Annotated in this window: 48 protein-coding genes (2 of these 48 only partly in view); 25 read left to right on the top strand and 23 right to left on the bottom strand. The window is 48.7% G+C overall.

Annotated elements, in window-relative coordinates:
- Nucleotides 1-1,578, top strand: partial view of a translation initiation factor IF-2 gene (gene infB, locus HZ996_01470; GenBank protein ID QTN37859.1) — the 3' portion only. Its footprint begins 1,215 nt before the window's first position; only the last 1,578 of its 2,793 coding nucleotides appear in the window; its start codon lies beyond the left edge, outside the window; it ends in the stop codon at nucleotides 1,576-1,578.
- Here infB and HZ996_01465 read toward each other — a convergent pair.
- On the bottom strand, nucleotides 1,532-2,020 hold the full coding sequence (locus tag HZ996_01465; GenBank protein QTN37858.1) for an SPOR domain-containing protein: 489 nt from the start codon (nucleotides 2,018-2,020) through the stop codon (nucleotides 1,532-1,534). The two genes, infB and HZ996_01465, sit on opposite strands and share 47 nt — an antisense overlap.
- 167 nt (nucleotides 2,021-2,187) lie before the next feature.
- Between HZ996_01465 and HZ996_01460 the strand changes: the two genes are divergently transcribed.
- The 10 genes from HZ996_01460 (at nucleotide 2,188) to queG (ending at nucleotide 15,596) form a co-directional block, all read left to right on the top strand.
- Complete coding sequence (locus HZ996_01460; GenBank protein ID QTN37857.1) at nucleotides 2,188-3,492, top strand: c-type cytochrome; 1,305 nt, start codon at nucleotides 2,188-2,190, stop codon at nucleotides 3,490-3,492.
- Between the two features lie 21 nt (nucleotides 3,493-3,513).
- Nucleotides 3,514-6,582, top strand: coding sequence for a TAT-variant-translocated molybdopterin oxidoreductase (locus HZ996_01455; GenBank protein ID QTN37856.1), 3,069 nt, complete (start codon nucleotides 3,514-3,516; stop codon nucleotides 6,580-6,582).
- Between the two features lie 26 nt (nucleotides 6,583-6,608).
- Entirely contained in the window at nucleotides 6,609-7,985 is a 1,377-nt protein-coding gene (gene nrfD, locus HZ996_01450; GenBank protein ID QTN37855.1) for a polysulfide reductase NrfD, read from the top strand.
- Entirely contained in the window at nucleotides 7,978-8,499 is a 522-nt protein-coding gene (locus HZ996_01445) for a DUF3341 domain-containing protein (GenBank protein ID QTN37854.1), read from the top strand. Before nrfD ends, HZ996_01445 begins: the two co-directional genes overlap by 8 nt.
- A gap of 1 nt (nucleotide 8,500) precedes the next feature.
- A complete protein-coding gene (locus HZ996_01440; GenBank protein QTN37853.1) occupies nucleotides 8,501-9,094 on the top strand; it encodes a cytochrome c in 594 nt (197 codons plus the stop codon).
- A gap of 7 nt (nucleotides 9,095-9,101) precedes the next feature.
- The gene (locus HZ996_01435; protein ID QTN37852.1) at nucleotides 9,102-10,538 is read left to right on the top strand and encodes a quinol:cytochrome C oxidoreductase; all 1,437 of its coding nucleotides are present in this window, start codon (nucleotides 9,102-9,104) and stop codon (nucleotides 10,536-10,538) included.
- A gap of 18 nt (nucleotides 10,539-10,556) precedes the next feature.
- A complete protein-coding gene (locus HZ996_01430; GenBank protein ID QTN37851.1) occupies nucleotides 10,557-11,525 on the top strand; it encodes a cytochrome c oxidase subunit II in 969 nt (322 codons plus the stop codon).
- 23 nt (nucleotides 11,526-11,548) lie between these two features.
- Nucleotides 11,549-13,306, top strand: coding sequence for a cbb3-type cytochrome c oxidase subunit I (locus tag HZ996_01425; GenBank protein ID QTN37850.1), 1,758 nt, complete (start codon nucleotides 11,549-11,551; stop codon nucleotides 13,304-13,306).
- A 320-nt stretch (nucleotides 13,307-13,626) separates the two neighbouring features.
- Complete coding sequence (gene ruvB / locus HZ996_01420) at nucleotides 13,627-14,649, top strand: Holliday junction branch migration DNA helicase RuvB (GenBank protein QTN37849.1); 1,023 nt, start codon at nucleotides 13,627-13,629, stop codon at nucleotides 14,647-14,649.
- Nucleotides 14,649-15,596, top strand: a complete 948-nt coding sequence (queG, locus tag HZ996_01415; GenBank protein QTN37848.1) for a tRNA epoxyqueuosine(34) reductase QueG — start codon at nucleotides 14,649-14,651, stop codon at nucleotides 15,594-15,596. The genes ruvB and queG overlap by 1 nt, the downstream gene beginning before the upstream one ends.
- Here the strand turns inward: queG and HZ996_01410 are convergent.
- From HZ996_01410 to HZ996_01370, 9 genes are all read right to left on the bottom strand, one after another.
- The gene (locus tag HZ996_01410; GenBank protein QTN37847.1) at nucleotides 15,570-16,454 is read right to left on the bottom strand and encodes a glycerophosphodiester phosphodiesterase; all 885 of its coding nucleotides are present in this window, start codon (nucleotides 16,452-16,454) and stop codon (nucleotides 15,570-15,572) included. The genes queG and HZ996_01410 overlap by 27 nt on opposite strands.
- Nucleotides 16,454-17,236 (bottom strand): hypothetical protein, encoded by a 783-nt coding sequence (locus HZ996_01405; protein QTN37846.1) that lies wholly within the window; start codon nucleotides 17,234-17,236, stop codon nucleotides 16,454-16,456. The genes HZ996_01410 and HZ996_01405 overlap by 1 nt, the downstream gene beginning before the upstream one ends.
- Nucleotides 17,233-18,474 (bottom strand): aspartyl protease family protein, encoded by a 1,242-nt coding sequence (locus tag HZ996_01400; protein ID QTN37845.1) that lies wholly within the window; start codon nucleotides 18,472-18,474, stop codon nucleotides 17,233-17,235. The genes HZ996_01405 and HZ996_01400 overlap by 4 nt, the downstream gene beginning before the upstream one ends.
- Entirely contained in the window at nucleotides 18,471-19,547 is a 1,077-nt protein-coding gene (locus tag HZ996_01395; GenBank protein ID QTN37844.1) for a DUF2141 domain-containing protein, read from the bottom strand. The genes HZ996_01400 and HZ996_01395 overlap by 4 nt, the downstream gene beginning before the upstream one ends.
- Before the next feature lie 121 nt (nucleotides 19,548-19,668).
- Entirely contained in the window at nucleotides 19,669-20,535 is an 867-nt protein-coding gene (locus HZ996_01390) for a LytTR family transcriptional regulator (protein QTN37843.1), read from the bottom strand.
- A 37-nt stretch (nucleotides 20,536-20,572) separates the two neighbouring features.
- Nucleotides 20,573-22,753: a T9SS type A sorting domain-containing protein gene (locus HZ996_01385; GenBank protein QTN37842.1), complete on the bottom strand. Its 2,181-nt coding sequence runs from the start codon at nucleotides 22,751-22,753 to the stop codon at nucleotides 20,573-20,575.
- Entirely contained in the window at nucleotides 22,743-25,625 is a 2,883-nt protein-coding gene (locus tag HZ996_01380; GenBank protein QTN37841.1) for a TonB-dependent receptor, read from the bottom strand. The genes HZ996_01385 and HZ996_01380 overlap by 11 nt, the downstream gene beginning before the upstream one ends.
- A 64-nt stretch (nucleotides 25,626-25,689) precedes the next feature.
- Entirely contained in the window at nucleotides 25,690-26,619 is a 930-nt protein-coding gene (locus tag HZ996_01375; protein ID QTN37840.1) for a lamin tail domain-containing protein, read from the bottom strand.
- Nucleotides 26,620-26,699: 80 nt separating this feature from the next.
- Entirely contained in the window at nucleotides 26,700-27,932 is a 1,233-nt protein-coding gene (locus HZ996_01370) for a T9SS type A sorting domain-containing protein (protein QTN37839.1), read from the bottom strand.
- Between the two features lie 27 nt (nucleotides 27,933-27,959).
- On the opposite strand from HZ996_01370, the gene HZ996_01365 reads away from it, so the two are divergent.
- Genes HZ996_01365 through HZ996_01355 form a run of 3 tightly spaced genes read left to right on the top strand, consistent with a single transcriptional unit; the run spans nucleotide 27,960 to nucleotide 30,388 of the window.
- Nucleotides 27,960-28,697, top strand: a complete 738-nt coding sequence (locus HZ996_01365) for a polyprenol monophosphomannose synthase (protein ID QTN39982.1) — start codon at nucleotides 27,960-27,962, stop codon at nucleotides 28,695-28,697.
- Between the two features lie 4 nt (nucleotides 28,698-28,701).
- Nucleotides 28,702-30,042 (top strand): dihydroorotase, encoded by a 1,341-nt coding sequence (locus HZ996_01360; protein ID QTN37838.1) that lies wholly within the window; start codon nucleotides 28,702-28,704, stop codon nucleotides 30,040-30,042.
- Complete coding sequence (locus tag HZ996_01355) at nucleotides 30,035-30,388, top strand: DUF4296 domain-containing protein (protein QTN37837.1); 354 nt, start codon at nucleotides 30,035-30,037, stop codon at nucleotides 30,386-30,388. Before HZ996_01360 ends, HZ996_01355 begins: the two co-directional genes overlap by 8 nt.
- On the opposite strand, the gene HZ996_01350 is transcribed toward HZ996_01355, so the two are convergent.
- Nucleotides 30,385-31,401: an NAD-dependent epimerase/dehydratase family protein gene (locus HZ996_01350; protein QTN37836.1), complete on the bottom strand. Its 1,017-nt coding sequence runs from the start codon at nucleotides 31,399-31,401 to the stop codon at nucleotides 30,385-30,387. The two genes, HZ996_01355 and HZ996_01350, sit on opposite strands and share 4 nt — an antisense overlap.
- A gap of 43 nt (nucleotides 31,402-31,444) precedes the next feature.
- Here HZ996_01350 and HZ996_01345 point away from each other — a divergent pair, with 43 nt between their 5' ends.
- Nucleotides 31,445-32,713 carry a tyrosine--tRNA ligase gene (locus HZ996_01345; GenBank protein ID QTN37835.1) on the top strand — a complete coding sequence of 423 codons (1,269 nt, stop codon included), beginning with the start codon at nucleotides 31,445-31,447 and terminating at the stop codon, nucleotides 32,711-32,713.
- 39 nt (nucleotides 32,714-32,752) lie between these two features.
- On the opposite strand, the gene HZ996_01340 is transcribed toward HZ996_01345, so the two are convergent.
- Nucleotides 32,753-33,745 carry an acyl transferase gene (locus tag HZ996_01340; GenBank protein ID QTN37834.1) on the bottom strand — a complete coding sequence of 331 codons (993 nt, stop codon included), beginning with the start codon at nucleotides 33,743-33,745 and terminating at the stop codon, nucleotides 32,753-32,755.
- A 30-nt stretch (nucleotides 33,746-33,775) separates the two neighbouring features.
- Here HZ996_01340 and HZ996_01335 point away from each other — a divergent pair, with 30 nt between their 5' ends.
- Nucleotides 33,776-34,297, top strand: a complete 522-nt coding sequence (locus tag HZ996_01335) for a hypothetical protein (GenBank protein QTN37833.1) — start codon at nucleotides 33,776-33,778, stop codon at nucleotides 34,295-34,297.
- Here the strand turns inward: HZ996_01335 and HZ996_01330 are convergent.
- The 4 genes from HZ996_01330 to HZ996_01315 all read right to left on the bottom strand — a co-directional run bounded on the left by HZ996_01330 (nucleotide 34,294) and on the right by HZ996_01315 (nucleotide 43,049).
- Nucleotides 34,294-36,249, bottom strand: a complete 1,956-nt coding sequence (locus tag HZ996_01330; protein QTN37832.1) for a Na/Pi cotransporter family protein — start codon at nucleotides 36,247-36,249, stop codon at nucleotides 34,294-34,296. The two genes, HZ996_01335 and HZ996_01330, sit on opposite strands and share 4 nt — an antisense overlap.
- Before the next feature lie 39 nt (nucleotides 36,250-36,288).
- Complete coding sequence (locus HZ996_01325) at nucleotides 36,289-38,721, bottom strand: hypothetical protein (protein QTN37831.1); 2,433 nt, start codon at nucleotides 38,719-38,721, stop codon at nucleotides 36,289-36,291.
- A gap of 108 nt (nucleotides 38,722-38,829) precedes the next feature.
- Entirely contained in the window at nucleotides 38,830-40,107 is a 1,278-nt protein-coding gene (locus HZ996_01320; GenBank protein QTN37830.1) for a hypothetical protein, read from the bottom strand.
- Nucleotides 40,108-40,229: 122 nt separating this feature from the next.
- On the bottom strand, nucleotides 40,230-43,049 hold the full coding sequence (locus HZ996_01315; protein QTN37829.1) for a carboxypeptidase regulatory-like domain-containing protein: 2,820 nt from the start codon (nucleotides 43,047-43,049) through the stop codon (nucleotides 40,230-40,232).
- Between the two features lie 144 nt (nucleotides 43,050-43,193).
- Between HZ996_01315 and HZ996_01310 the strand changes: the two genes are divergently transcribed.
- Both HZ996_01310 and HZ996_01305 read left to right on the top strand, forming a co-directional pair.
- Nucleotides 43,194-43,877 carry a response regulator transcription factor gene (locus HZ996_01310; protein QTN37828.1) on the top strand — a complete coding sequence of 228 codons (684 nt, stop codon included), beginning with the start codon at nucleotides 43,194-43,196 and terminating at the stop codon, nucleotides 43,875-43,877.
- Complete coding sequence (locus HZ996_01305) at nucleotides 43,877-44,914, top strand: sensor histidine kinase (protein ID QTN37827.1); 1,038 nt, start codon at nucleotides 43,877-43,879, stop codon at nucleotides 44,912-44,914. The genes HZ996_01310 and HZ996_01305 overlap by 1 nt, the downstream gene beginning before the upstream one ends.
- On the opposite strand, the gene HZ996_01300 is transcribed toward HZ996_01305, so the two are convergent.
- Nucleotides 44,895-45,959 carry a glycosyltransferase gene (locus HZ996_01300; GenBank protein ID QTN37826.1) on the bottom strand — a complete coding sequence of 355 codons (1,065 nt, stop codon included), beginning with the start codon at nucleotides 45,957-45,959 and terminating at the stop codon, nucleotides 44,895-44,897. The two genes, HZ996_01305 and HZ996_01300, sit on opposite strands and share 20 nt — an antisense overlap.
- A gap of 93 nt (nucleotides 45,960-46,052) precedes the next feature.
- Here HZ996_01300 and trmB point away from each other — a divergent pair, with 93 nt between their 5' ends.
- From trmB to HZ996_01270, 6 genes are read left to right on the top strand one after another with little or no spacing between them, the layout of a single operon-like run.
- The gene (trmB, locus tag HZ996_01295; protein QTN37825.1) at nucleotides 46,053-46,724 is read left to right on the top strand and encodes a tRNA (guanosine(46)-N7)-methyltransferase TrmB; all 672 of its coding nucleotides are present in this window, start codon (nucleotides 46,053-46,055) and stop codon (nucleotides 46,722-46,724) included.
- Nucleotides 46,714-47,073, top strand: a complete 360-nt coding sequence (locus HZ996_01290) for an MGMT family protein (protein ID QTN37824.1) — start codon at nucleotides 46,714-46,716, stop codon at nucleotides 47,071-47,073. Before trmB ends, HZ996_01290 begins: the two co-directional genes overlap by 11 nt.
- A 20-nt stretch (nucleotides 47,074-47,093) precedes the next feature.
- Nucleotides 47,094-48,224: an Mrp/NBP35 family ATP-binding protein gene (locus tag HZ996_01285; GenBank protein QTN37823.1), complete on the top strand. Its 1,131-nt coding sequence runs from the start codon at nucleotides 47,094-47,096 to the stop codon at nucleotides 48,222-48,224.
- A gap of 3 nt (nucleotides 48,225-48,227) precedes the next feature.
- On the top strand, nucleotides 48,228-48,485 hold the full coding sequence (locus HZ996_01280) for a NifU family protein (GenBank protein QTN37822.1): 258 nt from the start codon (nucleotides 48,228-48,230) through the stop codon (nucleotides 48,483-48,485).
- A gap of 1 nt (nucleotide 48,486) precedes the next feature.
- Nucleotides 48,487-50,334, top strand: a complete 1,848-nt coding sequence (locus tag HZ996_01275; GenBank protein QTN37821.1) for a 2-oxoacid:acceptor oxidoreductase subunit alpha — start codon at nucleotides 48,487-48,489, stop codon at nucleotides 50,332-50,334.
- Nucleotides 50,331-51,359 carry a 2-oxoacid:ferredoxin oxidoreductase subunit beta gene (locus HZ996_01270; GenBank protein ID QTN37820.1) on the top strand — a complete coding sequence of 343 codons (1,029 nt, stop codon included), beginning with the start codon at nucleotides 50,331-50,333 and terminating at the stop codon, nucleotides 51,357-51,359. Before HZ996_01275 ends, HZ996_01270 begins: the two co-directional genes overlap by 4 nt.
- A 1-nt stretch (nucleotide 51,360) precedes the next feature.
- Here HZ996_01270 and nadE read toward each other — a convergent pair whose 3' ends face one another.
- The 6 genes from nadE to HZ996_01240 all read right to left on the bottom strand — a co-directional run bounded on the left by nadE (nucleotide 51,361) and on the right by HZ996_01240 (nucleotide 56,777).
- Nucleotides 51,361-52,143, bottom strand: coding sequence for an NAD(+) synthase (nadE, locus tag HZ996_01265; GenBank protein ID QTN37819.1), 783 nt, complete (start codon nucleotides 52,141-52,143; stop codon nucleotides 51,361-51,363).
- Nucleotides 52,140-52,859: an outer membrane beta-barrel protein gene (locus tag HZ996_01260; protein ID QTN37818.1), complete on the bottom strand. Its 720-nt coding sequence runs from the start codon at nucleotides 52,857-52,859 to the stop codon at nucleotides 52,140-52,142. Before HZ996_01260 ends, nadE begins: the two co-directional genes overlap by 4 nt.
- A gap of 42 nt (nucleotides 52,860-52,901) precedes the next feature.
- Nucleotides 52,902-55,142: a carbohydrate-binding family V/XII gene (locus HZ996_01255; protein QTN37817.1), complete on the bottom strand. Its 2,241-nt coding sequence runs from the start codon at nucleotides 55,140-55,142 to the stop codon at nucleotides 52,902-52,904.
- Between the two features lie 2 nt (nucleotides 55,143-55,144).
- Nucleotides 55,145-56,092 (bottom strand): hypothetical protein, encoded by a 948-nt coding sequence (locus tag HZ996_01250; GenBank protein ID QTN37816.1) that lies wholly within the window; start codon nucleotides 56,090-56,092, stop codon nucleotides 55,145-55,147.
- Nucleotides 56,093-56,131: 39 nt separating this feature from the next.
- Nucleotides 56,132-56,428: a hypothetical protein gene (locus HZ996_01245; protein QTN37815.1), complete on the bottom strand. Its 297-nt coding sequence runs from the start codon at nucleotides 56,426-56,428 to the stop codon at nucleotides 56,132-56,134.
- A 64-nt stretch (nucleotides 56,429-56,492) separates the two neighbouring features.
- Nucleotides 56,493-56,777: a DUF3817 domain-containing protein gene (locus tag HZ996_01240; GenBank protein QTN37814.1), complete on the bottom strand. Its 285-nt coding sequence runs from the start codon at nucleotides 56,775-56,777 to the stop codon at nucleotides 56,493-56,495.
- Between the two features lie 40 nt (nucleotides 56,778-56,817).
- On the opposite strand from HZ996_01240, the gene HZ996_01235 reads away from it, so the two are divergent.
- Nucleotides 56,818-57,671: the 5' portion of a gliding motility lipoprotein GldB gene (locus HZ996_01235; protein ID QTN37813.1), read on the top strand. The gene runs 136 nt beyond the window's last position; the window shows 854 of its 990 coding nt (coding positions 1-854); its start codon is at nucleotides 56,818-56,820; the stop codon falls past the right edge of the window.

Below are 57,671 nucleotides of genomic sequence, written 5' to 3'. Positions count from 1 at the left end.
GAATTCGTTTCTGCCGATGTTCAAGAGGCTGTTCAAGAGGAGGAGGATGATCCAGCAGACTTGATGGGTCGCGCTCCGATTGTAACCGTTATGGGTCACGTTGATCACGGTAAGACGTCTCTTCTTGACTACGTTCGTGATGCGAATGTGATCGCCGGAGAGTCTGGAGGAATTACACAGCACATTGGAGCCTATTCGGTATCCCTTGATAGCGGTCAGCGCATCGCCTTCATTGATACACCAGGTCACGAGGCGTTTACCGCGATGCGTGCACGTGGTGCTCAAGTGACGGATATCGCTATCATCGTTATTGCGGCTGACGACGCGGTCATGCCCCAAACGAAAGAAGCGATCAGTCACGCACAAGCTGCGGGCGTTCCGATCGTATTTGCTTTGAATAAGGTGGATCGTGACGCTGCAAATCCCGAGAAGATTAAGGAAGAATTGGCGGGTATGAACCTCTTGGTTGAAGACTGGGGTGGTAAATACCAAAGTCAAGAGGTTTCTGCCAAGACTGGATTGAACGTCAAGGAACTTCTAGAAAAAGTCTTGCTCGAAGCGGAATTACTTGACCTCAAAGCCAACCCGAAAAGATTGGCGAGTGGTTCCGTAGTGGAAGCTACTTTGGACAAGGGTCGTGGATATACCACGACGATTCTGGTTCAGAACGGAACGCTTCGCATCGGAGATTATATCCTCGCGGGTCAATACTCTGGTAAGGTAAAAGCGATGTTTGATGAGCGCTCTCACCCTGTTACTGAGGCCGGCCCTTCAACACCCGTTTCGATCCTTGGATTGGATGGAGCTCCACAGGCTGGAGATAAGTTCAAGGTGATGGAAGACGAGCGAGAAGCTAAGGACATTGCCACCAAGCGTCAGCAATTGCAGCGTGAGCAGAGCATGCGGACGCAGAAGCATATTACATTGGACGAAATCGGTCGTCGTTTGGCCATCGGAGACTTCCAGGAGTTGAATATCATCGTTAAAGGTGATGTGGATGGATCTATTGAGGCCTTGAGTGATAGCTTACAAAAGCTCTCGACCGAGGAAATCCAAGTCAACATCATCCACAAAGCCGTTGGTGCTGTGACAGAGTCAGATGTGCTCTTGGCATCAGCGTCTGATGCGATCATCGTGGCCTTCCAGGTGCGTCCAAGTATGGGAGCCCGGAAATTGGCGGAAACCGAGCAAATAGACATTCGTACCTACTCGATCATCTATGACGCGATCAATGAGATCAAGGATGCGATGGAAGGTATGTTGTCTGCAGAACTCAAAGAAGAGATTGTGGCCAACCTCGAGATCAGAGAGACCTTCAAGATCTCCAAAGTGGGAACTATTGCAGGTTGTATGGTGCTCGACGGAAAAATCCACCGAAACAATGACGTCCGGATTATCCGCGACGGCGTTGTAATCTACACAGGGAAACTCGGTTCTTTGAAGCGCTTTAAAGACGACGTCAAAGAAGTAGCCAAAGGGTTTGAATGTGGATTGAACATCGAGAACTTCAACGACATCAAAGTCGGGGATATCATTGAGGCGTATCAGGAAGTTGAGGTGAAACGGACATTGGAATAAGGTCCGGAAACTCAATTTCGTCCTGAACCACAAAACATCCTGAGCAGTGCTCGCCTAAAGAGCGCATGTACTTTTCTGCTTCTAGAGATGTTCTAAAGTCTCCGATTTTAGTTTTAAAATAAGGTTGCTCATATTCGACGTAAATACGCTCGGATTTGAGCAATTCTTGGTATTCGGCTTTAAGCCGCATAGCCTGTTCCCGTTTTCCATAGTACAATTGAATTCTGAATCCATCCGAAGATCGATTGTCGGCCTTTATTTTGACGTCTCGATCAATGAGGTCCACAAGGCTTGCGTCCATTTGAACGGGATAGGCGTCAAAGGTCGTCTGTGAAGCCAAAGTATCTACTGGATCGGTATAGGATGAATCTCGCTCTTGGCCTAGGGCAGTGAATACGGAGAAGAAGATGACTCCAAATAGGTAGAGATTTTTAATGTTCATAGAAAGCGGATTATCGTGAAGCAAAGCTAGTTTTTAAGTTCTCTTTTTTCGTATTTTAAGCGCAATCACAAGACTATTTAGAACGAATATAAATTAGTGCAAAAGTACTTCTGCCGTCCAGAAATCGTGCTTTAGTCCTTATTTTTGCGCCCAACGGAAATTCTGTGATGATTGCTATGAAAAACGCCCTTCTCCCGAGATTTAGTGCGGTATTCACGTTCTTAATCTCTGCTGCATTCACACTTGTATCTTCCATGACCATGGCCCAAGACTCTACTGCCGTTGCGGCAGCAGGCGGGGATCCAGCTGTCGGGGAGAAACTTTGGAAAGCGAATTGTGCAGCGTGTCACAAAGTCGACGCCAAACTCATTGGACCTGCCTTAGGTCAAGTTACTGAGAAGTACGATGAGGAATGGCTCATCTCTTGGATTCGAAATAACCAGGAACTCCGCGAAAGCGGAGATGCCCAAGCTATTGCGATCTACGAAGAATACAACGGATTGGCGATGCCCAATTATCCTCAGTTTTCGGATGATGACATTCGGGGATTATTGGCCTACATCGACCAGTCTTATGCAGAAAAGATGGCGCCTACGGTGGCCGAGGGTGACGGTGGAGCCGTTGCAGGAGGAGGCCAAGCTGCTGGAGGCTTAGACATTGTTCCTGTGCTAGCGGGTTTGGTGGTATTCCTGATTATCATCGTCTTTATTCTGGTCCGCATCAAGAATCTTCTTCTCGTGATGAAGGGTGTAGAGCCCAGATCATTCGTGGATCAGATCTTTGACCTTCGCATTTACCTAGAGGCATTTGCCGCCAACAAAAAGCTTGTTGGGTTTGCTGTGGTCATCGTTTTGATCTTCGCATTTAACGGACTCTGGGGTTTCTTGAAAGGAATTGGTGTTGAGCAGAATTATCAGCCGACTCAACCTATTGCCTTCTCCCACGAGATTCACGCTGGTCAGAACCAAGTGGACTGTAACTACTGCCACAGCAGTGCACGCCATTCAAAATCTGCTGGAGTTCCATCGGCAAATGTCTGTATGAACTGCCATATGTACATCGCAGAAGGGCAGTCTGAGCAAGGGACTAAAGAAATTGAGAAAATCTACGCTGCTATTGGTTGGGATAAAGATTCTCGTGCCTACATCGAAGATTACGAAGAAAAGCCCATCGAATGGGTTCGCATCCACAACCTACCAGACTTGGCTTACTTCAACCACAGCCAGCACGTTGTTGCAGGTCAGGTCGAATGTCAGACTTGTCATGGCCCTATCGAAGAAATGGAAGAAGTATATCAGTACTCTTCTTTGACGATGGGCTGGTGTATCAATTGCCACCGTGAAACTGAAGTCAAGATGGAGGATAATCCATACTACGACAAGCTTCACGACCAACTCGCGGAACAGTACAAAGGCGAGAAAATTACGGTAGATAAAATCGGTGGATTGGAGTGTGGCAAGTGCCACTACTAATCCGATAATCTCAATCTGAGTATGTCAACAACGAAGAAATATTGGAAAGGCATTGAAGAGTTGCACAACGAAGCTGCTGTTCAAGACTTAGCCAAAAACGAATTTCCCGAGGATGTAGCAACCGCCGATTTTTTGGGAGAACAAGGAAACGCTGAAAGCACAACTTCGCGACGCGACTTTTTGAAATTTATGGGATTTTCAACGGCAGCTGCAACACTGGCCGCCTGTGAGACGCCTGTTCAAAAAGTTATTCCATACGTTGTAAAGCCTGAGGAGATTACTCCAGGGGTAGCGAATTACTACGCTTCTACTTATTCTGATGGACACGATTTCGCCAGCGTATTGGTGAAGACGCGTGAAGGCCGTCCGATCAAAATCGAAAACAACAACGATGCTCCGTTGAATGGAGCTATGAGTGCTCGTGTTCAAGCGAGTGTACTTTCGTTGTACGATACGGCTCGTGCTAAGTCCCCCATGAAAGATGGAGTGGAAACTTCTTGGTCTGAGGCAGACGCGACAATTGTAAAGGCAATGGACAATGCCTTTGCCGCTGGCAAGCAGGTTGTCTTCTTGACCAATAGTATTACATCACCTTCTGTGAACGCCTTGGGTACTTCCTTTATGGCGGATAAAGAGAATGCAGTTCACATCAGCTATGATGCCATTTCATACGCTGGTATCTTAGATGCGCACAAGAATGCTTTCGGAAAGCGCGCGATACCTCACTACCGTTTTGATAAAGCCGAGGTTGTGGTGGGGATCAACGCCGACTTCCTTGGAGAACAGTTGAATTTTGGAAACGCCAGAGATTACGTGAAAATGCGTGATCCACGCAAAGGGAAAATGTCCCAGCACTGGCAGTTCGAAAGCAATATGACCATTACAGGGGCCAATGCCGACAAGCGGGTTATGATTAAACCTAGCGAACAAGGTAAAGTGGCCCTTGCTCTTTATAATGCTATAGCATCAAAGAGCGGACAAGCTTCAGCTGGTGGAGGTCAAACAGCTTACGACGCCGAAGTTAAAGTCCTTGCTGACAAGCTTTGGGCTGCTCGAGGTAAAAGCTTGGTTTTGGCTGGAGCCAATGACGAGAATATTCAGACTGTTGTTATCGCCATCAACCAGATGTTGATGAACTACGGAGCCACTGCTCAAATGAGCACAGCTAACGTTACTAAGCAAGGTAGCGATGCCGATGTAGCAACATTGCTAAGCGATATGCAAGCTGGAAAAGTAGGGGTGCTCGTCATGTCTGACGTCAACCCAGTGTACAGCCACGCTTCTGGCGCTGCTTTTGCAGAAGCCATGAAGAAGGTTGGAACTACTGTAGTGATTGATGACCGCATGACGGAAACTGCCGCAGGAGCAAATTACCTTTTACCTGCAAATCACTACTTGGAAAGTTGGGGGGATGGAATGCCGATTGAAGGATATTATACCATCACACAACCGACCATCCAGAAATTATTCGATACGCGTAGTCTTTTTGAAAACATGCTCGCATGGACTGGACAAGGTTCGGCTTATGAGTATATGAAAGAGCACTGGGAGAGCAATGTTCTTGTAGCAGGAGCTGGGTCTTGGAACCAGAGCGTTCATGACGGATACTACGTGGCACCGCCATCAAGCGAAACAGAAGATGCTGTCGCTTCAGATATGGTGGACGTGAGCGCTGCAGCTCGTAACGTTGCACAAATCAAGGGCAGTGAAATAGAGCTTGAGCTCTATGCTACCACTGCTTTAGGGTCGGGTTCAGGAGCCAATAATCCATGGCTTCAAGAGCTTCCAGATCCGATTACTCGTACTTCTTGGGACAACTATTTGACTGTATCTCGCTTGGATGCGGAGTCCATGGGATTGGTCAACGAGAATACATCCAACGGGGCACTGAATGGAAGCCTGGTGAACGTAACCGTAAATGGTGTTACTGTTGAGAACGTTCCTGTAATGATCCAACCAGGACAGGCCCAGGGCTCTGTAGGATTGGCTTTAGGATATGGACGAACTGCGGCAGGAGCTGTTGGAGACGGAGTAGGGGTTAACGCTTATCCTCTTTACGCAGGTAGCAGTACTTCTCATTCTGGCGTTTCCATTGAAAAGGTGGATGGGTTGCACGAATTTGCTTGCATCCAGTTGGCTCATACAATGATGGGTCGTGACATCGTCAAAGAAACGACTCTGGCTGAGTTCATCAATAATCCAAGTGCGGGGAATGACGAACCGTCATTCGAAACGCACGAAGGAGTGAAGCCTGCTTCTGAGGTAAATCTCTGGGAAGAGTTTGACAAAACCACAGGTCATTGGTGGAACTTGTCCATCGATTTGAACAACTGTTTAGGATGTGGGGCATGTGTAGTCTCTTGTCAGGCTGAAAACAACGTTCCTGTTGTTGGAAAAGATGAGATCCGCCGTTCTCGTGACATGCATTGGTTGCGTATTGATCGCTACTACAGCAGTGATATGACTAAAAAAGTCGCAGCTGAAGAGGATCTTGGAGCCATTGATATGTACTTGGCCATGGAAGAACCAGCAGACGCACCTGAAGTGGTCTTCCAACCAGTCATGTGTCAGCACTGTAACCACGCTCCATGCGAAACGGTATGTCCAGTGGGAGCCACGGTTCACTCCGGTGAAGGGTTGAATCACATGGCATACAACCGTTGTATCGGAACCCGCTATTGTGCGAACAACTGTCCGTACAAAGTGCGTCGCTTTAACTGGTTCAACTACCCAACATATTCGAAGTTTACCGGTGTGAATCCTGCACAGGACGAATGGGGTAAAATGGTATTGAATCCAGATGTAACTGTGCGTGCACGTGGGGTAATGGAGAAATGTACCATGTGCTTGCAACGCATTCAATTGGGAAAACTCGAAGCCAAGCGCGAAGGTCGCCCAGTTAAGGACGGTGACTTCACCGTTGCTTGCGCCAGTGCTTGTGATACAGGTGCCATTACCTTCGGTGATGTGAATGATCCTGATAGCCGAGTGCACAAATTGCGCGACGAGCCAAGACGCTACTATCTGTTGGAAGAAATCGGAACGAAACCATCCGTATTCTACCAAACTAAAGTGAGAAACAAAGCCTAACCGAGTTTTAGATAAAGGAGAATAATATGCACTACGAATCGCCCATACGCGAGCCACTAATTACCGGTAATAAGTCGTACCACGACATTACCGAGGAAGTGGCAAGGCCGATCGAAACAACCGCCGGACGCTCTTGGTGGATTGTATTCGGAATTTCAGCAGCCATGTTCCTCTGGGGAATGGGTTGTTTGGCTTACACAGTAGGAACAGGAATTGGAGTTTGGGGATTGAACAGAACCATCGGTTGGGCCTGGGACATCACGAACTTCGTTTGGTGGGTTGGTATTGGACACGCCGGTACCTTGATTTCCGCGGTATTGTTGCTTTTCCGTCAGAAGTGGCGGATGTCCATCAACCGTTCTGCAGAGGCGATGACTATTTTCGCCGTTGTTCAGGCTGGATTGTTCCCATTATTCCACATGGGACGGGTCTGGAACGCGTACTGGGTTTTCCCAATTCCGAACAACTTTGGAAGCTTGTGGGTGAATTTTAACTCTCCTCTTCTTTGGGACGTATTCGCCATTTCTACTTATCTCTCTATTTCTCTGGTTTTCTGGTACATGGGATTGATTCCCGATTTCGCGATGATTCGTGATCGTGCAGTAAAGCCGATGCAAAAGAAGATTTATACGGTATTGAGCTTTGGATGGGGTGGTAAAGCGAAGCACTGGCAGCGATTTGAAGAGCTGTCCTTAGTTCTTGCCGGATTGGCAACACCTCTCGTACTTTCGGTACACACCATCGTATCCTTTGACTTTGCTACTTCAGTTATTCCAGGTTGGCACACCACGATTTTCCCTCCCTACTTCGTAGCTGGGGCGATTTTCTCTGGTTTTGCTATGGTACAGACCCTCTTGATAATTATGAGAAAGGTGGTACACATGGAAAACTATATCACTATTCAGCACATTGAGCTCATGAACATCGTCATCATGCTGACGGGTTCAATTGTGGGTATTGCTTACATCACTGAGCTTTTTATGGCTTGGTATTCTGGTGTAGAGTACGAACAGTACGCATTCCTTAATCGTGCGACAGGACCTTATTGGTGGGCCTATTGGTCCATGATGACCTGTAATGTGATTTCACCACAATTGATGTGGTTCAAGAAGCTTCGCACAAGTATCGTCTTCACTTTCTTCTTGTCCATTATCGTAAACATCGGAATGTGGTTTGAGCGCTTCGTGATCATTGTGACTTCGCTTCATCGTGATTACTTGCCATCGAGTTGGACCATGTTCTCTCCAACATTTGTGGATATCGGAATTTTCATCGGAACCATTGGTTTCTTCTTTGTACTCTTCTTGCTTTACTCGAGAACCTTCCCGGTAATCGCTCAGGCAGAATTGAAGACAATTTTGAAGTCCTCTGGAGAAGAGCAAAAAAAGCATCACCATGAGTAAGAAGTTGATCCACGGTCTATACAACGACGACGACGTGTTGCTTTCGGGAGTGAAAGCACTTCGTGAAAAAGGAATTCGAATTAAGGAGGTCTACACCCCTTTTCCGGTTCACGGATTAGATCACGCAATGGGCTTAGCGCCAACGCGCTTGTCAATTGCTGGTTTTATCTACGGCTGTATCGGTTTGACCTTTGCGATTTCTATGATGTACTACATGATGATCGCGAATTGGCCTCAAAATATCGGTGGTAAGCCAAACTTCACCTATTTCTTAAACATGCCGGCATTTGTACCCATCATGTTTGAGTGTACGGTTCTTTTCGCTGGTCACTTGATGGTCATTACTTTCTTGATTCGAAATGGCATGTTCCCAGGAAGCGAACGCCAGAATCCAGACGTGCGCACCACAGATGATATGTTCATGGTGGAAATCGAGTCTGATGGAAACGGCGATCATATCGCGGAAGCACTCAAGGCTTCTGGAGCGGTTGAAGTAAATGAAAAAGAAGCATAAGATGAAGTATTTGAAAAACGGTCTGGTTGGACTAGGAGCATTGGCCATGTTTGCCATTGTAGGTACTTCATGCCAGAAGGACAACAAGACTCCTGGAATTGAGTACATGCCGGACATGTACCGATCGGAGTACATTGATACGTACGAAGAAAGCGACCTCTTTGCTGATAAGGTCAGTGCATTGAAGCCGGTTGACGGAAGTATTCCAAGAGGGTTTGTACCCTACGAGTACCCGAATTCGGAGCCGGGATACGATTCAGCAAAGGCGACATTGACCAATCCTTACGCGGTAGCGATGGCTGACCATCAAGAAGAGTGGTTGGAAGAAGGAGAGGAGTTATACGACATCTTCTGTGACCACTGCCACGGAGCAAAGGGAATGGGTCAGGGAATTTTGGTTCAGAACGAGAAGATTTTAGGGGTTCCTTCCTATGATGATGCAGGACGTGCCATCACAGAGGGAAGCGTTTATCATGTGATTACTTATGGTAGAAATATCATGGGAGCTCATGCTTCTCAGATTACACCGGAAGAGCGCTGGAAAATTACCAGCTACGTCATGAAGTTGAAATCTGATCTCGAATCTGCAAATTAAGACGGCTATGTTTGAAGTAACTGCTAAACTGAAAAGATTTGCTTACATCCTAATCGCGGTCGGTGTTTTGGCCCTCGGTTATGGATTTATTGCAGATGCACATCGTGCGTGGCCAGCGTTGATGGTCAACAATATTTTCTTCTTGGGAATTTCCTTGATTGGAACCTTTTTCTTGGGGATTCAATACATCGCTCAGGCAGGATGGTCGGTTCAGGTGAATCGGATCATGCAAGCCATGGGAAGCTTTTTGCCCATTACTGGTGGAATCATGATTGTGATTATCGTTGCAGGTGGTATGCACTTGCACCACATGTATCACTGGATGGATACCTTCATTACCACCGAAGAGGTAACCGTTGCTGAGCTCAGAGAGCACGAAGCAGCAATGATGCATCACGGTGGAGATCACGGTGAAGAAGCGCATGGCGAAGAAGCGCATGGTGACGGTCACGGTGAAGAAGCACATGGAGATGATCACGGTGAAGGTCACGGCGAGGAAGCTCACCACGATAGCCACGGTGAAGAGACTCATGGCGACGATCACGGTAGCGGTCATCATATGTACGCTGCAGATTATGAAGGAATGGACGGGGAAGAAGTCATTGAAAACCCGCACTACGATTCCATCATTGCCGGTAAAACTCCGTTTTTGAATTTTGGATTCTTTATTCTTCGCGCAATTATCTATCTACTCGGATGGATCTGGGCAACTCGTCTGCTTCGAAAGTTGAGTTTACGTGAAGACGAAGTAGGAGGAATGGACAACTACCGCAAGAGTGTAAAGATCTCGGCCATTTTCACGGTCTTTTTCGCGGTAACGAGCTCAACCATGGCTTGGGATTGGATTATGTCCATCGATACCCACTGGTTCAGCACGCTATTTGGCTGGTATGTTTTTGCTTCAATGTTTGTGAGCGGATTGACGGTCATGACCATGATTGCCGTTTACCTCAAACGTCACGGATACTTGGAGACCTTGAATGAAAACCACATTCACGATTTGGGTAAGTTCATGTTTGCCTTTAGCGTATTCTGGACGTACTTGTGGTTCAGCCAGTTCATGTTGATCTGGTATGCGAACATCCCGGAAGAGGTAACTTATTACATGGCTCGCTTTGACGATTATAAAGTGCCATTTTTCATGGCATTGGTCTTGAACTTTATCATGCCGTTATTGGTACTGATGAGTAGAGACTCCAAACGAAACTTTGGGTTCTTGATTACCGCTGGTATAATTATTCTTTTCGGTCACTGGCTCGACTTCTTCTGCATGATCATGCCAGGAACCATGAAGGACGGATGGCACTTCGGAATCGTAGAACTCGGTGGTCTTGCCGGTTACTCCGGTCTGTTCATTTTGGTTGTGTTCAACACGTTGTCTAAGGCTCCGTTGATTCAGAAGAATCACCCGATGTTGAAAGAGAGCGAATTGCACCATATTTAATTGATATAGAGCTAAGAAATGACTCAAGTATTAATCATAGTCGCTGTCGTTTTAGTTGTTGCTGCCGTCGTTCAGGTGGTGCGCATCATGGAATTGACCAGCGAACTTCGCGGAGGAAATACGAATGCGGTGACCAACAAGGACAACCGCAATCAAGCCATGCTGATGTTCTTATTCATGGTCGGCATGATGGGATCGTTCTTGTGGATGTGGGCTAAATGGGATCACTTAATGCTTCCAGGTGCCTCTTCTGAGCACGGTGTTCAGATCGATAACCTCATGGCCATCACTATGGGAATTATCATCATCGTATTCTTTATAACCCAGCCGTTGTTGTTCTGGTTTGCTTACCGCTACAGAGGTAAGGAAGGGAACACGGCATCATACGTGTCACATAACAACAAACTAGAGTTGGTGTGGACCGCTATTCCAGCCATCGTATTGACCGTACTCATTGTATACGGTCTCAAGACTTGGTCTGGAATTGTGAACAAGGACACCAGCGATGCTCAAGTAGTCGAGTTTTACGCTCGTCAGTTTGACTGGACAGCACGTTATACTGGAGAAGATGGAATCCTGGGTGAAGCAAATGTTCGTAACATCGAAGGAGCGAACATCGTTGGGGTGAACATGGAAGATGAGTTCGGACAAGACGACTTCATCGGCAGAGGTGAGATTGTACTTCCGGTCAATCAACCTATGCTCTTTAAGTTCCGCAGTCAGGATGTTTTGCACTCGGCGTACTTCCCACACTTCCGTGTGCAGATGAACTGTGTTCCTGGAATGAATACTCAGTTTGCCTTCACGCCGACCAAGACTACGGAACAAATGCGTCAAGAGACCAGCAATCCGGAGTTCGATTACATCCTACTTTGTAACAAGATTTGCGGTGCGGCGCACTATAATATGCAAATGACCATCAAGGTTGTTTCACAAGAAGAATATGACCGTTGGCTGAGCGAACAAACTCCGTTAGCGAATAGTTAAAATACCGATATCAAACACTGATTATGGCTCACGATCACGCACATCACGAAGAAACGTTCATCACGAAGTACGTTTTCACGATGGACCACAAAATGATTGCCAAGCAATTCCTGATTACAGGATTGTTGATGGGACTTATCGGATTGGTTATGTCCGTATTTTTCCGTCTACAATTGGCTTGGCCAGGGGAGAGTTTCCCTATCCTCGAAACCTTCTTAGGTAAATGGGCACCGGATGGTGTCATGGACCCCAATATCTATTTGGCCTTGGTGACCATCCACGGTACCATCATGGTCTTCTTTGTATTGACAGCGGGATTATCCGGGACATTCTCTAACCTTTTGATTCCATTGCAAATTGGAGCTCGTGATATGGCCAGTGGCTTTATCAACATGCTTTCCTACTGGTTCTTCTTTGCGAGTTCAGTAGTCATGGTGACCTCCTTATTCGTGACTGGAGGACCTGCTTCAGCAGGATGGACCATTTACCCACCACTTTCTGCTCTTCCTCAGGCTATTCCTGGATCAGGAATGGGAATGACCTTGTGGTTGGTGAGTATGACCTTGTTCATTGCGAGCTCATTATTGGGAGCTTTGAACTACGTAGTAACTGTATTAAATTTGCGTACGAAAGGAATGTCCATGACTCGTCTTCCATTGACGATTTGGGCCTTCTTCGTAACCGCAATCATCGGTATCCTTTCATTCCCTGTATTGTTGTCTGCAGCGCTTCTGTTGTTGTTTGACCGTTCGATGGGAACGAGCTTCTACTTGAGCGATATCATGATTCAAGGAGAGGTATTGACCAACAATGGTGGTTCCCCTGTATTGTTCCAACACCTGTTCTGGTTCTTGGGTCACCCTGAGGTATACATCGTTCTCTTGCCTGCCTTGGGAATTACTTCAGAGATTATTTCGACCAATGCGCGTAAGCCCATCTTTGGATACCGCGCGATGGTAGGATCTATTTTGGCGATTGCCTTCTTGTCGTTTATCGTATGGGGACACCACATGTTCATCACGGGTATGAACCCCTTCTTGGGCTCTGTCTTTACCTTCACGACCCTTTTGATTGCGATTCCTTCAGCGGTAAAAGCCTTTAACTACATCACCACCCTTTGGAAAGGAAACATTCGCTTTACACCGGCAATGTTGTTCTCCATCGGATTGGTTTCAACGTTTATTTCTGGTGGATTGACTGGATTGATCCTTGGAGATAACGCCTTGGACATCAACGTACACGATACCTACTTCGTAGTAGCTCACTTCCACATCGTAATGGGACTGTCCGCGATCTTCGGAATGTTCGCGGGGGTATATCATTGGTTCCCGAAACTTTTCGGTAAGATGATGAACAAGCAAATGGGATACTGGCACTTCTGGCTGACCTTTGTAGGCGCCTACGGAGTATTCTTCCCGATGCACTTCCTCGGTCTTGCGGGTGTGCCACGTCGTTACTACAGCAACACGGCCTTCCCGATGTTCGACAACTTGACCGACATCAATGTACTGGTGACCATGTTCGCTATTCTGAGTGCTGCTGCTCAAGCGATCTTCTTGTTCAACTTCTTGTACAGCATTGCTCGCGGTAAGAAGGCGACACAGAACCCATGGAAAGCGAATACGCTCGAGTGGACAACTCCAGTAGAGCACATCCACGGAAACTGGCCTGGAGAAATTCCAGAAGTACACCGTTGGGCGTATGACTACAGTAAGCCTGGAATGGAGGATGATTTTGTACCACAAACGGTACCCCTTCAAGAAGGCGAAGAAGTGCACTAAAATGGGTCACTCAGTGATTCAAAAGACCACAGAACTCCCGCTAAATGGCGGGAGTTTTTGTTTTTCTATAAGTCGAATGTGTGATTTTTGCTGAATCTCGGTTTGTGACCTAAGTCACCCCCACCTACATTTGAGTCATAGGTTAGTAAAGAGTGTTATTTTCTTTGTCTCCATCAGTTTCTCTTACTAACCGCCAGTCAAGGTTTAGTTTGGGTTAATAGATCATTAGATTGGTAGCTTCCCCTCCATCCAGAGGGGAAGCTTTTTTTTGGCCTGCGCCTCACGGCGCGATGCGGGAATTTGCCTTACCTTAGAACCCTATGAATGAGCATTTGGACGCTACCGGCGAGGATTGGAGTTCGGAAGAACAGGAGTTAGATCGGGCCCTACGGCCGAAGGGATTCGGCGAATTTGCGGGACAGCGGCAAGTCACGGAAAATCTGGAAGTTTTCGTCGAGGCATCGAACCGTAGAGGAGATGCATTGGACCACGTTCTACTTCACGGGCCTCCTGGCCTTGGGAAAACAACCTTGGCCCACATCATTGCCAACGAGCTCGGGGTCAACATCAAGGTCACCAGTGGACCCGTCCTGGACAAGCCAGGCGACTTAGCTGGACTTCTGACCAACCTAGAAGATCGCGACGTGCTCTTCATCGACGAAATCCATCGCATGTCCTCTGTCATTGAGGAATACCTCTATTCGGCCATGGAGGACTTCAAGATTGACATTATGATCGACAGCGGACCGAATGCGCGGACCGTTCAAATCAACTTAAATCCCTTCACCCTTATCGGCGCAACCACCCGAAGTGGATTGCTTACTTCACCTTTGCGTGCGCGTTTCGGAATCAATAGCCGACTCCAATACTACGATGTGGAGTTGTTGACCCACATAGTCCACAGATCCGCTGAAATTCTGGATGTCCCAATGACGGATGAAGCCGCCGTTGAGATTGCCGGACGCAGCCGAGGTACTCCTCGAATCGCTAACGCACTTTTGAGACGTGTTCGCGACTTTGCCGAGGTAAAGGGGAATGGGTCCATTGACATCGCCATTGCGCAACACGCCCTGGGAGCGTTGAATGTGGATCAACATGGACTGGATGAAATGGATAACCGCATCCTTTCCACCATGATTGAAAAATTTAAGGGAGGGCCCGTCGGACTCAATACCATTGCTACGGCCGTTGGAGAAAATGCAGGCACCTTGGAAGAGGTGTATGAACCCTTCCTCATACAACAGGGCTACCTCATGCGCACTCCGCGTGGTCGTCAAGTCACCGAATTGGCCTATACCCACCTTGGTCTGAAGCCAGGGGGCGACCAAAACGCTCTTTTCTAATGGCGCGCCCGAATCCCAAGGAGCGGGCACGATTCATCAAAGAAGAGGCCGCCAGACTCGGTTTTATGGGTTGCGGCATATCAGTAGCTGATTTTTTGGAGGAAGAGGCTCCAAGGCTCGAAAAATGGCTTCAAAAGGGCATGCACGGCTCTATGTCCTACATGGAGAATCACTTTGACAAGAGATTAGACCCTCGAAAGCTCGTTCCAGGAGCGAAGTCGGTGATTTCAATGACCTTCAATTACTTCACGCGCAGCAAGCAAGAAGATCCCGAAGCCCCGAAGATTTCCCAATACGCCTACGGGACCGATTACCATTTTGTGCTCAAGGATAAGCTCAAGGAGTTATTGGCTTCGATACGGGAGGCCTTCGGCGATATCGACGGACGCGTATTTGTCGACTCCGCACCGGTATTGGACAAAGCGTGGGCGCTGAAATCGGGACTCGGGTGGATGGGAAAGAACACCAACATTATTCACCCCAAGGCCGGCTCCTTTTTCTTTATAGCGGAGATTATTTGCGACTTGGAGCTACCGGCCGATGAGCCCATAAATGACTACTGCGGAACCTGTACTAAGTGCATCGACGCCTGCCCAACTCAAGCAATAGTTGAACCCTACGTTGTGGATGGGAGTAAGTGTATTTCGCATTACACCATTGAGCTCAAGGGAGCGCTCCCAGAAGGCTTGGGTGATCAGTTCGACAACTGGATGTTCGGATGTGATGTTTGCCAAGACGTGTGTCCATGGAATCGCTTTTCCAAGCCGCATCAAGAACCCGCATTTGAGCCTCATCCTGATTTATTGCGGTTGAACAAAGCGGAATGGAAGGAACTTACAGCCGATACCTTTAATGAGATCTTCAAAAAGTCTGCGGTAAAGAGAACCAAGTTTACCGGCCTCAAGCGCAACATCGAGTACTTATTCCAGACCCAAGGACTCAAGTGAAATGCGATCTGGATAGTCTGTGATTAATCCATCCACTCCCATATCCCGCATTACTTCGGCGTACACCTGAAAATTGACCGTCCATGGGATGACCTTGATTTCCTGATCATGCAGGTAGTTTACCGCGTCTTTGTCTAGAAGTTCGAAGAATGGACTGTAGACATCGGGTTTAAAGCTCAAACTTTCCAGGGCCTTTTTAACGTCCCGCTCTTTTTCTATCAGCAACACCAGTTTCCAATCCGATTGCGTGTCGTGCGCCACTTCCAAACTTCGCGGGTCAAAGGATTGCAAGTACATGAGTTTTTTGAACGGAGAGTTATTCACGACTTCCGCAATCTCTTTGACCAAAATCTCCGGACTTGGATGGAATACTCCATCACCTTCCGGCGTGATTTTCGTTTCGATATTGACCATGGGCAATGGTAGATCTTGCTCTTCACAGTAGGCTGCGACGGTATCCAGTACTTCTTGCAGCGAAGGCTTTGGTGATTCCTGAAGATCCTGCTCCGGAAAACGCTCATTAGGTTTACTACCGCAGTCAAAGGTCCTCACTTCTTCATAGGTCATCCCGTAGATAGAAAAGCGCTTGGGATCGTCTTGTATTTCCTCACCCTCCTGATCCAGGCAAATGCCAGAGCTCATCCATGGTTCGTGACTGAGCAGCACCATCCCGTCTTTGCTCATCACCACATCCATTTCGAGAGTGGTCACCCCGAGCTCCACGGCACGTATCATAGCGGGAATGCTGTTTTCGGGCATTATTCCTCGACAACCTCGGTGCCCTTGAAGATCAAACTGAGCCTGTACACCCAAGCTGAGCGAAAGGCTCAGGCAAATAAGAATTAATCGTTTTTGCATTACTGAGGGCCGTTGAGTTTCTGCTCTGTAAACCCTGGAGGGATTTTAAAGAAGTCCCGATCCGGAGTATAGGTTTCTACGCGAACGATATTGTTTTGACCGGCGGGCTGACCGTAATCGTAGTCGATGGAGCGAATCGGAAGTCCTTGTATTTCTTCTTGATAGAGAAAGTTGCTGTCACCGAGATTGGAGCCCATGGATTCAGCAAAAGAAGCCATGAGAGAACTAAAGTCCTCTAAACATTGAACTTCCTTTTTAGAAATTTCGAGATCGCCGTACGAGGCTACCCACATCTTGCGCTTAACTTCATCGTCCTCCGTCATTAGGTATTCTGCGCATGAGTAGGAATTGATTTCACTCTTTTTTCCGGTCGGCTCAATGCCGTAGTCCGCTTCAATATTACCCATCTGCTGCTCCATCATCTTCCGAGCCATTTCTTGTTGCTCGGGAGGGAGAGAGGATATCCGCTCTTCGGCCATCTTTTTCATTTGCTCGATCTGCGCCTTCAAACTTTCGGCAATTTCCTTGTCCAGCTTAAAGTACTTTCTCGATCCTTGGTCAACCATGTAGACCGTTTGGTCTTCCCGATCAAATAAAACGCTCTGTTCCACGACATCACCAGTTCGGGTATCCATCCGCAGATAGTGGCTGTGGAAGTAGAATTCTGAATAGCGCTTCACCTCGGTTCCTTCCAAATTCGATTCTTCTGTATGAAGTACGTGGAATTGCGCTTGAACAATGGTCAAACTAAAGCAGGCAATCAAGAAGAAGAGATGTTTCATGGCTCGGATGGTTTCGAAGTTATTACGGGGAAGTAGGCTTTTTCTAATTCGAAGTTTCCTTTTTCTCGAAGTCCGAGCTTCAGCGTGGTTTGATCATCCGAAAAAGACCGGATATAGTCGTAGAAATCGCAATTTCGCCCTTTGAATTCTGCAATGGGAATCTGATTGACTCGCTCAACCACATCGCCCAGCTGGATGCCGGCTTGATCAGCAGGTCCACCTTCCGTTATACTTCGGACTTCAACGCCCTTATTCGTCAAGATCATGCCCAGACCAAAACCGGGCTCCGACGGCATGTGCCGAACGGTATCTATAGCTACCCATTGCACCTGATCGTCAGGGAAGAAGAAATATAGGTCGTAATGACGGAAGAGATCGTTTCCGATTTTGGCCCCGGATCCCCTTTGGATTTCCATCTCGTAGGACCAAATGCTTCCATCTGCTAATGTGAGTTGGTTCTCTGGACTCAAGTACAAGGTGTCCTGTGCTACACCGTACAGACCAAAGGTGGTTCCGTCAAATTTCCGGTAGTAGCTCCAAACGCCATTGCTGTCCTTTAAGGTATTGACCAATTTGGGCGATCCGTCCATGAACCCGTTGTACCCCGTGTCCATCAGGACATTTGATACTTCGTAACCGTTGATGTCTAGAGTGATGTGCGGGCGACTCCCAATGTATTTAAAGGACTGAATTCCTTCATCGTTTGGAGCTGGCGGAAGCAGTTGGCGCTCCGAGGCAAAGTAGATCATCTGACGCTGGTAGTCGATTTTCCAGTGCAACTTCTTCATCAAGTTGGCTCCTAGGATTCCATCAGCTGCGACACATCTGAGGATGCTGTTTTCCGAGTAAGGAACCCCGACGGCGGCATGATGTGTAAAAGTGGTGCTTCCCAAACGCACAGAATCCAGCAAGAACACCGGTGTAGATTGACGACGGCCATGGGTGTCGCCAATGCTTACGGATGAAACTTGCCGGATACTGATGGTTTGAACATTGGTCTGATTGAGAACCGTATAGCTCGCACCGGTGTCAAAGATCATGTCCCAGGGCCGACCGGCACCGGGAACATGAATCTGGATGACAATACTTTGGTACTTCCAAGTAAAGGGAATGCTGTCGACAAATGCTTCCTGAGGGGCCTTCGTAGAATCCCGAAGGCGCGCGTTTTTCGAAACCCCGCATCCGCCCGTGAGGGCGAAAATCAAAACGGCGAAAAAGAGGAAGCGGACTTGTTTCATTTCACTTTAAAGGTAATGGATTTGTCCCCGTCCATCTCAAAGAGTTGATCATCAAACGATGGAGGTCCAAAATTTCCTCGGGCGTTGTTCGAAAAGCCGTAGGGTTCTGTGGGCATGCCGAACATATTGGCATTCATTTCTTCATCTCCATTCAAATCTTGGAAAGCGGCAACAGCGTATTGACCGGGAGCCAATCCGTCAACCGTACAGGTCATTTGACCGTCCACAACTTCGCCTTTACATTCTCCAACTTTTTCATTTTCCGCGTTCATGACTCGGAGATAGACGACGCCCCCATTCTTGGCCGAGGTGACGGTTATGGTTAAGGTTCCTTTCTTGGCGGGTATCGCGCAATCTCCAGTAAGGCACGGTGAGAGGTCAGGATTTCCAGCCAACAGTGTTCCCGGCATGAACAGGAGAAGACCAGCAGCGCCAACCAGTACAGTCTTCTTGACTCGGCGCTGGTGCCACGCAATGATTGGCGTAAAGAGTACGGTGGGCCACAACCACTGAACCAACCCAGGTAAAAAGTCCAAGCTGGTGGCGGAAAATGCTGTGACGGCAGCGATGTATCCACTGAGCATTCCTGAGATGTGGAAGCGCATCCATGTGGAGCGGTCGTGTTCTTTGCGAATCATGCGGTAATTTTTACTGATACCAAACATACCTAAAGCTCCAAAGACAACGGACAGGATCCAAACGAAATTTTGCGGGGCCGTAGCGTAGCCGTAAATGCCGTACCCAAATAGAGCGGCTGCGAAGAGCAGGGCAATGAGGTGAATGACATTGTCCAATGTGCTGGGCTCCTCACCTCTGAAGAAGCGAATGGCGCGCACTCCGATCAACACGTTGTAAAAGCTAAATACGCTGAGCATGAGCAGGAAGGGAATCCAAATAAACAGCGAGTTAATAAAGGCCGTGGCCGTTGCAATGCCCATGGCCCAAACAAAAGCCTTCCCGATTTGGATATGAGAGGCTCCTCCTTTCTTCATGATGAGCGCGATCGGCGCTGCAAAGAAGGCCGTGAAGCCGGCAAAAATGTGAATGATTCGTGTGATGTCTAAGATTTCCATGGCGTGAGAATTTTTGTTGTTCTGGAGCAAACGTAGGGGCACTTTCTCAGCGCCGCAAAAAAGCGTGATGAGTGGCTGTGTTTTGTGACGAATGGTGGCCTTCAGGGACGAGTGGTGGCCTTTAGGGACGAACGGTATGCTCCAGCAAGCCCTTTATTTCCGGCGCCTTACGGCGCGATACAGGAATCGACACCTCCGAACCAGCGAAGTGAAGTTGAAGGCCTTGGCTGTTTCCCGTGACCGTTTCAACGCGATCCAAATTGGCGGCAAAGCTGCGGTGAACCTGCTCCACGGAAGGGTGATCCGATAACTGATCCAATACCTCTCGGAGGGTCGAGCGAATCAATTCTTTGTGGACCACATCTTTTCGCTTGTATCCGACAATGACGTAATTCCCTTCCGCCTCCAAATACAGCAATTCTCCCGTTTTCAATTCTAGGCGTTCGTTGTCGTTCTTTCCTTCGATGAGAATGGGGGAGTCGTCGGGTTCTTGGGGAGCCGTGGGCTGAATATTATCGGCCTGTCTCTTGTAGCGTTCGTATAGTTGTCTCTGTCGGAAGGCGATGCCGAAGGTAATGGGCATAAGGCCGATTCCGATGGTGTAGGCAGACATCCGGCCGTAGGCCGACCAACTCAATTCCGTACTCGTCCAAAGAAGGAGGTACATGTAGTTTGCCGTGGCAATGAACCAGACGTTGTAGAGGATAAAGAGCAGTTCTCGGCCGATATTCCAGGTGCGCTCCCGAAACAGTTGAGGGAAAAGGGACGGAAAGATTCCGTCATTAATCACGGTGGATAAGAAAGTGACCAGACCGAACCCCCAAAGGAGGTAATCGTATTTCCGGTCGACTTCGTACAGGCCAAAGGGTCGGAAAAAGACCAAGAAGGCACCCACGAAAAAGCCAAAGATGAGTCCCTGGCGCATGGCTTTAAACCATCCAATATGAAGTGGATAGGGTTGAGCGAAATATGCGAGCAGGGCTTTCATTAAAGCCAAAGGTAATCCTTACGCGTTTACGTCAGTCTTACTGACGAACAATGCGGTCAAAGGCGTGCCATCCCTCACCACGCAACTCCATCATGTAGACTCCGGAGCGCAAGTGGTGATCAATAGTAATCGTTTGTTCCGCGCCTGTCCACTCGGTAGATCTTTCAAGAACCACGCGTCCTTCCATGTCGTACAACACGAGCGCACCTTTTCCAGCTGCAGGAGCGGTCAAAGCGACATTGAAAATATCGTGTGATGGTTGAGGGAAAATGGTCATGTCCAAATTGAGACGCTCTTCCACGGAAACACCCCCATTGTACAGGGCAGTAAACGATTGGAAGTAGAGGTCCGTTAAGATGGGGTTCTCAATGATCAATGTATTCTCGTCGTTTGAGTTTTCGGCGCTTGAAGACCAGTTGTGTGAACCGGTCAGAATCTTGGCGTCGAAGAACCGATCGTAATCAATGATGATGTACTTGTGGTGCATGATGTTGGAAACCGCAGAAGCGTCCACTACTGGAATCCCAGCATCGATCAAAGTTTGGTATTCGCCGCCTTGGTCATTGATGTTTTCAATGATTCCTTGAACGGACTTTCCGAACTGTCCATTTACATCGATCAAGGCATCGGCACATTCATCACGGGTGAAGGTCATCACCGCAAAGTCCGCTCGTTCTTGAGTGGTCTCGATGGTCTCGACAATCTTTCCAGTGACTCCGTCTGAAGGGGAGAAGTAGCACTGAGTTGGGATGCCTCCAATCTTGAATTGATGCGGAGTATTGTCCAGTTTGTCTGCTCCCCATTTCGCGTTGCTCGCGTTCGGAGTGGCTTGTGAACCACCCCACATCTCGTCCATTTCAAGCTCATAGGTGCGAGCCAAACTTTGGTCTTGAATGATGAGTAAGTCATTGGGATCGTCAAAGAGCTGCCCTGGAGTCCAGTTTGTGGCACCGGTGAGTACCCAACTGTTGTTGACATCGTCGGCATCCACCACCACAAATTTGTTGTGCATGATTCCCGCTTGTCCATCCGGACGTTCCAGCACAGGAACCGATGGGTTTAAGTCGTTCAAGATGTTGTTGAGGTTTCCTCCTTCATAGAGGAAGCGCACCCGAACTCCTCGATTTTGTGCGGCATTGATGGCATTTGCGATGAGCTGGTTATCTGCGTTGTAAATCGCAATATCCAAAGTGTTCTGAGCTCTGTCGATATAGGCTGCAATAGTATCGTTGAAGTATCCATCCAAGGTAATGGCCGGATCGTAGAGCGCAACGCTGGTATCCACTAAGGTGTTGAAGTACACCATCATCGCTCCGGTACTGTTGGACTCGGTGGCATAGGCGCCTAGATTCCCCCAAGCGGTGTCGCTACCACTAACCGAATATGGTTGAACGTAGTATATGGTCCCAGCAGTCAAGCCGGTCAAGCTGATGACGTGGCCGGTGTTGGATCCACCGTTGTTGATGTCTCCCAATTCCAAGGCTGGAGTCAATCCGTATCGCACATTGGTAGATCCATTTGAGCTGGTTAGCCAGGACAAATCAAAACCGCTGGTGCTGAGGTTGTCTTGTTCGACACCGCTGGCGAAGACAATAGAGCTTCCGAAAATCAAGTCGCTAGTGTCTCGAGGTAGTAGCTGATATCCTCCAAAACCAGTAAAGGTGAATTGGCTCATGATGCCCACCATGTCCAAAGACCCTAGAGGTACTAATTCACCCAATAGAGGATGCCCATTACGAACATAGATGGTTCCCACATTTCCTCCAGCATCGGAGAAGTTATAGGTTCCTACCGAAAAAGTTCCCCCACCATTGGTGAAGGTAATTCCGTTTACGCGGACCAATTGTCCTTCGTAGGGCTCGTCCATTTGAGGGACTGTGATGACCACAGGGGCAGGGATTGGGTTTCCTGAGCTGTGTACCGTATAGCTGGTAATGGGATCCACTTCGAGGAGGCCGTTGTAGTCTTTGAGTGGACCTGTTATGCTCACGCTGTCTCCAGGGTTTACAGAGAATGGCACGGACCCAGAACCGGGGTAACAAGCGATACCTGCAGTGGCATCTTGTACATAACGAATAATCCCGAGCTCATCGCCGTGTGTCACAATTCCCGATACCGTAACCACAGTTCCGATGGCTTGCTGGCGAGCCGTAGCAATGTCCTGAGCGCTGACCGCTGCGCTGATCAAAAGTGCGAGGAGGAAAAATCTAGAACGCATATGTAATAGAGATATTAAATCGGCGTCCTTGTCCGAAGAAGACACCGGCTGAGTTTGCATTGAAGTCGTTAGAGTTGATACTAAGAACGTTTCCGTCGTTGTTCTGCGCATCGGAAATGTATTGAAGGTCGAAGAGATTCAGCACCGAACCGCGCAGACTTAAAGACTGCTCACCAAAGTTGAATCGATATCCTCCGTGAAGGTCAAAAAGCATGTAGTCTGGAATCTGCCAAGAATCGCGCCCTGCATTGGAACCGTTCAAGGTCAATGGGTCAAAGTCGGCATAGTAGCGATCGAAATAGGTTCCGCGAAGGCGGATATAAGCACCGCGAACAGGCTCGTATTCCAAGCTAAAACCAAACTGCGTTTGTGCAGCGTCTCCTACATGAACACCGCGTGCATCGAAATACACCACAAATTCTTCTCCGGTGTTGGGGTCGATTACGGGATTGTTGTCGTCGTCCGTCACCCGAACACTGTCCGTGCTTTGCCAGGTCCAATCGCCCAAGCTGACCAATCCTTGGAAGGTCCATTTGGGTAAGAACTCATAGGCAAAGTCGAATTCAATTCCCATGTGAACGGCGTCCATTCCATTAATGTTGGTCCGGAACAGCTCATCATCGATAATGACCGATGGAGCTCGCGGCGCAGGTCTGTTGTCCCAGCGCGTGTAGTAGCTGTTCATGTTGATCGAAAAGCGATCGGAACGGAAGGCATATCCCAATTCCGCAGCGCGGATCACTTCGTTCTCGATGTTTTGGAATTTCCGGTTGTCGAAGTAGAAGACGTTAGAGAATCTTGGGGCTCTGGAAAGGTATCCGATGTTGGCGTACACACTGTTGCGTTCGTTTATGTTGTACTTGGCTCCCGTTTTGAAGGTAAAGCTTGGGATCCAAACCCAATCCGTTGTGGCGAATCGCGTCTCTTCCGAGTTAGTGTGGTAGAACTGGCCGTTGTACTCGATGGTGTCTTGATATCCTATGGCTTCTCGCATGGTCGTGTCGCTGAGGACGAGGTCTTTTTTGCGGAAGTAGTCGATTCGTTGGAATCCGCTCATGGATGCCGATACATTAACGAATGCGGCCCAGAGTCCTTCTTTGTACTCTAGCTGATAAAAACCGCCTCCCCAGTTCACCTTGGCGTCGTTGTGGTAGCTGATTTTATCTCCTTCTCGGCGCACCGGCGAAGCGGCGTTTGAGTTGGAATTATCCACGTAGTAATCCCCACCGAGTAAGTCGTAGACCTCACGGTAGTGCTCCCCTACATAAGAGCGAAAGTCCAGTCCACCGCTGTGGATGAATCGATCGCTTTGGTTGTAGGTAAAGGTGCTCACCCATCCCCACCAGCGGTGATTGTTGATGGAGCTTCGTAAAATGTCACTCGACTTGTGCTCCGTATCGGAGTAGGTAGGATCAATACTGAATGGGCCAAAGGCGTTGGCGTCATAGATTCGCTGAAAATCAATACGCCCTTGCTCGTCTCTGGGCGGCGAACTGTCTGACAAACTCGTTCCGCCACCATTTCCTAAGGAAAGGTAGAGCACATTGGACCAATACACTTTGTCATTAATGCGCCAGAAGTCTTTCAGGCTGAACTGTGGCTTGTGGTAGTAGTTCTTTCGTTCCGTGACGCGCTCTTCGCCGTTGCGAATGGTGTCGTTGTCGATGATGTCGTAGCGATCTAGAAGACCCCAATGTTGGTTGTATCGGATGCCGTAATTCAAGGCGTCCGTGGTGTCGACAAAGTTCTCGAGTGCTTGATTGTAGCTGTCTCGATCCTCACCAATACCCTCCAAGGCTTGATCGAGGTCTTCATCCGCAATATCTCCTTGGTTGTGGGCCACCATGACGTTGTACAGATCCTCGGACCCTTCAAAAAGGTCGCGTCCGTATTGCGCATCGTGATCTGGGATCGACATTTTCCAACTGCGCTGCGCGTGTTCTTGAGGAGCGCCGAAACCGGTTAAGCTGATGTTGTGGTTGCCGAGCTGCTTGTCAATCTTGAAGTAGTAAAACCAGCCCTCAGTCCAGGTATTATCCACCCAGCCATCGCCCCGTTTGTACGATCCGGCAAAGGTGAATCCCCATCCGTTATCGAGTCGCCCGCTGTTCACGCCGACCGTCGTTCTCAAGAAACCATTGTTTCCCGCTTCTTGCTTGACCCGAAAGCTTTTCTTTTGCTCAATGCCCTTGGTCAATATGTTGATGGTTCCCCCAACAGATGGTATGGCCAATTTGGAGGCACCCAGACCGCGCTGCACTTGCATTTTTTGGGTAATCGCATCCAGTCCAAACCAGTTGGACCAGTAAACCCAGCCATTTTCCATGTCATTGACCGGTACTCCGTCAATCATCACGGCAACATTTCGCTGACTAAATCCTCGAATGTTGATCCGCGCATCTCCATCTCCACCACCTTGTTGCGTAGCGTAAATTCCAGGAGTGGAATTCAACACCATAGGAAGATCCTGCGAGGCCAATTCGCGCTGCACTTGCTTGGGGGTAATATTGGAGAAAGCCACAGGCGTCTCCCGAGCGATGGCTACATCGGCAACGACCTCTACTTCAGAGAGGGTAGTGGTTTTGAGGTTGATTTTTAGATCAACCGACTTTCCGGCTTGAACGGTTACCGTACGTTCAAAGGTCTCGTAACCCACATAACTGAACTGTAGGGTATAGGTGCCTGCAGCTAGATCTAACTCAAAAGCCCCGTCTAAATCGGCGGCAATCCCTTGCCCCGGACCGTAAATGATATTGGCCCCAAGAAGGGTTTCGCCGGTAACGGCGTCTTTAACGACACCTCGAACCGTTCCGGTCTGTGCAAATACCGAAAAGGATAAAATCAGGAATAGGGAGGAGATCCAATGCTTCATAACCAAAGACAAAAAAAGCTAGTAGGTTTCGGCCTACTAGCTTTTGATTTTGCTTATTCCTCCATTATTGGAGGATGAATTTTTTCGTGACGGTTTGTCCGTTGCTCAATCGAGCTTCTACAAAGTACACACCTGCTTCGCCGTTCAGGCCAACCAAGGTCAAGCTTTGCTCAGGCTGAGTCATTCGGCCTTCAGCAACAAGCTGTCCAACCAAAGAATAAACAGTGTAAGACTCAATGCGGTCCGATGCCGTCAAGGTCAGAGATGTACCCGCCTTCACAGGGTTCGGATACAAGCTCAAGCTCGCTTTTGGAAATTCGGCAACCGAAATGAAATTCGGGTCACACGTACACTCGTGCGCTCCAAGTCCATCCCAAGTATCTTGTGGAAGTGAGTCGTACTCTACAGCAGGGTTAAATAGTGCAGGGTTTGCCGTAACACCTTGCTCAACCGTTGCTTTACGCACCATGGTGTGGTTACGCGTCCACCATCGTCCTCCGTTGGCATCCGTAAAGTTCGCAGCCGTATCTGTCGTCCAAGCACCGCCTGGATCCTCTCCAACTTTTCCAAAGATGTCCACGATGGTTGCGCCTTTCTCAATGGTCAAGGCATCGTCACCGTTAAAATAACTCGGTGCTGGGTAATCATTGTCCAAGATATCGGCCAATGCCTGCAAAGCAGGGTCACAGGGAGGTGAGGTAGATCCGCCACCTAAATCAACCGTATCGGTTTGGCCATTGGCAATAATGATCACATCATACGGCTGGATGGTTCCGCTCAAGGTCAGGACGTCCGGATTGGAAGTTCCTCCGTTCGAATAACGCTTGAACGTGTACTGACTAAGGTCAATTGGATTGGGTGTCGGATTGTAGATTTCGACACATTTACTGTTTCCTGAACCTTCGACGTATTCAGAGAAAAATAAATCGCTACACTGCGCTTGGGCACCCCAAGCAGTAGCGACGATCAACATAGAGAATAAAGCTTTCTTCATAAGGCCTAATTTAAGGATTACAAAGGTAATATCTATCCTCTGGCCACCGATCCTTCCCTATATTAACCAAAGGTTAAGTTCTATTGTACCATAACCTTATTTTGGGCACCTGATTCGTGCACCAAAATGTACACCCCGCGGCTTGGTGCTTCAATAGTTTTTGAGCGAGTGCCTTGCGGCACGATGTATTCGCCCACAACCCGGCCCTGAACATCCATCAAGCGGTAAACCCCTTCAGGACCTTCAACAGTAAATGATCCATGGCTGGGATTCGGATAGACATTCAAGCTCAAGTTTTCGGGCTCGTCGAGACCAATGGAGCCGTATCGCGCATCTCCGAAGGCACTGTTGTCGCACTCAAGCTCGATGTAGTATCCGTTTAAAGCGACATTGGTTGCCACCTGGCCAGCTATCGCGTCAATGGAGATCAGTCGGTTTCCGCTGTTGTTATCCACACCGGTAAAGACATACGTCGAGGTCGCGTGGTCATAAACAGAAGCACTGGGGGTCAAACCAATTAGCCCTGTAATGGTATCTAAGACGGAGTATGTGTTCGTGGTGAGATCGTATTCGACAAAACCCAAGATGTTGACGTTGTTGTCGCGATACAAGCCGTATAGCTTTCCGAGGTTGTGATCGTATTCCCAATCGTTGAAAAAGGTATTCGCTGGATTGGTCATCGGTGCATTTTGCAAGATGGCTCCAGTGAGTACATCAATCACATACATACGCGCTACACCAAGTGAATCGCGCCCTTCAAAAATGATTTGAGCACTATCACTGTTGAAGGTGGAAGACCCTACAACTACAGCGCCGATTTCTGGAAATTGAAACAGCTCCGTGACATTCCCGGTAAGGGTATTGACGGCCAAAAGGCGCGTGCGGTAATCCGGAACGGGACCTGTAGTGTCCACGATGTAACCGCCCAAGCCGAAGAGTTTCTGCTGTTGCATATCATATTGATACTCGTTGACCGTTTCTCCTAAAGCTGGTGTATTGATGACTCCACCATTGGCGACGTTGAAACGGAATACGCGAGTTTGAGCTCCAGTAGTCAAATCTGGCCCTGAGAAGATGTATTCTTGATTCGCTTGGTCAAAGGTAGAGGAGCCAAGAACGACGGCATTGACGTTCTGGATGCTGTCGATGGTGATGGGTAGACCAGTGGTCAAATCCATCTGTGCAATCGGCACTGTGGTGGCGTTGCCCCAAGGGCCTTGACCGGCGCGCCAGATGCCGTAAATTTTGGGGGATTGAGCCCATCCTGCCGTGAGGCAGAAACAAATTAGGAGGAGGGAGGAAGTAAGTTTCATTTGCCTATTTTTGTGCGCTAACGTTGAATTTTGACGAAGACTCTAGTTACCATACCAACCTATAATGAAGCCGATAATATTCGGGCGATCATTGAGGCCGTTTTCGGACTGAATCAAGGTTTTAACATACTGATTATCGACGATGGATCTCCGGATGGAACCGGAGATATGGTCGAAGAAATGCAGTCTGAATTTCCTGATTCTCTACACCTTATACGCAGAACAGGCAAGAATGGTTTGGGTACTGCATACATAGCGGCATTTCGATGGGCTTTGGAGCGCGATTACACCCATATTTTTGAAATGGACGCGGACTTCTCACACGATCCCAAGGACCTTCCTCGTCTGCTTCAGGCATGCACCGAGTACGGCGCTGATGTCGCCATTGGGTCGCGTTACGTCAAAGGGGTTAATGTGGTCAACTGGCCCATGAGTCGTGTTTTGCTCTCCTATTTTGCTTCGAAGTACGTCCGTATGGTAACGGGACTCCCCATTGCCGACAGTACAGCAGGTTTTAAGTGCTACCGCAGAGAAGTCCTGGAGACCATCAACTTGGATAAAATTCGCTTTGTGGGCTATGCGTTTCAGATTGAAATGAAGTTCACGGCCTGGAAATGCGGATTCGAAATCGCCGAGGTTCCGGTCATCTTTACGGAACGAAAATACGGGGAGTCAAAAATGAGCCGAGGAATTTTTACAGAAGCCATCTTTGGTGTAATTTCAATGAAGATTGGCAGTTGGTTCAAGAAGTACCCACAGAAATAGCATCATGGAAATATTGCTGAAAAATGCACGCATGATCAACGAAGGTCAAATCACTGAAGGTGACCTCTTGATCAAAGGCGATCGCATTGAACAAATAGATACCCATATCTCACCGCGTAATGGAAATGTCCGAGTCGTCGACCTCGAAGGACGTTACCTCATGCCGGGAATCATTGACGATCAGGTTCATTTCCGCGAGCCCGGACTGACCCACAAGGGCGACATCGCATCCGAATCTCGCGCGGCCGTCGCCGGCGGAATCACCTCCTACATGGAGCAACCCAACACCAAGCCAGCGGCTTTGACCCAGGAATTGTTGGAGAATAAATACCAGCGCGCTGCTCAGGTCTCCCTGGCGAACTACAGCTTCAACATGGGGGTGAGTGAGGATAATATTGAAGAGGTCCTACGGACCGATCCAAGGCGAGTAGCAGGGATCAAGGTCTTCATGGGTTCGAGTACCGGAAATATGTTGGTCGAGGACGAAAAAGTCCTGAACCGCTTGTTTTCTGAAGCCCCGACAATGATCATCACCCATTGCGAAGACGAGGCCACCATAAAGGCCAATTATCAAGCTGCGGTGGAAAAGTACGGCGAGGACATTCCCTTTGATCAACACGGGATTATTCGAAGCGAGGAAGCGTGCTATAAGTCGAGCAGTTACGCCATAGAGCTGGCCAAAAAGCACGGGTCTCGACTGCATGTTTTTCACTTGAGCACAGCCAAGGAAACAGATCAGTTTACCAACAAGATTCCTCTAAAGGACAAGTTGATTACTTCCGAGGTCTGTATACACCACCTGTGGTTTTCGGATGAGGAGTACGCCGAAAAAGGGGCCTTCATTAAATGGAACCCGGCGGTGAAAACAGCAGCGGACCGTGAGGGCTTGTGGAAGGCGCTACTCGACGATCGCATTGACGTGATTGCCACCGATCACGCCCCGCACACCCTCGAAGAAAAGCAGAACAAATACGGCAGCGCGCCCTCAGGAGGCCCTTTGGTGCAGCACGCACTTGTTGCCATGTTAGAGAATCATCACCGCGGTCGCATCTCGCTGGAGCGCATCGTTGAAAAGATGTGCCACAACCCGGCCATTTTGTTCCGTGTCGAAGAGCGTGGTTATTTGCGAGAAGGGTATAAAGCCGACCTATGCGTTTTTGATCTTTCGAACCCTTGGACGGTCAATTCGGACAATATTCTCTATAAATGTGGATGGTCACCTTTTGAAGGTAACTCATTCCGGGCTCGTGTAATCCACACCTTTGTGAACGGTCAATGGGTATACCGCAATGGGGCTATTGATGAAAGTGTCCGAGGGGAACGTTTACTTTTTAACCGTGACTAAGGGCTTACTGTATTGGCTATTGCCTTCGCTGATCCTCTTGGGTTGTGCCAAGGAAGAACGACCAGCGGACGTCTTGGGAAAGGCGAAGATGGTGGACGTTATGGTCGATGTTCATTTGGCCGAAGGAATCGAGAAAACGACCATCCTCACCTTGGACAGTACCATCATTTCAGGGCAAGCTGTTTACGACTTCTTGTATGAAAAGCATGGCATTACCGAAGAGGAGTACACGCGGTCTTTTGAGTGGTACAGCGAGCACCTAAAGGAATTTGATGAGGTGTACGCTCGGGTAATTGAGAAGTTGAATCAAATGGAAGCTACTCGGCAGCAAATCCGCGATCGCTAGTTTTTTGGAAAGTGCTTCGCTGTCTCTTGGATGGTCTCTTTGAGTGACCGAAACGTAAAGCCGAATTCTTCTTTAATTTTTTCGCTGCCGTACCGAACGAATTGTTGTGCGGTAGCAGCGGTCTCCTTAGTCACCATAGGCGACTTTCCAGTTAGCCTTGACCGAAGCCATTCGATCCGCCAAACCACATTGCCCAACCAAGCGGGCGTATTGATATGCGGTGCTCTCACTCCTAGCCCTTCGGCTATCCAAGTAAAGACTTCCTGGTAGGATCGATTTTCCGCGGACAGCACAAAGCGTTCATTTTCCAAATCACTGGAGGCAAGTGTCACAAGGGCGCTCGTCACGTCCCGCACGTCTACGAAGCCATTGATGCCTTTCGAGTAAAATGAAAAGCCACCGGCAATACTGGAGAAGATCTTAGATGACCCTGCCTCCCAGAAGCCTGGTCCTAGGATGATGCTCGGATTCACCATTACAGCGGGAAGACCTTCTTGAGTCCCTTTCCATACTTGTTGTTCAGCAGCGTACTTGGAGATGGCGTACTGCGAATTTTCAGGTCCCGATTTCCAGCTCGTAGATTCGTCGATTTTGTCTCCGGTCTCGCTTCTTCCAAGGGCTGCAACGGAACTGACGTAGGCCAATTTCCGAACGCCACAGGCGAGTGCCGTGTGAACGATATTTGCCGTACCCTCTTCGTTGACCTTGAATAGGCGATCGCGGTCTCTGGGGTCAAAACTGACGAGTGCTGCGCAGTGATACACGAGATCAACCCCTCGCATCGCGTCTTCGAGAACGCCTAAGTCCGAAAGATCTCCACGAATCCACTCGATCTTATCAAACTGCTCCTGAGCACTTCCGGAGTACAACTCAAAGACTTCGAGCACATGGTTTTTACGTGCTTCAGAACGGTACAGGGCCCGAATTTTGGGCGCCCCTGGGTTCTGAACTTGAGCAAGTTCGTAGAGCAGATGGCTACCCACCAATCCCGTACCTCCGGTTACGAAAATCATGCGACTAAATTACATTAAATTTGCGCCCTAAATCGACCCGATAATGAGCGCGTTTATTGAAGAATTGAAGTGGCGTGGAATGATCCACGATGTGATGCCAGGAACGGATGAGGCACTAGATACTCCCGGCCGATTGGGTTATGTAGGGTTTGATCCTACTGCCGAATCCCTGCACATTGGGAACCTTGTGCCCATTATGCTTTTGACTCATTTTCAGCGCGCAGGTCATTGTCCGGTAGCCTTGGTTGGTGGCGCAACGGGTATGGTTGGAGATCCTTCTGGAAAGAAGGCGGAAAGACAACTCCTCAGTGAAGAAGTTCTTCAGCGAAATATCGCTGGAGTGCAGGCGCAGCTGCAGAAGTTTCTCTCTTTTGAAGGAGAAAACGCGGCTCAAATTGTCAATAATTACGACTGGTTTAAGGACTTTTCGCTGCTCGATTTCCTCCGGGACGTTGGCAAGCACTTGACCATTAACTACATGATGGCGAAGGACTCCGTGAAATCAAGGCTGGAGACCGGATTGTCCTTCACCGAATTCAGCTACCAGCTCATTCAGGGCTACGATTTCTATCACCTCAAAAAAGAAAAGGACTGCATCCTGCAGATGGGAGGATCGGACCAATGGGGAAATATCACCGCAGGGACAGAATTGATCCGCAGAATGGATGCTGGGGAAGCATATGCGCTGACCTGCCCACTCATTACGAAAGCAGATGGATCCAAATTTGGAAAATCAGAAGGCGGAAATATTTGGCTTGATCCCAACTTGACCTCTCCGTATAAATTCTATCAGTATTGGTTGAATGCTGCAGATGAAGATGTTCCCAAATGGTTGCGCATTTTCAGTCTTAAAGGCAGAGAGGAAATAGAGGCTATAGAAGCGCAACATGCTCAAGCGCCTCATATGCGCTTGATGCAAATTGCACTGGCAGAAGAGTTGACCATCCGTGTGCACAGCGAAGAAGAGCTCAAAAAGGCTCAGGCGGCTTCAAAAATCTTGTTTGGCAAATCAACACAGGAAGAGTTGGTTCAATTGGATGAGGACACTTTGTTGAGCGTCTTTGAAGGGGTTCCTCAGTTCGATGTATCGCGCAGTGAATTCGCAGTGAATATTGTGGATCTCCTAGCCGAAAAGACGTCTGTTTTTGCCTCAAAAGGCGAAGCTCGACGCATGCTCAAGAGTAATGCGGTATCACTGAACAAGGAGAAGGTTCAAGATTCCTATGAAGTAGGAGAAGGCGACTTGCTCAACAATCGATACCTCCTGGTTCAAAAAGGGAAGAAGAACTACTTTTTGCTTAAAGTAGACTGATCCGGATTCCTTCGTTGGGCGCAGATTCCTCTGGCTCTCTTACTGTACCATCAAATTACATCCTCGAACTTCGGCATTGTCGAATCTTCCGAGAATTTCTATTCCGCCCGTTGGACATGGGCGACCTAAGTCCTGCGTGGCGATAAAGGCGCACGAATAGATGTTTGCGAGATCCATAACGTTGACACCCCCCGTTTTTCCCGGAGGAGCGGGGGAAAGCGGATCCTCGGTATCGCGGAGACTGAGGCGCATCCAGGGAGGCGTACGGAAGCATCGCCCCGTAGGGGCATAGGCTTGTGAAAGTAATTCTGTCATTCCGTACTCCGAATGAATAACCGAGAGATTGAAAGCCTCTTTTAGAATTTGATGGAGCTCGGTTCGGATCATTTCCTTGCGACGGCCCTTCATGCCTCCGGTTTCCATGACCACCGCGTTTTCAGGAAGAGCTATGGGGTATTGCTCGGCTAGATCAAGCAAGGCGAAGGAAACGCCCAGTAGGAGAATTTTTCGGTCCGAGTCGAGGTGCTTGGTCAGCAGGGCTTTTAACGCTTTTAAATCATTTAAAAAGAATCCCGAGTCGGGGTGCTCAGACCGTGAGATCAATCCTTGCGCCATATCGATGAGTGAACTGCCACTTCGTTCGAGGTAGGAGGGCAACAAAGCAAAAACCACATATTCTTTGGGGTCACCGTAGAAGGAACGGAAGGTGTTCAAATAGCTTTGCTCGTACACCTCGAGATCAACGACATGGTGGAGACTCGGAACTTGACCAGTGGTTCCCGAAGAACTAAAGGTTTTGATTGTAGGGAAGCCTGAGGCTTTGACTTCGTGGGCTTTGAACATTTCCACGGGGAAGTAGGGGATGTCTTTTGCACGGTTAATTCGGGCATGATTGACTCCTAGGTGTTTCAAATATTCAGCATAGGGCGGGACCTGTTCTGCTTGCCAATGAAACAGCTCTAGCGCCCATGTGTCTGGTGTTACGTCGTCAGCGCAGCGAAAAAGTTTATTTTTGAAAGCGACGGGGTCCATGCAAACGATAGGGCCTAAAAGTCCGTTACTATGAATATGAAGTCAAGTTCAAAGGTAGTACTAACTGCGTTGATTGCAGCGATACTTGGAGCGGGTTGTTTGCGGACCGAGGAGTATCCTCCCGAGCCGATCATTACCTTCGACGGCTTCATGTTGGTCGATTCTGTGGATCAATTGGGTAATGAAAATACCTATTGCATTGTGACCATTGGCTTTACCGACGGTGATGGTAATGTAGGACTTCGCGAGAGCGATACCACAGGCCGATTCCATCCGGACAGCTTGTATTACCACAATTTATTGGTCGATTACTACGAATGGAATGACACCACAGGGAGTTTCGATTTAATCGACGATCTGGATCCTTCTTTTAGCGCGCGTATTCCTTATTTGACTCCGGAAGGAAAGAACAAGACACTGAAAGGCGAAATCGTTTATGACATGAATGTTTCCTTCACGGGAAGTGATACCATTCGTTTCGATTTTCGATTAGTGGATCGAGACTTTACCGAGAGTAACTTGGTTGAGTCCCCCGCAATAATTATCAATTAAGCTTCTAGGACAATGGCCTCCGATACGTCGAAGGCATGGTCGCCGATCTTTTCCAAGCTGTGGATGAGGTCGTTGTAGTACATCCCAGAATGAATGGGGTAGAGTCCCTTTTCGATGTTCTCGAGATGCTCATTGCGAAGTTGATTTCTCAATTCGTTGATCTCTTCTTCCAAGTCTTTAGCCTCGGTCAAAGAGACCTTTTCGTAGTCCTGGTTCAGATTCTTTGTCATCAACTCAATAGAGCGCTCCACAGCATGGAACATCTGTTCTGATTTTTGACGCAGTTCTGGGGTGAAGTAGGCCTTTGTTTCCCGACGACGCTCCATGTTCTGCGCAATCTGGTAGCACAAGTCACCAATGGTCTCGAGATCCGAAATGATGCTGAGCATGCTGCGCACTCTGCGCGATGCATCCTTGGAAAGCTCGTTTTCAGAAGCCTTACTCAAATACTTGGCAATCTCCAATTCCATACGGTCGGTCATGTCCTCATACTTGGCGACGCGCTTCAGAAGCTTCTTGAACTTCTTTTCTTCAGTGGCGTGCAACAATTGAGGAACAGCGTCGTAGAGTTTTGCCGTGATCTCACCGAATTTGCTGATTTCTTTACGCGCCTCTATGATGGAGAGTTCTGCCGTACCCATCATGCCGCTGCCAATAAAGCTGAGCTGGAATACTTCGTCATCCACTCCTTTTGCGGGAAGGAATCGAGTCACGATTCGCGCGATAAAGGGCACGAACCAGACGAGTAGAAGTACATTGAGAATGTTGAAGGTTGTGTGGAAGATGGAAAGGGCAATAGGAATGGCGCTGGCTTCTTCCATAGGGCGCGCCCCGACATTTTGAACCTCGTATTGACCGGCGATCAGTCCAGCCGCATTCAATTCTTCCTGGAACGCAATGCGGGCGACCGAATCAATATTGATGTTGTTTTCTGAGGCTTTGAATAGCTCGTAGTGAACATCGAGCCGTTGAGGCTCCGACCAATCCCATGAAACAAAGTCTGCGGCTTCTCCCAAACGAGTAGTCACATTTTGATTGAAGGCTTCTTCTTCTGGGGCTTCATTGAATGAATAAGTTCGTCCTCCTACACCGCTCATGGTCGGGTTGTCCGCCATGTAGTTGTTGATGTTGTTGATGAACAGCGGGAAGGCAATGATCATCCAGACTACGCCAAAAACATTGAAGAGAAAATGCGCGCGGGCAGCTCTCTTAGCATGAACGTTGGCTACCAGTGCCGCTAAATTGGCCGTGATGGTTGTTCCAATGTTCTCACCCATAATCATGGCTGCGGCCATTGGGAATGGAATCCAGCCCTGATAGCACATCACAAGAGTTAGGGCCATGGCTGCCGACGAGGACTGGACCACGACGGTAATAATACTACCGACACCAATGAAGATGAGGGTGGAGAGTACGCCTTTATCCGTATAGTGGCTCAGGAATTCCAGGACCTCTGGATTGGATTGAAGGTCGGGAACACTGCCTTTCAAGAACTCCAAGCCCATAAAAAGTAGGGCAAAACCAATGAGTACTTCCCCCCAAGATTTCACGGTGCTTTTCGAGGAAAACAGCATTGGGAATCCGAACGCAATAATCGGAAGGGCCATCGCTGAAATCTTCACTTTGAAGCCGAAAATAGAGATGAGCCATGCGGTCAAGGTCGTTCCAATATTTGCTCCCATAATTACGCCGATCGACTCTACCAGTGAAAGCAAGCCCGCATTCACGAAACTCACCACCATTACAGTAGTGGCGGAAGAGGACTGAACCAATGAGGTAATGAAGAATCCGGTAAAAACTCCAAACAAGCGATTGGAGGTCATCGCGCTCAAAATCTTGCGCATACGATTGCCGGCAACCTTTTGGATGCCGTCGCTCATAACCTTCATGCCGTAGATGAAAAAGCCTAGGGCACCAACCAACGACAAGAAATCGAAAAGAGAGTAATTCATGACCGCGAATTTGCGAGCAAATATAGGTTTTGGACTAACTTATTGCTTGATAATTGATCTTAAAGAAGACCCGTGTTCTGTTCGAAGTTCCATAGAGTAAACTCCTATGGCCCAAGTCGAGGTATTTAAGGGAGTCGTTCCCGAAATATGAGCGCTGTAGACTAGCCTTCCGTCGGCACCCCAAACTCGGATTTCAGCTTCCTTTTCAACTTCAATGATCAGACGATCAGTGAAGGGAACCGGATAAGCTTTGAAATCTGAACGCTTCTCATCAATTCCAATGGTCGAAATGATGTCCGCTGAAGAGCGGGGCAAGAATTGATATCCCTCGTCGTAGGGCGAGTCAAAGTCAAATTGGCCTCCTATTCCTATGGCGTGGAACGGTCCAGATGGAGCAGGCTGACTGTACAAGTCGACATCGTTGTCAATACGCATATCGTAGGTGCTTAATCCGTCGGTGACTTCAACATTGAAACCACTTCCCGAACCCGTCCACTGAGCGGGGTCTACTAAGGTTAAATTGTCGATGCGCACCAATTCAGACTCTGTAGTTTCATCCAGGAACGTCACAATGGTTGGGGTCGGCAAGGGGTTTCCTTGACTGATCAAGATGACGCTGTCCATGTAGAGCTGCGTGAGGCCGTTAAAGAATCCAACGTCCCCATATACGCGAACTAAATCACCTTCGGTGACCGTGTAATTATTGAGCGGAGTATCGGCAAACGTTCCAATACCGCCTGTCCCGTCGTGCAAGGTGAACTGCAGGCCTCCGCTGCGCAGGTTGCCCCCTAGTACAACACCTTCCAAGGAGCAGAATACTCCGTTGGAATCTGGTTCGCCAGCGGCATTATTGGTGGTTACATCGGCGACTGAATACATAGGTATGGGCACATCATTATCCAAAATGGAAATAAAGAAGGTGGGCCCAATAATGGTTCCCCCATTGGTCGCATTTGAAAGGCCAAATGAAATTAGTTCATTCCCTTCTGCGATGTTGTCGTCCACGATCGCGATGCTCACGGGCTGCAAAGCTGAGCTGCCGGCGGGGAAAGTGACAATGGTTGGCGATGAGATGACATAATCCTGTCCGCTGGTTGCCGTACCCCCTGTGACAAAGACTTGAACGCTTGTCGGGTTGTTGGGGTCTGGATTTGCAATACCTACATCAAAGGTGGCAGTGCCGGCACTTTCATCCACAAGTTGGGCGGCAGAGGCAAATGATAGAACTGGAGTGCTAATACCGCATGGATTGAAGGTGTGCCACCCATACAAACCAAAGGTGTTTTGAGGATAGACATCCCATTCATTCGCTCCTGAGGTCCAATCTAAGGAACCACCTTGTATATTAATCTTACGAACAAGTGTGTGGTTTTGTGTGCTCCCTGAACCCACCGGCCAACTGGATCCTGGATCTACTCCAGGCTCTCCAATAATGTCTAGGGTATCGGTTCCATTCCACAAGATGAGTGCATCGTCTCCGTTGAAGTGAGCCACACTTGGGAAGGACAGAATCGTATCGGCCACGGCAAGCATAACTGGATCGGCTTGGTCCGTGCAAAGTCTGTAGGTGGCGTAGGGTGCCAGGGTTCCGGATATATCCAGCGTATCGACAAAGCTTCCGCCATTGCCGCTTTCAATCACCAAGTAATTGGTGAGGTCGATGGTGTTGGGAGTAGGGTTGAAAAGCTCAAGCCCTTTATTGTTTCCAGATCCTTCGATGTATTCGCTGAAGAAGAGATCAGCGCAAGTCGGAACGGCCGGATCATTATCCAAAATTGTAATATTCACGTTTGTGCTAGTTCCAATGGTCAATCCAGAAGACACATATGTAATGTCAAAGGAGGCTGTTTCGCTAGTTTCAACAAGGTTGTCATCGTTGATGCTGAGGTCGATAAAGGTAGAGTCCGCTCCTGCCGCTAGAGCGAGGATGATCTCTCCCGTAATTGGGTCAGTCGGAGGTGTGGAAGTCCCGTCCGTGGTATCCAGGCCTGCACCAGGGGTAACAGTAACAACAATGGTGTCAGCGCTTGTGGTTGCTGGTGAAATAGAGAGACTAATGCGAACGACTCCTATTCCTTCAGAAACACCTTGACTGGATGTCGTGAAATTTACCGTAGAAACAGCGGGTGCTGGTAGTACTGTTACCGTCCCGGTCATACCTAGCCCCGCGTGAGGGTCACATTGATAGTTGTAGGTTCCTGGAGACGTAAAAACGAAGGAATAATTCCATGCGGAAGAAGAAGTCGAATTTCCAAAAGAGGCAGGATTTCCTGGGAAGGTTCCGGTGTTCCCGTTTACGTTGTGAAACCCACCCAAATTCGTCCAGTTGACCGTGTCCCCTGCAAAGACGGTCAGGGTCGCTGGATTGAATGTGTTTCCGTTAGGGCCTCCCAGATCCACTTGATGGGTTGTGGCCATCATGATGCTGGAAGCAAATAGTAAGACAACAAAGAAGAAGTAGTGCTTTTTCATCGGGTGAAATTTTGAAGCTTCAAGGTACGGAACACAATTAAAGTGATGGAGAATAAAAAAGGGTTACCCGAAGAGCAACCCTTTTTTATGTTGTTATTGGATAATGCCTTACTGCATGATGTCTCCATCTACATCTTTAGCCCATCCGCCAGTCCACCAGCTTCCGCCAGTCTCACATGCTCCGCGGTATTGAGCTGAGGTAAACCAAGTGTCTACGCCGTTTGGATCTGCGTTGGAAGAACTAGTTCCTACGAAACCGCTAAGATTTACAGCAGCTTCATCGCAGTCGTAGTCGGTTGTGAATTTTGCACAGTCGCGGTACGCGTCTCCGCCACCACCGAGCCCAAAGACACTTGCGTTGCTTACGAAAGCTTCGTCATTGTCAACGTGAACCAAGGTAATGGAGTCAGATACGCGGATACCGTGCTTAGGGAAGTTGGTCACCAAGGCGTTCCAGATGCGGAATTTAGCACCTTCACGCAAACGCATTCCTGTATTCTCAGCATCACCATCATCCTCTCCAACTAGTGTTACGTTAGAGATAGTTGGGTTCGTCCAAGGAAGAGCAGAGTTATCGTCTCCGTTGTTGTCAAACTCAAATCCACGGTCTCCGGACTCGCTGTCTTGATGCGCCACGAAGAACTGACCTTTTCCAGCCCAACCGTGTGTACAGTCAAAAGAATCGTCACGAGCTCCGGTTACGATAGCGTACTTCACTTGAGCCGCTCCACCAAACCACTCGATACCGTCGTCAGCTCCACGGAAGATTTGAACGTGCTCGATAGATGTACCTGATCCAACCGCGTTCAAGGTCAACCCGTTCAACTCGTCGTCCGTTGCGCAGATGAATCCTGCGTACTCAATACGAACGTAGCACAAAGTACCTGAGTTATCGGTATTGTCGTTACCGCCGTAGGTTCCAGAGTTACATTCAGCTGTCGCTGTTGAACCGTTGTTGATCTCCCCGTAACCGTTGATGATCAAACCACCCCAAGAACCTTTTGTGCTCTGCAAGGCAGACATAACGATCGGTAACTCAGCTGTACCACAGGCATTGATCATTGCACCTTGGTTGATGGTCAAAAAGTCAACCCCATCTGTATTGTCGCCGAATACGCTAGTACCTGGCTCGATGGTCAAGGTTGAACCGTCCATCACAAATACTCCATCTTTCAATAGGTAGTTATTGCTGGCGCTAAAGGTTACATTTTGGTTGATGTTACCGGCTACCTCTTTGTAGTCCACACCGTTCTTAGTTACGTCGGTAATGGTGTAAGTAGCATTTCCATTGTTGTTGTCGTCATCGTCATCGTTATCACACGCGGACAATGTTACACCGAGTGCCAAGGCAACTGCGAGCATTCGGTTGAACTTCAATTGTTTCATTATAGTTACGGGTTTAGAAGTTGAATTTCTTGCGACAAAACTAAACGCCCCGTTCAACGGGGCGTTTTCGTTATTTTTAATAATGTGTTAAGGAACAGGCCTTATTGTTATGGCAGTATTAATCAGAAGACGTCGTAGGAAATGGAAATGCTGAAATCAACTCCTTGTCTGTACTGATTGACGATAACGGGCTCTGCATTGCTCAAGCTTGGATCCGACTCTTGCTTCTGAAGAATCAGTGGATTCATAAGGTTTCGTGCGTAGAAGTTCACCGACCAATGATCGCTGATTTGATTTCTCCAAGAGAAATTCAAGGTATTCACAGGGCGTTCGTAAATGTCTCCGATCCCTTGGGCACCCGCAGAGAAGATTCGAGGTCCAAAGACATTGTAACTCAAAGTGGCTGTTGTTTTGCGCATATCATCCTTCCCGAATCGCTTGGTATAGGTTAAGTCCGCATTGACCAAATATGGAGATGCTCCCTGAAGCGGGCGACTCGCGTTGGTCGATATAACGGAGGATCCTCCTACGGTTGCGTCTTGATTAATCGTGACATCGGTGTACATCGCTGAGGCATTGAAGCCCAAGCTCAGGTTTTTCCATCCTGTCTCTTCACCGAACCATCGCCCTAGATTTTGCAAGTATTCAAACTCGATTCCTGCGACAACGGCGCTTTCGGTATTGATGAAGGATTCCAATTGACCGGAAGCCGTCGCGACAAGTACGCGCTCAATCGGGTTGTCTAAGTATTTTCCGAAGACAGTAAAGGCGACCAAGTTCCCTGGTTGAGGGTAGGTCTCAAAGCGGACGTCGACGTTGTAGTTGGCTCCATTTTGAAGTTCTGGGTTACCAATGCTTTGGCGACCAGCAAAAAACTCGATGTACTGGAATGGTCCGACCTCTCGGTAAGCTGGACGAGAGATTGTACGAGAAGCGCTGGCTCGGAGGGCACTGTTCTCATTGACATCGTACTTGAAGGACGCTGTTGGCATCAAGGCAATTTGATCTAGTGTTTCTTGTTTAGGAATTCCCGGTTGAACTTGATCCCGGTAGTCCAAGGTCTGAAGACCGTCCTCAATACGAAGACCAATCATACCTTCTGCACGCGGTCCAAGTTTTCCGCTCGTTTGCGCGTAGAACGAATTGATGTTCAAATTCGCCGTATAGAGGGATGCCGGACCCGCGATTTCGCGATAGGCAATCTTGTCATTCTCAAAATTCTCTTCGGTAATTACGGCTTCCATATTGTTAGGGTCCATAACATCACCGTCTTCATTCACGTAGTTCTGGAAATCAATATTAACCTGCCAATAGTCGAACTCACGTTCTTTTCTTTTGATTTCACCACCAAAGACAACATCCCAAAGCGAATTGCCTTTATCGTCCATTTTAATGGTGTAGGTAGCCATCACACGAGCATTGTATTCATCTTCTACTAGCTCAGAGTAAAAGCGATGGTTTTCGTTGAAGTCAAGCGTGTTGATCAGGAAATCATCTCCTTGACGGAGGTAAACGAATTGACGACGATCCGGTTCTGTGGATGTAGCACGGTTCCAAGATCCGTCCCAACGGATTTTCCAATTGCCGAATTCGTGCTCGCCAAAGATCTGATTGACCATCAAGTCATTTTGACGCCAAGTGTATCGACGTGTAAAGATGGGAGAGTTGTAGTCAAAGTGGAAACCCGTTTCAGCACCCGTCTCACGGAAATTATCCGTGCTGAGGTTGACGAATAGGAAGTTGTATGAAATCTTGTTGTTGTTGTCAATCTCGTACGCTGCATTGGCCAAGGCGGAAGTGTTGGTTTCTTGCTGCCATGACTGAACATCGTAATCGATCTGGAAGTCGTTTTGGCGGTTAACCAAGCGGTAAATTCCCGGTTGGTAAGAAGCCTTGTTCCGGTGATCCAAAGAGATCAAGAAGCCAAATCCTCCTTCTTTTTCTTTATTGGGGATGTAGTTTCCAGCCGTCACGCCAAAAGCTGTGTTGATTGGCGTGGTAATCGTTTGGCGGTTAAAGAGGTAAGGGAATTCGTTGTATTGCCCCTGAATACGACTGTTATAGAACTCCTCACCACGCAGATCGTCAGGGTATGCTCGGGTACCATCATCAAATCCCCAGTAGTCGGCGTTTCCACCTTGGTAGGTGTAGAAATCTCCGCCGTTGCGTTGGGTGTTGATTCCGAATCCCATACGCACTTGAAGTAGAGGCTCGGTTGGGTAGTCCTTGGTGGCAATGTTAATGGCCCCACCGGCAAAATCCCCATATAAAGGCGCTTCGAAGGCTTTCTGAACATTCAAATTTTGAATGATAGCGGTGCGGAAAATGTTCAGGGGGATGACTTTTAAGTCTGGGTCCGGAGATGCGATGGGCATCCCATTCAAATAGGCGCTGTTGTAGCGGTCTCCCATACCTCGAACAAATACATTTTGACCTCCTACAACGGACAACCCCGCCACCTTGGTCAATCCTTCCGCAACATCTGCGGAACCTGTTTCCTTTAGCTTTTGGGCCCCGATGTTTTGAACGATTCCGGAAGCCTCTTTTCGCTCCAACAAGAGTTGTGCTTCAGACTCTTTATTGGCCTTAGTCACGACGTCCACCGTTGTCAAGGCAACGGAGCCTTGGTTCAAAGTGTGATTAAGGGTAGTTGTTTCTCCGGCAGTTACGCGAACCCCTTTGACGGTGTCGACATTGTAACCGATGAAGGAAATAATGACATCGTAGGTTCCAGCTGGAGCGCTAAACGAATAATTTCCATCGAAATCGGTGGTGGATCCAATGCTGGATCCTACGGTTACAACGTTGGCGAAGGCCATCGGCTCGTTGTCGTTAGCTCCGTCCAAGACGGTACCTGAGATGGTTCCATTCCCCTGCCCAAATGTGCTTACAGAATGGAATACCAAACAGGTCAACAACATTGAAATGTGTAACTTACGCATGCTCAGTAATTTTTTGCAAAGGAACGGTCTTGAAGTAAGCGGATAGTTAATGCCTTGTTACCCTTGAGTTAAGGTTATTAACCTTTGGTTAATGTTTAAGACAGCATGGTTTTATAGTTAATTTTACCGCAAAATCTGCAAGCCATGAGCCCTAACGGTTACAAACTTCTATTGGTTGACGACGAGGAAGATATCCTCGAATTCATTGGGTACAACCTGAGAAAAGAGGGATATACTGTATTCACCTCGAACAATGGCCAGGAGGCCGTTGAACTCGCGAAGAAAGAAGTACCTCACCTCATAATCTTGGATGTGATGATGCCTGGAATGGACGGCATTGAGGTTTGTGATGTGTTGCGTAGTACGCCCGAGACGGCAAATGTGCTCATCGCATTTTTAACCGCACGGGGTGAAGACTACAGTCAAGTAGCCGGCTTTGACGCAGGTGCGGATGACTACATTACCAAACCGATTAAACCCAAAGTACTGGTTAGTCGAGTTGGGGCCCTTTTGAGACGTTTTGGGTCCAAGATGGAGCTGGATTCTGTCATCGAGGTCTCAGACTTGCATATCGATAAGGAAAAGTACCAGGTGACCAAAGATGGGGACCGCATAGAGCTTCCACGCAAAGAATTCGAGCTTTTAAGTTTATTGGCCAGTCGCCCTGGTAAAGTATTCAACCGCGATGAGATCCTGGATAAGATCTGGGGAAGCGAAGTAATTGTGGGAGGTCGTACCATTGATGTCCACGTTCGAAAACTCCGTGAGAAAATCGGTGAAGGATACATCAAAACCGTCAAGGGCGTAGGCTACAAGTTCGAAGCCTAATGCGATTTGATCGACCCGATCAGCTCGCCTTTTTTGCGAGTCTGATCACCAGTATTTTTGTTCTGTTCAGCTTTTGGTTGGCCGCCCGTCTTTCGGGAACGGAGGTCAATATTGTGGCAAACCTAGCGGTGTCAGGAGTTACGTTAATTGTTGGCTTCCTCATTTTTCGCTACGCCGTTTACCAGTTTATCTATCGAAAAGTAGAACTGCTCTACAAGAATATTCACGCCATTCGATCCGGGGATTTCGAAGAGGATGAGGTGACCACGGATCTGGACGAGGTAAGCCGCGAAGTCAGCGAATGGGCGGAGAACCAACGTGAGGAAATTGCTCAGCTCAAGGTGCGGGAATCGTACCGAAAAGAATTCATTGGGAATGTGAGTCATGAGCTCAAGACCCCCATTTTCAACATTCAAGGATATATCCTTACCCTACTAGACGGAGCGCTTGAAGACGAAGAAATCAATCGCGCCTATCTGTTGCGTGCGAATAAGAGCGTTGAGCGAATGATTCGCTTGGTTCATGATCTGGAGACCATTACCAAGCTCGAAGCAGGTGCGCTGCAAATGAATGTAAGTCCAGTGGATATAGTGGAGCTCGCACAAGAAGTTATGGATACACTTGAGCTAAAGGCCAAGAAAAAGGGTGTCCAGTTGCGCTTCAAGAATAAAGCTCAGAAGTCCATTAAGCTCCTATGTGATAGCGAGCGTGTCAAGCAGGTTTTCACCAATTTGATGGTCAACGGGATAAATTATTCCAACGACGACGAAGGCTTTGTGGAGCTGGACTTTACGGATCTGGGCAGTCAAATCTTAATCGAGATAACGGATAATGGATTGGGAATCCCGGAAGAGGATCTCCCGCGACTGTTTGAGCGTTTCTATCGGGTTGATAAGAGCCGTTCTCGGGAGCAAGGAGGTACGGGTTTGGGATTGGCAATTGTAAAACACATCGTCGAGGCGCACAAGCAGTCCATCACGGTCCGAAGCAAGCCCGGAGTGGGATCTACCTTCGCCTTTACCCTTCAAAAAGCTTAAAGAGCTCCGACCAGTTTCGATGGCTCGTGTCCAAGAAAGGAAGACCAGAGTAGTCTTCGGCTTTTATTCGCGCTTCTTCTAGGTTGAATTCGGATTGCTCGTACATGGGCACAAAGCCCTTTTCGTCAAGGCGGCGAGCTAAAAATTCCTGTTCCGTTTGTCCTGGAGTGGGGCAGAAAACAGCTTTCTTACCAATGGCAGTAAGATCAGAAACGGTACTGTAACCCGAACGACTAATCACCAGTTCCGAATCGTAAATCAAGTCGAGGAGTTCATTCGCTGTGCAGTATGAATGAATCGTCGTGTTTCCTTCATGAGTCGTCATTTTTTCTTCCTCGGGCACCCCTCTGACCATGACCGCTTTAATCCCTGAATCGATGAGCTGATTACGCACAATTTTCTCAAAATAACTCCGCTGAGGTTCTGGACCTGAAATCAAGGCCAGGATCCGATAGGTATGCTCCTTCTTTTCGGCCATCTGAGTAAAACGACTCAGGGGGCCTAGGTACTTAGCTTTGATAGACGAGCTAAAGCCCTGAGTTAAGTACCCACACAAATTATTTTCATCTTCGAAATCTGGAATCCAACACTCGTCAAAACGCTTGACGAAGCTCTGATTTACCTGGCTTACGAACCACTGTCCCATGGGAGCTAGGATTCGAATTTGGTTGCTGACAAAAGCAGTCGGAACCTTGTGGGTGTGAAGACCAAATCGATTATCACTGATAACCCCGTGAATATCCTGTTCATCAATTATACGTTGAAGCACTTTGTGCTCCTGCCTGATTTTGGCCATTACGGACGGAACCAGTTTCACGAGGTTTAGGGCAAACGATCCGTTTTTTTGATAGGTAATTTGATAATCCGGGAGCTCAATGAATTCAAGCTCTGGAAATTCTTCGCGTAAGAGGTATAAAGCTCGGCCACTTGTAGCAATTACCGGCGTATATCCATCGGCCCGTAGGGCTTGAATAATCGGAATACAACGCGTCGCATGCCCCAGCCCCCAATTCAGCGGGCAAACCAAAATTCTCTTCGACTGCATCACGTGCGAAGATAGGGCAGGCAGCGAACAAATCCGGAGAATGGGATTAAGCGATAATTAAATCTTCGAATTACCTTTGCCCAAAAGCACAACGTGGGAAAGGATAAACTGCGCCGATTTGCCGAGATGGAAGACTTCGAACACGTGGTCCAGCCGACCCGTGAGGAAGTGGAGCAGGGGCTTCAATTGCGCGGTCGTTGGAACGCCGATTTTTTTCCGGAAGAACAGCCGATCGTTCTGGAATTAGGCTGCGGACACGGCGATTATACGGTCAATCTTGGGCGCCTACGGCGTGATGCGAACTTCGTCGGGGTAGACATCAAAGGGGCCCGAATTTGGCGCGGTGCAAAAACGGCACGTGAAGAAGGCTTGAATAATATTGGATTTCTGCGGACCCAGATTGAGCTCATCGACCAGTGTTTCGGACCCGATGAGGTTTCGGAGATTTGGATCACCTTCCCCGATCCACAGATTAAATACCGGCGAGCGAAGCACCGCCTGACCCATCCGCTTTTTTTAGAACGCTATCGACGAATTTTGAAGCCCGGCGGAATTATTCACTTGAAATCGGACAGTGAATTCTTGCACGGGTATACGTTGGGCCTTTTGGAAGCGTGGGGCTGGCCTGTATTGGAGTCGAATCACGACATCTACAGAAATCCCCAGCGCGATTCCGCGTTGGACATCAAGACCTACTACGAAGAGAAGTGGCTAGCTGAGGGCAAGCCTATTACCTACCTAAAATTTCAACTCGGTGAGCGCTAAGAGTGAGGACTTTTTTCAGCGGGTGTACCGCGTGGTTCGCTTGATACCCGAAGGGCGGGTGACCAGTTATGGATCCATTGCCAAATACTTGGGCGCGGCACGATCCTCCCGCATGGTCGGCTGGGCCATGAACGCCTCCCACGGTCAAGACGATGTGCCCGCGCATCGGGTCGTGAATCGAAAAGGACTATTGACCGGTAAACATCACTTCCTCGGAGTGAACGTCATGGAGCAATTGTTGGAGCGCGAAGGCGTCGAAGTTATCGACGATCAAGTGCAGCGTTTTGAACAACACTACTGGGATCCGGTTATCGAATTGCCGGAGGAATCTAAATTAGAACGGCTTTAAATTAGCGTATCTTTGTCCCTATGAAATTGACTAAGGAAAACGTCACACGCGTGCTCCATAAAATCGCCACACCCGGCATTGGAACCAACTTGGTGGAATCGGGTGCATTGAAGAATGTACAGGTCTTTGGCGAGGAGATCGACGTAGACGTCACTATAACAACCCCTGCCCTTCACGTGAAGAAAAAGCTGGAGGTTGATATCATCAAATTGATCCACGACGAGCTGTATGAAAAGGCAGTGGTCAAGGTCAACGTTCGCGTAGAACAACCCGAAAAGGCTCCAGAAATAAAAGGACCGGAATTGCCAGGCGTGAAAAACGTCGTGGCCGTGGCCTCTGGTAAAGGAGGAGTAGGGAAATCTACGGTTACCGCCAACATGGCCGTGGCTTTGGCCGATATGGGCTTTAAAGTGGGTTTGGTAGATGCGGATATCTATGGGCCATCCGTGCCCATGATGTTCGACGTCGAATTCGCACGCCCCAAGAGTATTGAAGTTGGAGGACGTTCCATGATGGAACCCATCATGAGCCACGGAGTGAAGGTTTTGTCCATCGGCTTTTTTGCCGGAGCAAACCAAGCGGTGGTATGGCGAGGTCCTATGGCCTCAAAGGCTTTGAACCAGCTGATCAAGGACGCACATTGGGGAGATTTGGATTTCCTGCTCATTGATTTGCCTCCTGGAACAGGAGATATTCACCTGAGCTTGGTACAGGCCGTTCCAGTGACCGGAGCCGTGATTGTAAGTACGCCACAGAACGTAGCTCTGGCCGATGCACGCAAAGGAGTTGGGATGTTTAAGATGGATGCCATCAACGTTCCGGTATTGGGTATCGTGGAAAACATGAGCTACTTCACGCCTGAAGAGCTTCCTGAAAACAAGTACTACATCTTTGGAAAGAGCGGTGCGCGCAACTTAAGCGATGATATCGGTGTTCCTTTCCTCGGTGAGATTCCGCTCGTGCAATCGATCCGCGAAGCTGGGGATGTTGGACGACCTGCCGTACTGCAGCAAAATACACTTGCAGCGGAGGCCTTTATCAATGCAACCAGAAATATGGTGGAGCAGTTGGTGGAACGAAACGAGAAACTATCTCCGACCCAAAAGGTCGAGATCACAAACATGGCCGGGTGTTCGGCCGTTAAGAATTAAGCTATGGCAACAGAAAGCGATTTAACCCAACGCGTAGAGGCAGCTCTCGACGAGATTCGCCCTTTCTTGGCCTCCGATGGAGGTGATATTAGCTTGATTGAAATCACACCGGAAATGATCGTACGCGTTCAGTTGCACGGAACATGTGTGGACTGTTCAGTGAATCAAATGACCCTGAAGAACGGGGTTGAAATGACCGTAAAAAGACATGCGCCTGAAGTGGTTGCAGTTCATGAAATCGGTCTAACGGAAACGGCTTAAGATGAGCAACACGGCCCAAGAAGTAGAAAAAGTCACCATTCTGTTCGCCGGTGACTCTGGCGATGGAATTCAGTTGACGGGAAGCCAATTCTCCAACACTGCGGCGCTTTACGGAAACGACCTCAGTACATTCCCAGATTTTCCGGCGGAAATTAGAGCTCCAATTGGCACGGTAGCAGGGGTTTCGGGCTTTCAAATCAATTTTGGAAGCACGGACATCTACACACCCGGGGATGAAAGCGATGTGCTCGTAGTGATGAACGCTGCGGCCCTTAAAAAGAATTTAAATCGGCTCAAACCGAGAGGTTCTGTGATCCTCAATGTCGCCGGTTTCGATAAGCGCAATCTAAGCTTAGCTGGATACGAGGCAGAAGAAAACCCCATTACCGACGGAACGCTGGACGATTACAATTTGGTTCAGATGGATGTGACCAAGTTGACTCGGGATTGCCTCAAGGAGACTTCCTTGGGTATGAAGGAGAAAGATCGCTCCAAGAATATGTTCGTCTTGGGTTTTGTGTACTGGATGTACAACAGAAAACTAGACGTAACCATCGACTTTATCCAGAGTAAGTTCGGAAAACGGGCTCCCGAAATTGCCGAAGCCAACATTGCGGTTTTGAAAGCGGGATATGCTTTTGGAGAGACGAGCGAGACTTTTAGCAATCGGTTTGAGGTGCGTCCGGCCAAAATGGCTCCAGGCACCTATCGAAACGTCATGGGAAATCAAGCCACCGCGATTGGAGTAATTGCTGCCGGCCGAAAAGCCGGGCTTGAAATCTTCTACGGCGGTTACCCCATTACACCAGCATCGGACATTCTTCATGAATTGTCTAAGCATAAAAACTACGGGGTCCGCACTTTCCAAGCGGAGGACGAAATCGCCGGAATTTGTTCGGCTATTGGGGCCAGCTTCGGTGGTCACCTAGGTGTAACCGCATCTTCGGGCCCAGGTATTGCTTTAAAGACGGAGGCCCTTGGATTGGCCGTGATGTTGGAGCTTCCATTGCTTGTGATTAATGTACAGCGCGGTGGCCCTTCAACAGGATTGCCGACAAAGACGGAGCAAGCTGACCTCATGCAAGCCGTATACGGCCGCAATGGGGAGGCACCCATTCCTGTCCTAGCGGCGCGTACACCGAGCGATTGCTTTGCTACCGTTTATGAGGCCACGCGGATCGCTGTTGAGCACATGACCCCCGTCTTCTTTTTAAGCGATGGGTATTTGGCTAATGGTGCAGAGCCTTGGATGTACCCCAGTGCGGATGATTTGGCGGAAATTCACCCCAAGTTTGCCAAGCCAGTCGAAGGAAAAGAGTATTTGCCCTATGAACGAGATGAGAAACTCGTGCGAGAATGGGCTATTCCAGGAATTCGGGATCTAGAGCACCGTATTGGTGGCTTAGAGAAAGAAGACGGAACGGGAAATGTAAGTTACGATCCGGATAACCACCAACACATGACGGATACCCGTCAAGCCAAGGTGGATAAGATAGCAGACTATATTCCGGAGCAAGCCATTGACAATGGTCTGGAAAAAGGAAAGGTGCTTGTCCTCGGGTGGGGGTCTACCTTTGGGGCCATCAAGACGGCCGTTTTGGAACTCGTGGCTGAGGGATATGAAGTAGGGCACGCGCACTTGCGCTACTTAAATCCTTTCCCGAAGAACCTTGCAGAAGTCCTGGGAAGATACGACCACGTCCTTATTCCTGAGATGAACAATGGTCAGCTCGTTCGCATCATTCGGGACAAGTTCCTCGTGGATGCGAAGGCCTTCAACAAGGTAAAAGGGATTCCGTTTACCGCTGCAGAAATCAAGAATAAAGTCGCCGAAATATATACGTCATGACCACTGAAAAGAATCCGACTCCCTTAACGGCGAAAGACCTTAAGACGGACCAAGATGTACGTTGGTGCCCAGGTTGTGGAGACTATTCCATTCTCAAGCAGGTCCAGAGTGTCATGCCGGACATCGGTGTAGAGCGTGAGGACATGGTATTCATCTCCGGAATTGGTTGCAGTAGCCGGTTCCCGTATTACATGAATACTTACGGAATGCACTCGATTCACGGTCGTGCGACTGCAGTTGCCAGTGGGCTAAAAGCGACGCGTCCAGAACTCAGTGTTTGGATCATCACCGGTGATGGGGACTCTCTTTCCATCGGAGGTAATCACTTGATTCACCTCTTGAGACGAAACTTTGACGTGAACATCTTGATGTTCAACAATCAGATTTATGGCTTGACCAAGGGTCAATACTCGCCAACTTCGGAATTGGGTAAGCGAACCAAGAGCACTCCATTGGGTTCGGTGGATCACCCCTTTAATCCACTGTCTCTGACCATGGGTGCCGATGCGACTTTTGTGGCTCGATCACTTGACCGCGATCCTATTCACCTTCGCGAGATACTCAAGAAGGCGAATGAGCATAAAGGGGCCTCAATGATCGAGATCTATCAGAATTGCAACGTGTTTAATGACGGTGCTTTTGAGCTGTTTAGCGATAAGCGGACAAAGCTTGAAAACACGATCATGCTGGAAGAAGGACAGCCCTTGATTTACGGTGAGCAGCGCGATAAGGGGATCGTATTAGATGGATATAAACCTAAGATGGTTTCGTTGGATGAGGTTTCCGCTGACGATCTCTGGATCCACGATTCTTCTGATCGCATCAAAGCAGATATGTTGGTTCGATTCTTTGATGACCCGAATATTGAAGGGAATTTCCCACGCCCATTCGGAATCTTCTACCAAGAGGATCGATTTACTTACGATGATGCCTTGAACGAGCAGCTCGAAGCGCACATTGAGGAAAGCGGTTCTGGGGACTTGGACGCACTCCTCCGCGGAAACAATACTTGGGTCATAGACTGACCTAGCGCAGGTCTTCGGGAATCACACAGACTGGGATAGGCTCCATCTTATGTTGATTGGCCCGGTTTAAGCGTCTGTAAATGCTCAGAACTTCCTTTTGTCTTTCGTTGAGATCGGATTCATCACCGGAATAGTCCATGGCCCATTCGAGTTCAGGGTAACTGGCTCCAATCTGATCTTCATCGGTACGATCATCACCCCATAGGCCATCCGTTGGAGGAGCATCCAAAATTTCTTGATTTACGCCCAGGGCTTCAGCGATGGCATACACATCGGTCTTCATTAAATCCGCAATGGGAGAAAGGTCGACACCACCGTCTCCATATTTGGTGTAGAACCCAATACCGAAGTCTTCTACCTTGTTTCCGGTTCCAACGACCAAATACCCGTGAAGAGCGGCAAAATAGTATAGAGTGGTCATGCGAAAACGAGCCCGCGTGTTCACCAGCGAATGGTCGTGTAGATCTTTACTTCCCGTGACGGGTGGCAGTGCGCCGACAAACGAGTCAAAAATGTCTGTAAGCTCAACTTCGACGGAGGAGACGTTCGGAAAATGCTCCTTCAGCCAAGCAATATGATTCATGGCTCGGGATACCTGATTGGCTGCTTGATGTATGGGCATCTCGACACAAATGAGAGGTAATCCCGTTCGAGCGGCTAGGGTAGATGAGGTTGCTGAGTCGATACCCCCGCTAACCCCTATGACAAAGCCTTTGCAATGTGATTGTTCCGCGTAGTCCTTAATCCACTTGGTAATGTGGTCCGCGACTTCTAGTGTCTTCATGGGGTAAAAATAAAACCTGCGGCAATGTTAACCTGACCGAAGTATAGGTTTTCGTTATTCTCTACATCCAGAATGGATTCCAGGTTGACGATGTTCGTGATGGATCGACGCCATTGGACTTGGGTAAAAGCAGTCCATTTTGGGCCGAGTTCAAATTCACACCCCGCGGCCAGTCTAAGGTCCAGTCTAATTCCGGCCCACGCCTCATTACCGCGAATCAAAACGTCTGTTGATTCGGACTCTTCTCTTCGAAACTCCTCGGTCAGTTTGAAGCCAGGGATGAATTGCGGCTGAACGTAAGGGGTCCAATAACCGAGTTGGCGATATCGAAAGGTCATACCCAATGGAATTTCAAGCCAATCTGAGCGTACCTTATACGTGGTGTCGTTCAATTCAAAAGCAGCTTTGGAACGCTGCCACCCCAAACCATATTCCGCTGAGATTCCCCGAGTGATGTGTCGATGTCGCATAAACCGCATACCCCAACCTAGACGGACCTTACCGTCGTGGTTTTGCGCATCCGTGTCGATTAAGTGTAGCCCCCCGTTGAGCTCCCATGAATACCGGATGGTCCCTAATTCAGGAAAGGGTGTAACGGTCATAGAAGGTGTCCAAGGGTCAATTTGAAGCCCTGGTCGCCAAAAGATACTGGAGCTTTGGCCGAAGGCCGCGCTTCCCAACAGTATACCAAGTGCTATGAGTAATCCTTTCTTCATTCCGATTTGAGTGCATGGATGGGGTGCAAGCACCGTGCCAGCTTATCGTCTGCGACCGCCACCACCAGCAGGACGTCCTGCAGGGCGAGCACCGCCTCCGCTTGGACGGGAATATCTGCCGCCTGAACCACTTCTTTGGTATTGATTGTAGTTGTTCTGGCTACGCTGTCTGTTTTGATAGCTGCGATTTAACTGCTCTTGGCGATTGTACTGATTGGTGCTCGGGCGCGTGCTCGGGCGCGTGCTTGGTTGCGTGCTTGGACGCGTACTCGGGCGCGTGCTTGGTTGTGTACTCGGGCGACTTCCTGGTCGTGTTGAGGGTTGTGTGCTGGGACGGTTCGCAGGTCGGGTGGAGCCGTTGGTTTTTTGATTCCACTGACCGTTGTTGTTCCGTTGATAGACGTTCCCAGACCGATCGGTATATACATTATTCTGACGGTTCGAAGGACGAGCTTTCATACTCGGGCGACTTGCTGTCGTAGGCCGGCTTGTCGGTTTTACGCCTGCACGATTGTTGTTGTACACGTTTCGACGAGCATTGTCTCTTTTTGCCGCTGCATACCCAGCTCGATACCCGTTGTGGTACCCATGACGATATCCGTTGTTGTAGCCGTGGTGATAACCATGACGATATCCCGCATGATATCCCGCAGGCCCCCAATATGGGCGGTAGTATGGATGATAGCCCCAACCAACCCAGCCGTAGCTAAAGCCAATACTGAAACCCCATCCAGTCCAGGGGTTGTAATGCACACCCCATCCGAAGGTCACAGGTCTTGGGTAATACACACTGCCGTACCAATAGGGATAATGGTAACCTGTGCCGTAAACCACGACGCCACTATAGGAATAGCTATACATGTATCCAGGCGTGTATCCGACGTACACCACTTCAGGTGTTGAATCGTAGATGTACACGTATTTAGTGTTGTATACAGGAGAATCAGGTGGTAAATCATCGACCTCGTCGGGACGAGTATCGCTGACTTCGTAGGGTCCAGCAGGTGCGCTAGAAACAAACCATATACCGTTATCTACACAGTAGTACTTGTTTTGAATTCTGAGGATGGTTTTGTCTGAGTTGAGCGCATAGGCGACCTCTGTGTTATCCACCTTCTCGAATTTAGGTTCCCCGTCGAAATTGACGTCCACCTTGGTCTCTTTCCGGTTCACTGCGGCCGTTTCCGGAATGCTCTGAGACAATAAAGCGTCTTGAGCCTGGGCCGTTCCTGGGACGCTTATAAGGACATGGGCCATTTCGGATTCCGCTGAGATCTTGGCAAAGTCTTCAGGCAGATTTACGGGATCTACAAAATCCCATTCGCCATCCTTCAGGGAAGTCGAAGAGTACCAACGACCGGCCAAAAGAACAAAGTGCTTCTGACTCCCTATTTCTACGATCACATCGCTTTCGGTGTTTTTCACGAACAGGAGTTGCGTGCCCTCAAGACTTCCGTAATCGGGTTCACCATCGATCAAAATCAATTCACTTGGAGTGGTGGTCACAATGATGGCGGGAGGGCCGTCCATAGCTGCAGCTGCCGAGTCAGTGCCTGAGGATTCAGGTCTGTTTTTCTCTTCGAAGGAGGCAATGTCTCGAGGAATGTTAGAGGTTGCATCCCAATCTCCAATTGGGTCCGTTGTTGTGTACCAGTACTCTCCCCCTTTGAGGTAGAAGTTCTGCGTCTTATTGTCTCGGACCAGAAAGAAAGGAGAATTCACCACGTAGCTCAGTTTCTTGTCGTCGGTGTCTTTGACCACCGGCTCTCCGTCTATGGAAACCAATACAGCGGGCTCATTTCGAAAGTAGATTTCCGGCGAGTCATTGTTCAATTGACTCTCCATCACGATCTCTTGATCTGCATCTGCCAAGGAGCCAAGTAGGTGATCGTATGAGGTTACGATGTCCCAGCCGTTCATTTCCGCTTCAAGACCAGATCGGGCCTTTTCGAGCTTTTCTTCATCTTCAATCGCAGGAAAGTTGAGTTGAATGACTCGGACGTCTTGGATGATAGCAATTCGCTCTTCTTTGTTGACATCCAAGGTGGACTCGAACCAAAAGGCACCGAAATCAAGATCGGTTGATCCTTCTGCTTTATAGGAGATCGCCGCTCTGCCTGAAAGTGTATTTCCATTGAGTTCTTCGAGCTGTGGCTGATAGACGGTCGCTACCCCGTTTTTGGTCGCAATCTCTTGTGGCCAGGTCGTAGGAGGAGCACTCGATTCTTGAGCCCATAGGCTAACGACAATAGTGCAAAACAGAGCGGTGAATAACGTGCGCATAATTAGTTCGATTGAGGAGTACTAAGGTAACCGCTCTTTTTCAGAATTTTCCACGGCTTCCGACAATAAATAACATCTTGAATGGCCTTTTCAGGATCCTTGGCTTGAGCAACATAAGCGGCACAAATCTGATGTCCGATGAAGTAGCCGAGGTCAGCAGGGCGTCCAACAGATTGATTACCGTTGTAAAGCCAATCGGAATAGTCGTTTGTTTTTAAGTCTGCGGCGTATTCTTTTTTTAATTCGACTTCGTGGGCATAGCCGTATTCGTAAATCCGCGGATTGATGGTCATGTACCCCAATACCGCCCTTGGAATATAATCAGCGCTGCCCTCGACAACAGTCATGGTGGCTTTTGATTTAAACAGATATCCCCAAACCACGGAGGGCGTAATTTTTTGCTGTGTATGGATGGCCTCGTGAGCAATGAAGGGTTCCAATTGATCTTCCTCGTACATCACGCTTTGGAGCCAGGAATTCAATTCGCTTTTATCTGTGGTAGAATCGCTGATCACAATCTCGGCACCGATGAGGAGCCAATCTCCTTTAATCGTTCCTCCGGTGGATAGTACGCCAACGGCGAAGCAGACACGAGGTCGTTTAAATTTGGGCAAACGAGCTTCAAAGGCATCGAGCACCGAATCTACTTCTCCAACCCGGTTGGGCAATGCCTCTAATTTTGGCCGGATGGTGCGCCAGAACTCCGGATACCGCTCCAAGTTTCGCAAGTAGTATTCGGGGTTGAGATCTCTCACTTTTTGAAACTTCTTAAACCCTTCAGAAGCGCGGTCCAGATAGGCTTTTTGCACCCAAGCTAGGCTGTCGGACCGGTTTTGTTGATAGCCCAGACTATCGACCATTTGAAAATAGCGTGCAATGTCATCAGTGACCACTGATTGACCGTGAACAAGAGTCGCGCAAAGCATCGTGAAGATGAAGACCAATCTCATAGATAAAGACAAAAGAGAAGTCCCAAGATACTTTTTTCCTCAGGAGAGGAGAATCAGAATAAGGCCGCCAGCGCCAATAAAGGTACCCATGGTGATCCCGAATAGATAGGCGAGTGGTGTTCGGTCAAACCTCCAAGCCAGAGCCGTGAAGGCAAACTGCCCGAGGTAAATGAAGAGAAAGTAAATCCCAAACATGACCCAATTCCCCCAATGCTTCATCCAGTTCAGATTGAAGTACCCCTCATCAATGAAGAACAAGAAATTGGTGATGAGGAAAGTGGCGAGCAGCAGGTAGGTGTGCTTGAGCTTCGCGGGTTTTGCAGCAACAGATTCCATGGTTCAGGTTTTCACCTTGAACGGCATAGAGGTCCAAAAAATTGCCTGAACCCGAACCAATATCCTAATCCTCTGACGGTTGAATAATGCGTTTTTCGACCCAGAAAGGCGCAAATGGAATGAGACTGGCCGCCAGGGCCAAGAAGGTTTGCCCCATTGTCCAGCCGTAGCGCCTCCATCCGATCAGCATAGCGACGATGTACAAAATGAAGAGTCCGCCGTGGGCCCATCCGACTATTTTGTTCGGCCAATAAATGTCCAGCCCGTACTTCAAAGGCATGGTAATGGCAAAGGTGATATACGAAATCGCCTCTGCGATCGCTATGGTACTGATGGTCTTCTTATTCATACCGCAAGTTTAACACGCATTGTCCTTACCTTTGCCGACCATGACACATTTTTCTCAAAAATTGTTCGCTTTGACCCTCGGGGTCATGACTCTATTGAGCTGTCAGCGTGACCCGCTGCAGGTGGATACTTCTCGGGTTTCCGTCGATATGGAATTCGCACGTTTTGATCAGGCTTTTTTCGGCACTCCTGCCGAGCAATTGCCGTCGGAGCTTCCGCAGATTCAAGAGGATTTTCCAGAATTCTTTTTGACCAGCCAAACAGACCAAGAGTGGATCGCCGTGCATCAGGACCCCCTGCTCAATGATTTGTACTCTAAGGTCGCCGATGTTTATCCTGATCTCGAGGGCCTACGGCCCGATATTACTTCGATCCTCGAGCACCGAAATTTCTACTACCCCATGGCCCCTTCGAAGGCTCGAGTCATCACCTATATTTCCGGATTGGATTGGGAATATCCCATCATCGCCGCGGACTCCTTGTACTTCATTGGGCTTGATCTATTCCTTGGACCAGACAGTTCATACGGTCAATTTCCGAGGTATATCGCGGCTCGATTTTCTCCCGAGTACCTCGCGCCGAAATTTGCACGACAACTTGCTGAGCCCCTTGTGGCCATACAACGTCAGAGTACGTCATTCCTGACCCAAATGCTCTACGAAGGGCGCGTTCTGTATCTCATGGAGGCTTTCATGCCCGATGCGGAGAAGCACCTGATTATGGAATATACGCCAGAGGAATTGAGCTGGTGTGAGGGAAACGAAGAGGAGATCTGGACCTTCTTTGTCGAAGGTGAACTGCTGTTCAGCAACGACAATGGGCTGTACGACCGGTTTATTGCCGAAGCGCCTTTCTCTAAGTTTTTCAAAAAAGTAGACCAAGAAAGCCCTGGCCG

The organism is Cryomorphaceae bacterium (assembly GCA_017798125.1).
Taxonomy (GTDB): Bacteria; Bacteroidota; Bacteroidia; order Flavobacteriales; family ECT2AJA-044; genus ECT2AJA-044.
Note: the sequence above shows the minus strand (reverse complement) of the source record. Positions and strands in the feature narration are given on the sequence as shown.

Coding starts and splice junctions, on each gene's coding strand:
- nadE (QTN37819.1), bottom strand. CDS start 52,143: ATGAAGACACTAGAAGTCGCGGACCACATTACCAAGTGGATTAAGGAC.
- HZ996_01380 (QTN37841.1), bottom strand. CDS start 25,625: ATGAAGCATTGGATCTCCTCCCTATTCCTGATTTTATCCTTTTCGGTA.
- HZ996_01330 (QTN37832.1), bottom strand. CDS start 36,249: ATGAATTACTCTCTTTTCGATTTCTTGTCGTTGGTTGGTGCCCTAGGC.
- HZ996_01350 (QTN37836.1), bottom strand. CDS start 31,401: ATGATTTTCGTAACCGGAGGTACGGGATTGGTGGGTAGCCATCTGCTC.
- queG (QTN37848.1), top strand. CDS start 14,649: ATGGCGCGCCCGAATCCCAAGGAGCGGGCACGATTCATCAAAGAAGAG.
- HZ996_01460 (QTN37857.1), top strand. CDS start 2,188: ATGATTGCTATGAAAAACGCCCTTCTCCCGAGATTTAGTGCGGTATTC.
- HZ996_01405 (QTN37846.1), bottom strand. CDS start 17,236: ATGAAACATCTCTTCTTCTTGATTGCCTGCTTTAGTTTGACCATTGTT.
- HZ996_01440 (QTN37853.1), top strand. CDS start 8,501: ATGAAGTATTTGAAAAACGGTCTGGTTGGACTAGGAGCATTGGCCATG.
- HZ996_01390 (QTN37843.1), bottom strand. CDS start 20,535: ATGAAAGCCCTGCTCGCATATTTCGCTCAACCCTATCCACTTCATATT.
- HZ996_01315 (QTN37829.1), bottom strand. CDS start 43,049: ATGCGTAAGTTACACATTTCAATGTTGTTGACCTGTTTGGTATTCCAT.
- nrfD (QTN37855.1), top strand. CDS start 6,609: ATGCACTACGAATCGCCCATACGCGAGCCACTAATTACCGGTAATAAG.
- HZ996_01275 (QTN37821.1), top strand. CDS start 48,487: ATGAGCAACACGGCCCAAGAAGTAGAAAAAGTCACCATTCTGTTCGCC.
- HZ996_01325 (QTN37831.1), bottom strand. CDS start 38,721: ATGAAAAAGCACTACTTCTTCTTTGTTGTCTTACTATTTGCTTCCAGC.
- HZ996_01245 (QTN37815.1), bottom strand. CDS start 56,428: ATGGAATCTGTTGCTGCAAAACCCGCGAAGCTCAAGCACACCTACCTG.
- HZ996_01280 (QTN37822.1), top strand. CDS start 48,228: ATGGCAACAGAAAGCGATTTAACCCAACGCGTAGAGGCAGCTCTCGAC.
- HZ996_01345 (QTN37835.1), top strand. CDS start 31,445: ATGAGCGCGTTTATTGAAGAATTGAAGTGGCGTGGAATGATCCACGAT.
- HZ996_01375 (QTN37840.1), bottom strand. CDS start 26,619: ATGAAGAAAGCTTTATTCTCTATGTTGATCGTCGCTACTGCTTGGGGT.
- HZ996_01430 (QTN37851.1), top strand. CDS start 10,557: ATGACTCAAGTATTAATCATAGTCGCTGTCGTTTTAGTTGTTGCTGCC.
- HZ996_01310 (QTN37828.1), top strand. CDS start 43,194: ATGAGCCCTAACGGTTACAAACTTCTATTGGTTGACGACGAGGAAGAT.
- HZ996_01305 (QTN37827.1), top strand. CDS start 43,877: ATGCGATTTGATCGACCCGATCAGCTCGCCTTTTTTGCGAGTCTGATC.
- HZ996_01320 (QTN37830.1), bottom strand. CDS start 40,107: ATGAAACAATTGAAGTTCAACCGAATGCTCGCAGTTGCCTTGGCACTC.
- HZ996_01340 (QTN37834.1), bottom strand. CDS start 33,745: ATGGACCCCGTCGCTTTCAAAAATAAACTTTTTCGCTGCGCTGACGAC.
- HZ996_01455 (QTN37856.1), top strand. CDS start 3,514: ATGTCAACAACGAAGAAATATTGGAAAGGCATTGAAGAGTTGCACAAC.
- HZ996_01285 (QTN37823.1), top strand. CDS start 47,094: ATGAAATTGACTAAGGAAAACGTCACACGCGTGCTCCATAAAATCGCC.
- HZ996_01425 (QTN37850.1), top strand. CDS start 11,549: ATGGCTCACGATCACGCACATCACGAAGAAACGTTCATCACGAAGTAC.
- HZ996_01255 (QTN37817.1), bottom strand. CDS start 55,142: ATGCGCACGTTATTCACCGCTCTGTTTTGCACTATTGTCGTTAGCCTA.
- HZ996_01385 (QTN37842.1), bottom strand. CDS start 22,753: ATGCGTTCTAGATTTTTCCTCCTCGCACTTTTGATCAGCGCAGCGGTC.
- HZ996_01300 (QTN37826.1), bottom strand. CDS start 45,959: ATGCAGTCGAAGAGAATTTTGGTTTGCCCGCTGAATTGGGGGCTGGGG.
- HZ996_01400 (QTN37845.1), bottom strand. CDS start 18,474: ATGAAACAAGTCCGCTTCCTCTTTTTCGCCGTTTTGATTTTCGCCCTC.
- HZ996_01360 (QTN37838.1), top strand. CDS start 28,702: ATGGAAATATTGCTGAAAAATGCACGCATGATCAACGAAGGTCAAATC.
- HZ996_01240 (QTN37814.1), bottom strand. CDS start 56,777: ATGAATAAGAAGACCATCAGTACCATAGCGATCGCAGAGGCGATTTCG.
- ruvB (QTN37849.1), top strand. CDS start 13,627: ATGAATGAGCATTTGGACGCTACCGGCGAGGATTGGAGTTCGGAAGAA.
- HZ996_01260 (QTN37818.1), bottom strand. CDS start 52,859: ATGAAGAAAGGATTACTCATAGCACTTGGTATACTGTTGGGAAGCGCG.
- HZ996_01335 (QTN37833.1), top strand. CDS start 33,776: ATGAATATGAAGTCAAGTTCAAAGGTAGTACTAACTGCGTTGATTGCA.
- HZ996_01370 (QTN37839.1), bottom strand. CDS start 27,932: ATGAAACTTACTTCCTCCCTCCTCCTAATTTGTTTCTGCCTCACGGCA.
- HZ996_01465 (QTN37858.1), bottom strand. CDS start 2,020: ATGAACATTAAAAATCTCTACCTATTTGGAGTCATCTTCTTCTCCGTA.
- HZ996_01270 (QTN37820.1), top strand. CDS start 50,331: ATGACCACTGAAAAGAATCCGACTCCCTTAACGGCGAAAGACCTTAAG.
- HZ996_01410 (QTN37847.1), bottom strand. CDS start 16,454: ATGCAAAAACGATTAATTCTTATTTGCCTGAGCCTTTCGCTCAGCTTG.
- HZ996_01445 (QTN37854.1), top strand. CDS start 7,978: ATGAGTAAGAAGTTGATCCACGGTCTATACAACGACGACGACGTGTTG.
- HZ996_01435 (QTN37852.1), top strand. CDS start 9,102: ATGTTTGAAGTAACTGCTAAACTGAAAAGATTTGCTTACATCCTAATC.
- HZ996_01395 (QTN37844.1), bottom strand. CDS start 19,547: ATGGAAATCTTAGACATCACACGAATCATTCACATTTTTGCCGGCTTC.
- HZ996_01250 (QTN37816.1), bottom strand. CDS start 56,092: ATGAGATTGGTCTTCATCTTCACGATGCTTTGCGCGACTCTTGTTCAC.